This is a genomic window from Streptomyces sp. NPDC102278 (assembly GCF_044766345.1).
In the GTDB taxonomy this organism is placed as follows: Bacteria; Actinomycetota; Actinomycetes; order Streptomycetales; family Streptomycetaceae; genus Streptomyces.
Window position 1 is genome coordinate 140,699 of sequence record NZ_JBIWLV010000010.1, and the last position, 56,557, is coordinate 197,255.

Annotated in this window: 50 protein-coding genes and 1 pseudogene (1 of these 51 only partly in view); 22 read left to right on the forward strand and 29 right to left on the reverse strand. The window is 72.1% G+C overall.

Features of this window, described 5'->3' with window-relative positions:
• Positions 1-412: the 3' portion of a VOC family protein gene (locus ACIRO3_RS23900; RefSeq protein ID WP_404139958.1), read on the forward strand. It extends 23 nt beyond the left edge of the window; 412 of the gene's 435 nt are visible here — the last part of the coding sequence; its start codon lies off the left edge, out of view; the stop codon is at positions 410-412.
• A gap of 10 nt (positions 413-422) precedes the next feature.
• Here ACIRO3_RS23900 and ACIRO3_RS23905 read toward each other — a convergent pair whose 3' ends face one another.
• Positions 423-1,430: a terpene cyclase gene (locus ACIRO3_RS23905; RefSeq protein WP_404139961.1), complete on the reverse strand. Its 1,008-nt coding sequence runs from the start codon at positions 1,428-1,430 to the stop codon at positions 423-425.
• 459 nt (positions 1,431-1,889) lie between these two features.
• Between ACIRO3_RS23905 and ACIRO3_RS23910 the strand changes: the two genes are divergently transcribed.
• Positions 1,890-2,585, forward strand: a complete 696-nt coding sequence (locus ACIRO3_RS23910; protein WP_404139963.1) for a DUF4328 domain-containing protein — start codon at positions 1,890-1,892, stop codon at positions 2,583-2,585.
• 204 nt (positions 2,586-2,789) lie between these two features.
• Here the strand turns inward: ACIRO3_RS23910 and ACIRO3_RS23915 are convergent, their stop codons facing one another.
• Positions 2,790-3,440 (reverse strand): TetR/AcrR family transcriptional regulator, encoded by a 651-nt coding sequence (locus tag ACIRO3_RS23915; RefSeq protein WP_404139966.1) that lies wholly within the window; start codon positions 3,438-3,440, stop codon positions 2,790-2,792.
• A 120-nt stretch (positions 3,441-3,560) separates the two neighbouring features.
• On the opposite strand from ACIRO3_RS23915, the gene ACIRO3_RS23920 reads away from it, so the two are divergent.
• Both ACIRO3_RS23920 and ACIRO3_RS23925 read left to right on the forward strand, forming a co-directional pair.
• On the forward strand, positions 3,561-4,259 hold the full coding sequence (locus ACIRO3_RS23920) for a hypothetical protein (protein ID WP_404139969.1): 699 nt from the start codon (positions 3,561-3,563) through the stop codon (positions 4,257-4,259).
• Positions 4,260-4,338: 79 nt separating this feature from the next.
• Complete coding sequence (locus ACIRO3_RS23925) at positions 4,339-6,015, forward strand: oleate hydratase (protein ID WP_404139972.1); 1,677 nt, start codon at positions 4,339-4,341, stop codon at positions 6,013-6,015.
• Between the two features lie 34 nt (positions 6,016-6,049).
• Here the strand turns inward: ACIRO3_RS23925 and ACIRO3_RS23930 are convergent, their stop codons facing one another.
• From ACIRO3_RS23930 to ACIRO3_RS23965, 8 genes are all read right to left on the reverse strand, one after another.
• Entirely contained in the window at positions 6,050-7,513 is a 1,464-nt protein-coding gene (locus ACIRO3_RS23930) for an SGNH/GDSL hydrolase family protein (RefSeq protein WP_404139975.1), read from the reverse strand.
• A gap of 103 nt (positions 7,514-7,616) precedes the next feature.
• Positions 7,617-10,739 carry a condensation domain-containing protein gene (locus ACIRO3_RS23935; RefSeq protein ID WP_404139977.1) on the reverse strand — a complete coding sequence of 1,041 codons (3,123 nt, stop codon included), beginning with the start codon at positions 10,737-10,739 and terminating at the stop codon, positions 7,617-7,619.
• Positions 10,729-12,708, reverse strand: a complete 1,980-nt coding sequence (locus tag ACIRO3_RS23940) for a non-ribosomal peptide synthetase (RefSeq protein WP_404139980.1) — start codon at positions 12,706-12,708, stop codon at positions 10,729-10,731. The genes ACIRO3_RS23935 and ACIRO3_RS23940 overlap by 11 nt, the downstream gene beginning before the upstream one ends.
• A gap of 1 nt (position 12,709) precedes the next feature.
• Positions 12,710-14,668, reverse strand: a complete 1,959-nt coding sequence (locus ACIRO3_RS23945; protein WP_404139983.1) for a non-ribosomal peptide synthetase — start codon at positions 14,666-14,668, stop codon at positions 12,710-12,712.
• Entirely contained in the window at positions 14,668-17,931 is a 3,264-nt protein-coding gene (locus tag ACIRO3_RS23950; RefSeq protein ID WP_404139986.1) for an amino acid adenylation domain-containing protein, read from the reverse strand. The genes ACIRO3_RS23945 and ACIRO3_RS23950 overlap by 1 nt, the downstream gene beginning before the upstream one ends.
• A 249-nt stretch (positions 17,932-18,180) precedes the next feature.
• On the reverse strand, positions 18,181-19,488 hold the full coding sequence (locus ACIRO3_RS23955) for a condensation domain-containing protein (protein WP_404139989.1): 1,308 nt from the start codon (positions 19,486-19,488) through the stop codon (positions 18,181-18,183).
• Positions 19,489-19,589: 101 nt separating this feature from the next.
• Entirely contained in the window at positions 19,590-20,993 is a 1,404-nt protein-coding gene (locus tag ACIRO3_RS23960; RefSeq protein ID WP_404139992.1) for an MFS transporter, read from the reverse strand.
• Positions 20,994-21,401: 408 nt separating this feature from the next.
• Positions 21,402-22,889: an esterase/lipase family protein gene (locus ACIRO3_RS23965; protein WP_404139995.1), complete on the reverse strand. Its 1,488-nt coding sequence runs from the start codon at positions 22,887-22,889 to the stop codon at positions 21,402-21,404.
• A gap of 20 nt (positions 22,890-22,909) precedes the next feature.
• Here ACIRO3_RS23965 and ACIRO3_RS23970 point away from each other — a divergent pair, with 20 nt between their 5' ends.
• The 4 genes from ACIRO3_RS23970 (at position 22,910) to ACIRO3_RS23985 (ending at position 31,771) form a co-directional block, all read left to right on the forward strand.
• A complete protein-coding gene (locus ACIRO3_RS23970) occupies positions 22,910-27,484 on the forward strand; it encodes a hypothetical protein (protein ID WP_404139998.1) in 4,575 nt (1,524 codons plus the stop codon).
• A 268-nt stretch (positions 27,485-27,752) separates the two neighbouring features.
• Positions 27,753-28,448: an RES domain-containing protein gene (locus ACIRO3_RS23975; protein ID WP_361772349.1), complete on the forward strand. Its 696-nt coding sequence runs from the start codon at positions 27,753-27,755 to the stop codon at positions 28,446-28,448.
• A 773-nt stretch (positions 28,449-29,221) separates the two neighbouring features.
• Positions 29,222-29,620 (forward strand): XRE family transcriptional regulator, encoded by a 399-nt coding sequence (locus ACIRO3_RS23980; protein ID WP_361772351.1) that lies wholly within the window; start codon positions 29,222-29,224, stop codon positions 29,618-29,620.
• Positions 29,621-30,130: 510 nt separating this feature from the next.
• A complete protein-coding gene (locus tag ACIRO3_RS23985) occupies positions 30,131-31,771 on the forward strand; it encodes a sigma-70 family RNA polymerase sigma factor (protein WP_404140002.1) in 1,641 nt (546 codons plus the stop codon).
• Here ACIRO3_RS23985 and ACIRO3_RS23990 read toward each other — a convergent pair.
• On the reverse strand, positions 31,758-32,729 hold the full coding sequence (locus ACIRO3_RS23990) for a LysR family transcriptional regulator (RefSeq protein WP_404140005.1): 972 nt from the start codon (positions 32,727-32,729) through the stop codon (positions 31,758-31,760). The two genes, ACIRO3_RS23985 and ACIRO3_RS23990, sit on opposite strands and share 14 nt — an antisense overlap.
• 114 nt (positions 32,730-32,843) lie before the next feature.
• On the opposite strand from ACIRO3_RS23990, the gene ACIRO3_RS23995 reads away from it, so the two are divergent.
• Both ACIRO3_RS23995 and ACIRO3_RS24000 read left to right on the forward strand, forming a co-directional pair.
• Positions 32,844-33,689 (forward strand): inositol monophosphatase family protein, encoded by an 846-nt coding sequence (locus ACIRO3_RS23995; RefSeq protein ID WP_404140008.1) that lies wholly within the window; start codon positions 32,844-32,846, stop codon positions 33,687-33,689.
• A gap of 72 nt (positions 33,690-33,761) precedes the next feature.
• Positions 33,762-34,385, forward strand: coding sequence for an NAD(P)-dependent oxidoreductase (locus ACIRO3_RS24000; protein ID WP_404140011.1), 624 nt, complete (start codon positions 33,762-33,764; stop codon positions 34,383-34,385).
• A gap of 80 nt (positions 34,386-34,465) precedes the next feature.
• Here the strand turns inward: ACIRO3_RS24000 and ACIRO3_RS24005 are convergent, their stop codons facing one another.
• Positions 34,466-35,026: a TetR/AcrR family transcriptional regulator gene (locus ACIRO3_RS24005; RefSeq protein ID WP_404140014.1), complete on the reverse strand. Its 561-nt coding sequence runs from the start codon at positions 35,024-35,026 to the stop codon at positions 34,466-34,468.
• A 94-nt stretch (positions 35,027-35,120) separates the two neighbouring features.
• On the opposite strand from ACIRO3_RS24005, the gene ACIRO3_RS24010 reads away from it, so the two are divergent.
• The 3 genes from ACIRO3_RS24010 (at position 35,121) to ACIRO3_RS24020 (ending at position 36,580) form a co-directional block, all read left to right on the forward strand.
• A complete protein-coding gene (locus tag ACIRO3_RS24010) occupies positions 35,121-35,726 on the forward strand; it encodes a DUF2867 domain-containing protein (RefSeq protein ID WP_404140017.1) in 606 nt (201 codons plus the stop codon).
• 187 nt (positions 35,727-35,913) lie between these two features.
• Positions 35,914-36,195, forward strand: coding sequence for a hypothetical protein (locus ACIRO3_RS24015; RefSeq protein ID WP_404140020.1), 282 nt, complete (start codon positions 35,914-35,916; stop codon positions 36,193-36,195).
• Between the two features lie 106 nt (positions 36,196-36,301).
• Positions 36,302-36,580, forward strand: coding sequence for a hypothetical protein (locus tag ACIRO3_RS24020; protein WP_361772369.1), 279 nt, complete (start codon positions 36,302-36,304; stop codon positions 36,578-36,580).
• A gap of 98 nt (positions 36,581-36,678) precedes the next feature.
• Here the strand turns inward: ACIRO3_RS24020 and ACIRO3_RS24025 are convergent, their stop codons facing one another.
• Together ACIRO3_RS24025 and ACIRO3_RS24030 are read right to left on the reverse strand one after the other, a co-directional pair.
• Positions 36,679-37,611: a phytoene/squalene synthase family protein gene (locus tag ACIRO3_RS24025; RefSeq protein ID WP_404140023.1), complete on the reverse strand. Its 933-nt coding sequence runs from the start codon at positions 37,609-37,611 to the stop codon at positions 36,679-36,681.
• A 215-nt stretch (positions 37,612-37,826) separates the two neighbouring features.
• Complete coding sequence (locus tag ACIRO3_RS24030; RefSeq protein ID WP_361772373.1) at positions 37,827-38,777, reverse strand: alpha/beta hydrolase; 951 nt, start codon at positions 38,775-38,777, stop codon at positions 37,827-37,829.
• 221 nt (positions 38,778-38,998) lie between these two features.
• On the opposite strand from ACIRO3_RS24030, the pseudogene ACIRO3_RS24035 reads away from it, so the two are divergent.
• Positions 38,999-39,142, forward strand: a pseudogene (locus ACIRO3_RS24035) (TetR/AcrR family transcriptional regulator); the annotation flags it as partial.
• A gap of 77 nt (positions 39,143-39,219) precedes the next feature.
• Here ACIRO3_RS24035 and ACIRO3_RS24040 read toward each other — a convergent pair.
• From ACIRO3_RS24040 to ACIRO3_RS24055, 4 genes are all read right to left on the reverse strand, one after another.
• Positions 39,220-39,612: a hypothetical protein gene (locus ACIRO3_RS24040; RefSeq protein WP_404140318.1), complete on the reverse strand. Its 393-nt coding sequence runs from the start codon at positions 39,610-39,612 to the stop codon at positions 39,220-39,222.
• Positions 39,613-40,156: 544 nt separating this feature from the next.
• Positions 40,157-40,381, reverse strand: a complete 225-nt coding sequence (locus ACIRO3_RS24045) for a hypothetical protein (protein WP_404140026.1) — start codon at positions 40,379-40,381, stop codon at positions 40,157-40,159.
• Between the two features lie 130 nt (positions 40,382-40,511).
• A complete protein-coding gene (locus ACIRO3_RS24050) occupies positions 40,512-41,129 on the reverse strand; it encodes a hypothetical protein (RefSeq protein ID WP_404140029.1) in 618 nt (205 codons plus the stop codon).
• Positions 41,130-41,319: 190 nt separating this feature from the next.
• Positions 41,320-41,922 (reverse strand): TetR/AcrR family transcriptional regulator, encoded by a 603-nt coding sequence (locus ACIRO3_RS24055; protein ID WP_404140032.1) that lies wholly within the window; start codon positions 41,920-41,922, stop codon positions 41,320-41,322.
• Positions 41,923-42,012: 90 nt separating this feature from the next.
• Here ACIRO3_RS24055 and ACIRO3_RS24060 point away from each other — a divergent pair, with 90 nt between their 5' ends.
• Positions 42,013-42,945 (forward strand): zinc-binding dehydrogenase, encoded by a 933-nt coding sequence (locus tag ACIRO3_RS24060; RefSeq protein WP_404140035.1) that lies wholly within the window; start codon positions 42,013-42,015, stop codon positions 42,943-42,945.
• A 70-nt stretch (positions 42,946-43,015) separates the two neighbouring features.
• On the opposite strand, the gene ACIRO3_RS24065 is transcribed toward ACIRO3_RS24060, so the two are convergent.
• On the reverse strand, positions 43,016-44,590 hold the full coding sequence (locus tag ACIRO3_RS24065) for a glycosyltransferase family 2 protein (RefSeq protein ID WP_404140038.1): 1,575 nt from the start codon (positions 44,588-44,590) through the stop codon (positions 43,016-43,018).
• A 100-nt stretch (positions 44,591-44,690) separates the two neighbouring features.
• Here ACIRO3_RS24065 and ACIRO3_RS24070 point away from each other — a divergent pair, with 100 nt between their 5' ends.
• The gene (locus tag ACIRO3_RS24070; RefSeq protein ID WP_404140041.1) at positions 44,691-45,137 is read left to right on the forward strand and encodes an FG-GAP repeat domain-containing protein; all 447 of its coding nucleotides are present in this window, start codon (positions 44,691-44,693) and stop codon (positions 45,135-45,137) included.
• 75 nt (positions 45,138-45,212) lie between these two features.
• On the opposite strand, the gene ACIRO3_RS24075 is transcribed toward ACIRO3_RS24070, so the two are convergent.
• On the reverse strand, positions 45,213-45,662 hold the full coding sequence (locus ACIRO3_RS24075; RefSeq protein ID WP_404140044.1) for a hypothetical protein: 450 nt from the start codon (positions 45,660-45,662) through the stop codon (positions 45,213-45,215).
• A gap of 77 nt (positions 45,663-45,739) precedes the next feature.
• Entirely contained in the window at positions 45,740-46,384 is a 645-nt protein-coding gene (locus ACIRO3_RS24080; protein ID WP_361772397.1) for a dihydrofolate reductase family protein, read from the reverse strand.
• 289 nt (positions 46,385-46,673) lie between these two features.
• On the opposite strand from ACIRO3_RS24080, the gene ACIRO3_RS24085 reads away from it, so the two are divergent.
• Entirely contained in the window at positions 46,674-47,399 is a 726-nt protein-coding gene (locus tag ACIRO3_RS24085; protein WP_404140047.1) for a DUF4232 domain-containing protein, read from the forward strand.
• A 172-nt stretch (positions 47,400-47,571) separates the two neighbouring features.
• On the opposite strand, the gene ACIRO3_RS24090 is transcribed toward ACIRO3_RS24085, so the two are convergent.
• The 5 genes from ACIRO3_RS24090 to ACIRO3_RS24110 form a co-directional block, all read right to left on the reverse strand.
• Positions 47,572-49,857, reverse strand: coding sequence for a DPP IV N-terminal domain-containing protein (locus ACIRO3_RS24090; RefSeq protein WP_404140050.1), 2,286 nt, complete (start codon positions 49,855-49,857; stop codon positions 47,572-47,574).
• 159 nt (positions 49,858-50,016) lie between these two features.
• Complete coding sequence (locus tag ACIRO3_RS24095; protein WP_404140053.1) at positions 50,017-50,688, reverse strand: DUF4097 family beta strand repeat-containing protein; 672 nt, start codon at positions 50,686-50,688, stop codon at positions 50,017-50,019.
• A 255-nt stretch (positions 50,689-50,943) separates the two neighbouring features.
• Entirely contained in the window at positions 50,944-51,090 is a 147-nt protein-coding gene (locus ACIRO3_RS24100) for a hypothetical protein (RefSeq protein ID WP_404140055.1), read from the reverse strand.
• The gene (locus tag ACIRO3_RS24105) at positions 51,087-51,362 is read right to left on the reverse strand and encodes an alkyl sulfatase C-terminal domain-containing protein (protein ID WP_404140058.1); all 276 of its coding nucleotides are present in this window, start codon (positions 51,360-51,362) and stop codon (positions 51,087-51,089) included. The genes ACIRO3_RS24100 and ACIRO3_RS24105 overlap by 4 nt, the downstream gene beginning before the upstream one ends.
• Before the next feature lie 182 nt (positions 51,363-51,544).
• A complete protein-coding gene (locus ACIRO3_RS24110) occupies positions 51,545-52,072 on the reverse strand; it encodes an SMI1/KNR4 family protein (RefSeq protein WP_404140061.1) in 528 nt (175 codons plus the stop codon).
• 190 nt (positions 52,073-52,262) lie between these two features.
• Here ACIRO3_RS24110 and ACIRO3_RS24115 point away from each other — a divergent pair, with 190 nt between their 5' ends.
• Positions 52,263-52,817 carry a hypothetical protein gene (locus tag ACIRO3_RS24115; protein ID WP_404140064.1) on the forward strand — a complete coding sequence of 185 codons (555 nt, stop codon included), beginning with the start codon at positions 52,263-52,265 and terminating at the stop codon, positions 52,815-52,817.
• 32 nt (positions 52,818-52,849) lie between these two features.
• Here ACIRO3_RS24115 and ACIRO3_RS24120 read toward each other — a convergent pair whose 3' ends face one another.
• Both ACIRO3_RS24120 and ACIRO3_RS24125 read right to left on the reverse strand, forming a co-directional pair.
• Positions 52,850-53,266 (reverse strand): hypothetical protein, encoded by a 417-nt coding sequence (locus ACIRO3_RS24120; protein ID WP_404140297.1) that lies wholly within the window; start codon positions 53,264-53,266, stop codon positions 52,850-52,852.
• 82 nt (positions 53,267-53,348) lie between these two features.
• Entirely contained in the window at positions 53,349-53,957 is a 609-nt protein-coding gene (locus ACIRO3_RS24125; RefSeq protein WP_361772411.1) for a DUF2231 domain-containing protein, read from the reverse strand.
• A 283-nt stretch (positions 53,958-54,240) separates the two neighbouring features.
• On the opposite strand from ACIRO3_RS24125, the gene ACIRO3_RS24130 reads away from it, so the two are divergent.
• The 3 genes from ACIRO3_RS24130 (at position 54,241) to ACIRO3_RS24140 (ending at position 55,491) form a co-directional block, all read left to right on the forward strand.
• Complete coding sequence (locus ACIRO3_RS24130) at positions 54,241-54,429, forward strand: hypothetical protein (RefSeq protein ID WP_267804217.1); 189 nt, start codon at positions 54,241-54,243, stop codon at positions 54,427-54,429.
• Between the two features lie 126 nt (positions 54,430-54,555).
• Positions 54,556-54,903 (forward strand): STAS domain-containing protein, encoded by a 348-nt coding sequence (locus ACIRO3_RS24135; RefSeq protein WP_365999019.1) that lies wholly within the window; start codon positions 54,556-54,558, stop codon positions 54,901-54,903.
• Between the two features lie 177 nt (positions 54,904-55,080).
• Positions 55,081-55,491 (forward strand): ATP-binding protein, encoded by a 411-nt coding sequence (locus ACIRO3_RS24140; protein WP_404140068.1) that lies wholly within the window; start codon positions 55,081-55,083, stop codon positions 55,489-55,491.
• A gap of 165 nt (positions 55,492-55,656) precedes the next feature.
• Here ACIRO3_RS24140 and ACIRO3_RS24145 read toward each other — a convergent pair whose 3' ends face one another.
• Positions 55,657-55,818: a hypothetical protein gene (locus ACIRO3_RS24145; RefSeq protein WP_037792689.1), complete on the reverse strand. Its 162-nt coding sequence runs from the start codon at positions 55,816-55,818 to the stop codon at positions 55,657-55,659.
• 208 nt (positions 55,819-56,026) lie between these two features.
• Here ACIRO3_RS24145 and ACIRO3_RS24150 point away from each other — a divergent pair, with 208 nt between their 5' ends.
• Positions 56,027-56,200 (forward strand): CsbD family protein, encoded by a 174-nt coding sequence (locus ACIRO3_RS24150; protein ID WP_361772482.1) that lies wholly within the window; start codon positions 56,027-56,029, stop codon positions 56,198-56,200.
• Positions 56,201-56,557: the final 357 nt, after the last annotated feature.

Here is a 56,557-nt window from a genome sequence, read left to right on the forward strand (position 1 = left end):
AATCACCTTCGACTGCGCGGAACCCGAGCGCGTCGCTCGTTTCTGGTGTGAGGTGTTGGGGTACGTCGTACCGCCGCCCCCGGAGGGATGTGCCACGTGGGACGATTACAATGCCGCACTGCCCCCGGAGCAGCGGGGTTCGGCGTTCGCCGTCGTCGACCCCTCCGGTGTGGGACCGCGCATGTACTTCCAGCGCGTGCCCGAGGGCAAGGTCGTCAAGAATCGGCTGCACCTGTGCGTGCGGGTCGGCACCGGGCTCGTGGGTGAGGAGCGCCTGGCCGCCCTTGAGGCCGAGTGCGCGCGACTGATCCCGCTCGGCGCGACTCGCTTTCGACTGCTGCTCGCCGATGAGGACAACGAGTCGTGCCTCGTGATGCAGGACGTGGAGGGCAACGAGTTCTGTCTCGACTGATCGGCGCCCGTCAGGCGCCCAGGACCTTGTCGAAGTAGCCGGGACCGGTGTGCGGCCGGACGTGGGATGCGCCCGTGTAGCGGTGGGTCCGGGTCTGCCAGGCGTGGTATCCGCTGATCCATCCGGCCATGAGGTCGACGTACGTGTTCACGGCGGCCGTCTCCGGGCCGGTCAGACCCAGCTGCGCGCACAAGGCCGGTACCTGGCAGGCGAGTTCGCGGAACCGCTGCACGCGCCGGTGGACTTCCGTGCGGGCTTCGGTGAGGGCTTCCTGGCGGGAGCAGCGACGGCTGTGCTCGATCACCAGGATGAGGTTGTCCATGTCGCCGCGCGCTTCCTCCTTCTCCAGGGAGTAGACGTCGTTGCACATGAACGTGATGTCGGTGGCGGCCTGGCGCATGATCCGCAGTTGCGGAGCGTGGAAAGCGGCCGGCGGGACGTGGATCCCGGCGGCCCGCTCGCCGAGGGACAGTGGCAGGTCGGTGCCGGCGATGCCGCGCCGCACCTGGAGGTAGGTCTCCATGTCGCTCGGGGTTTCGCGGAGCCGGCCGATCGCCTCGTGGGCCTGGGCGGCGAAGTAGTACTCCCACTCGTGCGCGGACCGCGCGATCCATCCGGGGTGGGCGCCGTCGATGCCGCGCGCCCAGATGTCGGCGAACGCCGTCGAGCACGCGTCCCCACCGGCGGGCGGGGTGGCGCCGTGAACGATGTCGATCAGCCGCCGGCACACCCGGGCCGTCCCGGCGGGGTCCCGACCCAGCGAGCCGTCGAACTGGTCGTCGAACACGAAGAAGAACCCCATCGCGTCCGCGCACAGATCCAGCGCGGCGCCCCGGGCGTGGGGGAACCCCCAGGCTGCCAAGCGCGGCATGTCCCACGACGCGTACCACTCCAGTGACCTCCCCTCCCCCACCAGGCCCATGCGCCGCACCCACTGAAGGTTGTGCGCCCGCGTCCCTTCGAGGTCCGGGCTGAGAGCACGGGGGAAGGGGAGGTCGAACTCAACGTCCTGCGGCACCGGTTCCTCCAGGGGCGCACCACCGACGGTCCGTGCCGGGTGCGGGTCGGCTTCCACGATCTCGCGGCCACCGGACGTGTTCCGAGACGCCTACCGGCCGACCGGCGGCCGGAAGTGGCCGGAATCGGCCGCAAGGCGGCGGTCGGGCTCGTCGTCAGTCGTCCACCGCTTGGTGGAGCGTGGTCCAGAAGTCGTGGGCGACGACGTAGCAACGGCGTGGCACCGGCGCGGCAACGACGCGGCCATCGTGGACGGTGCGCGCCGGAAGCGACGGCCGGGACGGACGAGACGGACAGGACTGACGAGCCGGACAGGACGGATGGGACCGGGGTCGGGGCCGGGCCTCCGGTTACCCGGACCAGGGGATTCCCCATGGACGGACGGCCCTGCTCTGGCGTACTTTCCCCCTGCACGCTCATCCGCGGGCAATTTCCGTTTCCTTGCCCGTGGGGGTCCCTCATGTCCACTTCCGGCGTTCTCCGACCGCGCCCGCCGATAGCCGTACGGGCACCCGGTACTTCGCGGGGTCTGCTCGTGGGGGTGTGCGTCCTGCTGGCCGTCGTCGCGGTCACGGACCTCTTCTCCCTCTCCATCGACGCCCGACTGCGCTCCGACGTGCAGGGGGACGGGGGCTTCGCCTACGTCTCCCAGGACCGGCTGGACGAGGCCCACCACATGTTCCTGGTCCACGACCAGATCCACGTGGCCGCTCTCGTGGCCTGTGCGGCCGCCTTCATCACCTGGTTCCACCGGATGCGCCGCAACGCCGGCGCACTGGCCCCGGACCAGTTCGGGAAGGGGCCGGGCTGGGCGATCGGCGCCTGGTTCGTGCCCGTGGCCTGCCTCTGGATGCCGTACCGCATCGCCGTCGACGTGTGGAGCGCCGGCGCCCGGGTGAAGCCGTCCACAGCTGCCGACCGCGCCTCCTTCTGGCCGGTGAACCTCTGGTGGGGCTCCTTCATCGGCTCGGTGCTGCTCGCCCGGTACGCGAACCTGCGCTACCAGCGGGCCGAGGAGCTCGACCAACTCCTCGACGCGGTGAACCTCGCGACGGCGGCAGCGGCTTTGAACATCGCCGCGGCGGCCGCGGCGGCGTACTTCGCCGTCCGGCTGACGCGCATGCTCAACGAGGCCGCGGGCGCCGGCAGCCGCTGACCACTCAGGCCGAACGTGCCCGCCCGTGACGGCAACCGGTCACCCGTCGCCACCCGTCGCCACCCGTCGCCGAGCCCTGAGGACGACGTACCACCACTGCGGACGCCGGGTCGGCCTTCGGGCTCCGACGCCAACAGCCGTGCGTCGGAGAACCCTTGAAGCTACCCCGCCCGGGGGGAGGTGGCGTCGGGCGGGGTGTTTCGCTCAGGTGCCCGCGGTGCGGGGGCGGTCTGGGGTGAGGAGGTAAGCGGTGGCCATGTCGCCGAGTTCGTCCGCGTACCGGCGTCTGGCCGCTTCGCCGGTGACGGGGTCGGGGCGTACGGAATTGTGGAAGCAGGCGCCGAGGACGGCGCGGGCCGCGGTGTCCAGTGCCGCCTGCGGGTCGGCGCGCCGGATCTGGTCGACGTAGGGCGCCGCCGCTTCGAGCAGGAGGCGGTGGATCTCGGTGATGGTGCGGGCCCCGCGGTCCAGCGACCTGGTTCCCCGCACGCGCAGCAGTTCGGGGAAGAGGTTGCTGCTGTCCGCGAAGGACTGCAGCAGGGCGTGCGCGTAGGCGTCCATGACGCCCGGAAGTGACGGCTCGGCGGCGCCGAGTTTCCGGGCGACGTACTCCTCGCGCCGTTCCAGCATCCGCTCGGTCAGGGCGGTGATCAGCTGTTCTTTGTCCTCGAAGCGGCGGTAGATCGTGCCGACCGCGACGCCGGCGCGTTCCGCGACGCCGGTCATCGTCATCTCGTCCAGGCCGGCCGAAGAGGCGATCTCCTCGGCCGCCTGGAGCACGCGGGCCAGGGTCGCGGCGCTGCGCGCCTGGCGGGGAGCCCGGTAGGGCGCTGGACGGTCGGGCTCCTCGATCATGTCCCGCATCGTAACGGCGGCGGTCCCGGCAGGTCCCTTTGACAAGTGGTGCACCCCTCCGGGTAACCTCATAACGTGAATGTGAATTCGGATTCACATCCTACCGGAGGTGGTTCCACCATGACCGATCAGCAGACTCCCCCGCCCGTCACCGTGACGCTCGCCTCGGGGCCCACCGGCGTCGGGAGCATCGACGACTTCGAGCTGTTCTACGCCCGCCGGGCCCTGGACCGCTTCCGGACGCGACTGGGACGCCAGGGACTGCTCGACCTCCTGGCCGCGGACATCGAGGAGGGCAACGCCTTCCTGCGGCAGAGCGCGCTCGCCTCCGACGGCGGCTTCACGGCCGGCACGACGGTGCTCGCCACGCGGGGCCTCACCTCGGGCGCGTTCCTGGCCTGGATGGAGAGGGCCTTCGCGGGCGACGAGGCCGCACTCCTCGCGGCGCACCCCGAGCACTACGTGATGGCGCCCGGCGCCGACGGATCCTTCAACGTGGTGGAGAACATCGGCCCCCACGTCTGCTCCTTCTTCATGGGCGGCTGGGGGACGGACGCGATGGCCTGGGCCGCGGACGCGGCCGAGCTCCTCCCGGAGTCGGAGTTTCCGCACAAGATGTCCTCGAACCTCTTCCTGGCCGACGGCACGGTCGTCGGGCGCGCGCTGACCCAGTTCGGTGACACCGCCGACGGGTTCACCGCGAGCCTGACGGTCTACGTGCCCACCTCGTGCCCGCAGGACGTCCTGGAGCACCACTTGCGGCACTACGCCGTCGAGTTCAGGAACTGGATCATCGCCGCCGCCGCGGCCGGCGTCTGACGTCTGCGGCCTGACGTCGGGCGGCTTCCCCGGACGAACGCCGGCCCGGCCTCCCTCGAACGAAGGGGGTCGGTCGGCGATGAACGAAGGGGGTCGGTCGGCGATCCGGGCATGCAATTCCCCCACTTTCCGGCGCATATGCGATAAAAAGTTCAGGTTTCCTCGCACCCGCCGAAAGGACTTGGACATGGCGAAGGCGTATCTGGTGGGCAGCGGGGTGGCATCGCTGTCGGCGGCGGCGTTCCTGATCCGTGAGGGCGAGTTCGCGGGGGCCGACATCGTGATCCTGGAGGAGCAGGACCGCAACGGCGGCAGTCTGGACGCGGCGGGCTCCCCGGAGACCGGGTACACGATGCGCGGCGGGCGCATGTTCGAGATCCACTTCGAGTGCACCTACGACCTGCTCGGCTCGATCCCCTCGCTGGACGACCCGTCGAAGTCGGTCACCGAGGACACGTTCGCCTTCCACGAGGACTTCGCCTGGGACGACCGCGCGCGCCTCGTCGACTCCTCCGGCAGGGTCCTCCCCTCCCACGACATGGGGTTCTCCGAGCGGGACCGGCTGGAGCTGATCACGTGCTCGGCCACGCCGGAGAAGGAGCTGGACGGGAAGCGGATCACCGACTGCTTCAGCCCCGGCTTCTTCGAGACGAACTTCTGGTGGATGTGGTGCACCACGTTCGCTTTCGAGCCGTGGCACAGTGCGATCGAGTTCCGCCGCTATCTGAACCGGTTCATCCATCTGTTCAAGACGTTCGACTCCATGTCGGGCATCTACCGGACGCGCTTCAACCAGTACGACTCGATCGTGCGCCCGATGGTGAAGTGGCTCACCGATCAGGGCGTCACCATCCTGCAGGAGACCACGGTCACGGACCTGGGGCTGGTCGACGGCGAGGCGCTGACCGTGGAGTCGATCACGTGGACCCGCAGCGGTCGGGAGGAGACCGTTCCCGTCGCTCCCGAGGACCTGGTGATGGTCACCAACGGTTCCATGACCGCGAGTTCCACCACCGGCACCACCGACACGGCCCCCGTCCTGGACACCTCCGACGCCGGCGGCGCCTGGCGCCTGTGGGAGAAGCTCGCGGCCAAGCGGCAGGGGCTCGGCAACCCGAAGGTGTTCGACTCCTCCATCGCCGACTCCACCTGGGAATCCTTCACGGTCACCACCAAGGACCCCACCTTCTTCAAGCTGATGGAGGAGTTCTCCGGCAGTGAAGCCGGCAAGGGCGGCCTGATCACCTTCAAGGACTCCAACTGGCTGCTGACCATCGTCCTCAACCACCAACCGCACTTCCGCGAGCAGCCCGAGGACACCTTCGTGTGGTGGGGCTACGCCCTCTTCCCCGACAAGGAGGGCGAGCACGTGGGGAAACCGATGCGCGAGTGCAGCGGTCGGGAGATCCTTCGCGAAGTGATCGGGCACCTGCCGTTCGGCGGGGCCGGGGAGCGGATCGTGGAGAACTCGATCGTGATCCCGGCCCTGATGCCGTACATCACCAGCCAGTTCCTGGTCCGCAGCCTCGGTGACCGGCCCCGGGTCGTCCCTCCGGGTTCCACCAACCTCGCCTTCATCGGCCAGTACGCGGAAGTCCCCGACGACGTGGTCTTCACCGTCGAGTACTCCGTGCGGACCGCCTGGACCGCCGTGGCCACCCTCCTCGATCTCGACAAGCGGCCCCCGCCCGTCTACAAGGGCCGCCATGACCCGAGGGTCCTGGTCGAAGCCCTGCGGACCATGCACCGCCACTGACGGGCACGGCACGTGCGGGACTCGGTGGGACGGCCTACAGGGAGTCCAGGTCCACCGCGTCCGCCATCGCCCGGTACCCGGCGTCGTTCGGGTGGAGTCCGTCCCCACTGTCGTACGCGGGAAGCAGCCGCCCGGGGTTCAGCGGGTCCGCGAGAACGCGGTCGAAGTCCACGACGGCGTCGTACCGGCCACTGGTGCGGATCCACTGGTTGAGCGCGGTGCGGGTCTCGGCGGGAGTCCCGCTCTCCATGCCCTTGCCGGGCGGAAGTGTCGCGCCCACGACGGTGATCCCCCGGGCGCGGGCCGCACGGATCAGCGCGCTGTGGCCCTCGATCAACTCGGCCGCGGTCACCCGCCGGTTCGTGGTGGTGCAGGCGTTCGCCGGGGTCTCGCCCATGAGGATGTCGTTGGTGCCCTCCAGCACGATCACGGTGCCCACGCGGATCTGGTCGAGCACATCGTGCCGGAACCTGGTCGTGGCCTTCTCTCCGAAACACGCGGAGTCGCTCAGCACCCGGTTGCCGCCGATGCCCGCGTTGAGGACCGGACGGGGTCGGCCCTCGGCCGCCAACCGCCGGGAGAGCTGGTCGGGGTAACGGTTGTCGGCTCCGGGGGTCGACGCGGCCCCGTCGGTGAGGGAGTCGCCGAGGGCGACGACCGTGTCCCTCCGCGCTCCCGCGGGTTTCCCGGCCACGTCCACGCCTTCGAGGAAGTACCAGGACGCGCTCTTCTGCGCGAACGCGTCCGCGCTCACGTCCGCGCGGTGGTCGCCGTCGGCCCGGTACGTGGTCTCCATGGCCACGTTGTGGAAGGTGGCCGGGCCCGAGGGACCGACGAAGAACAAGGTGACGGCGAGCCGGTCACCCGCCTTCACCGGCAGCTGGACCGGGTCGCTGGTCGGCCGGTCCCCGGGCCGGATCGAGGGGGAGGCGGACCCGCCGAAGGTCAGCGCGCGGACGGTACCGGGCCGGACGGCGGCGCCCCCGGCCGACACGCCGACGGTGGCGCCGGTCAGCCGGAGCGGCGTCGTGCCGAAGGCGTGCGACAGGCGGACGCGCAGCTCGGTGCCGTCCGCGCCGACGCGCACGGTCTGCCGTACGGTCTGGTGGTCGAAGCCGGCCTCCGCCCAGGTCGGGTACCAGCTCTGGGAAGGACTCTGTACGGCCGTTGCCCAGCCGGGGGTCCAGCGGTGCGCCCCCGCGGAGGCCGAAGCCGGGTACGCGGGGGCCGGGTGCGCGGAGGCCGGCGCGGGGGCCGCGGCGGCGATCAGGAGAGCCGCCGAGGCGGCGGCGATCAGGGGCGCGCGGTACGCCCTGCCCGCCTTGCCGGGAATCCACCCGGGGGGCGTGAGCCGGCTCTTGCCCGTGTCCGCGGGCAGGTGCGGGTGAGGCCGGCCCGGCCTCGGCACGACGTGCCTCCCGAGCAGTCCGGTGCCTCGGCTGCCTTCGGTGCCTTCGGTGCCTTCGGTGCCTTCGGTGACGCGTATCGACTCGGTCATGGCTTCTCCCTCGTACGGGCGGGTCAGTGCGGCTTTCACTGCTCTGACCCGCCACGACGAAGGAATGTGACAGCCGGGCGGCGCTCCGGGCGCGGCGGGTGGGTCAGTCGGTGCCGGCTGTCATGCCGGCGATCATCTCCGCCAGCACGGTTCGCCGGTCCTCCCCCGGCCGTGGCCGGAGCGGGCGGGCCAGGCGTGCGCTGTCGTAGTGCCAGCGGTGATCGAGGTCCCGGGGCACCGCGCCGGTTTCGCGGAAGTCCGCGCGGGTGCCGAGCAGTTCCGTGAGGTCCTGTGCCAGGTCGCGCCAGGACACGTGGCCGCCGGCGGCGTTGGCGACTCCGTGCACGGGACGGTCCAGGCACTCGACCACCGCACGGGCCAGGGCTGCCGCGTGCACCCAGGCGGCTCCGTACCAGGCGTGGCCGCCGGTTCCGGGTCGAGGGAGTTCGATCGGTCGGCCTTGGCTGGCGCACTGGTAGAGCGTGCCGAGGGCGCCCCAGCGCAGCTGTTCGCGCAGCCGGTCGTGCGCGCCCCACACGATCGGTGAGCGCACGGCGCTCGCTCCGCCGCGTCCCTCGGTCCCGGCGGCGCGCAGCAGCAGGGCCTCGCAGTCGAGCTTGGCCCTTCCGTACGGGCCGACGGGCTCGTGGGGCGGCGATTCCTCGGCGACGCGGTCCGTCCCGGGGTGGCCGTAGGCGTCGACGCTGCTGACGAAGACGAACGGTCCGCGCCGCCAGGCGTCGACCATCGTCTCCATCGCCGCCAGGTCCACGTCGTGCCGGGTGAAGGTGCAGGCGGCGTGGACGACCGCGTCCGCGTGCGCGACGGCGTCCCGCAGCCCGGCCAGGTCGGTGAGGTCGCCCTCGATGACGTCGACGCCCTCGGCGGTGATCAGGTGCGCGGACTCGGGTCGGGCCAGCGCCAGTACGGGGCGTCCCCGACCGGCCAGTTCACGCACGATGAACGCGCCCACGCCGCCCGTCGCGCCGGTGACCAGTACCGTGCCCGGGCGGATGTCTCGGGAGCGGCGGGCCGGCCTGCTCGCGGCCTTCGCGGCGCTCTGCCGTGCCGCCCGTTCGTCGAGGAGCGCGGTCAGCGCGCGCGGCGTGCGGGCCTGGAGCACGTCGAGGCCCGTGAGTGGCAGTCCGAGATCCGTACGCAGCCGTTCGGCGAGCTGCACGGCTTTCAGGGAGTGGCCGCCGAGGGCGAAGAAGTCGTCGTCGGGCGACGGGAGGAGACCGAGCACGGTGTGGAAGGCCGCCGTGACCGCTTCGGCCCGGGGGCCGGCCGGGGCGCCCGGCCCGGACTGCCCGGGCAGCCGGGCGTGGTCGGGCGGCCCTGCGGCCGTACGCGGCAGCGCGTCGAGCAGGGTGACCGTGGCGGGTACGGTCTCGGGTGCGAGCGAACGGCGCAGCAGGCCCAGGAGTTCGTGACCGGACGGGCCGACGCTGTCGCGCAGGACGGCGTAGGCCACGGGCGGGCCCTGGTCGGGCTGGACCACCGTGGCGTCGGCGACCTGCGGGTGGGCGCGCAAGGCCTGCGCGGCCGGGTGACGATCGCCGGTCGGGCCGGAGCCGGTGCCGGTCGGGGGGCGGTCGCCGGTCGGGCCGGAGCCGGTGCCGGTCGGGGGGCGGTCGCCGGTCGGGCCGGAGCCGGTGCCGGTCGGGGCGACGGACCTGGGGTTCGGGTCGGGCAGGGGCAGGGCGCCCAGGGCCAGTTCCGGGTCGGCCGCCACCGCGTGGAGCAGGGCCGCGTAGTCCCGTACGGCCGCCTCCGCCACGGTGTCGTCCAGGGTGTTCCCGTCGTACTGGACGAGCGCCACGGGCTGTGCGGCGTCGCCCAGCCCCAAGCCGTAGGACAGGGTGAACTTCGCGCCGCCGGTGGGGACGTCCACGTACTCGGCCGACGTACCCGGCAGGCGAAGCACCGTCGGCTCGCCGAGGACGTCGGAGGTGACGCGGACCAGCGCGGTTCCGTCGGCGCCGCGCGCCCCGGCGCCGAGGCGTTCGAGGACCAGGTCGAAGGGGATGTGCCGGTGGCGCTGGGCTTCGAGGAGGGCGTCGCGTACCCGCCGCAGCAGTCGGGCGAAGGACGGGGCGCCGGAGACGTCGACCCGTACGGGCAGGGTGTTGACGCACAGGCCGACGAGGCCGCGCATGGCGGTTCCGCTGCGGTGGGTGCCCGCGACGCCGATGACGAGGTCGTCGTCACCGGTGAGGCGGTGCAGTGCGGCGAAGGCCGCGGTGAGTGACACCGCGAAGAGGGTGGCCTGCCGCTCCGCGCCCAGCGCCCGCAGGGCGTCGGGCACGGCGGGCGCGAGGGGCACGGTGCGCACGGTCGCGGGACGGTCGGCGGTGTGGGGTGCGGCCGCCGCCGGTCGGGGCAGGCGCGGCGGGGCGGCGTCGCCCAGCAGGTCGCTCCAGCGGTCCAGTTCCGCCTCGAAGCCGGGGAGGGCGTCGTGCTCGCGGCGTGCGTGGTCGGCGTACTGGGGCGCCGCGGCGAGCGGGTGCCGGCTGGTTCCGTCGGTGGCCGTCGTGTAGAGGACGGCGAGTTCCCGGGCCACGGTCTCCAGTGAACCGCCGTCCACGGCGATGTGGTGGAACGTCAGCAGGAGGGTGTGGTCCTGCGGGCCGTGGCGCAGGACGAGTGCCCGTACGGAGTCGCCGGCCGCGAGGTCGAACGGCCGGGCCGACTCGCGCCGCAGCAGCCCGGGAGCCTGCGTCACGTCGGCGTCGACGACGGGTACGGGGACCGTCCGCGGCGCGGGAAGCACCTCCTGGCGGGGCTCGCCGTCGCGCTCCGTGTAGCGGGTACGGAGAATGCCGTGCCGGGTCACCAGGGCGGTGAGGGCGTCGGCGAACGCGGTCACGTCGAACGGGCCGCGCAGCCGGGTGGCGAACGGTACGTGGTAGGAGTCGCCCGCGCCGCCGAGCCGCTCCATCAGCCACATGCGGCGCTGGGCGCGGGAGAGGGGGCCGCTCGCGGACTTTGCGGCGGTGGGGGCGGTGGGGGCGGTGGGGACGGTACCGCCGCGGTGGGTGGTGTCGTGCGGTGCGTGGCCGCCCTCGTCGGCGGGCACGGGGGCGGGCCCGGGGGCGGGCGCAACGGCGCCGGCGGCGGGCTCGGCCGTCGTGCGCCGGGCGGTTCCGGCGCGGGCCCGGCGCAGCAGTTCCCGCTGCGTTCGCTGTTGGCGCTCGCGCGCCGCCGAGTCGGCGTCAGTGGACATCGCTGTGCTCCGGGGTCTCGGGGTGGAGGTCTGCGTGGGAGGCCAGGAGGGCGCGTTCGACCAGGGCGGCCTGCGCGGCGACGGTCGGGGCGGCGAAGAAGTCGGCGAGGGAGAGTTCCACGCCGAGTTCCTCGCGCAGGTCGTCGGTGACGGCGAGGGCGAGCAGGGAATGACCGCCGAGGGCGAGGAACTCGGCGTCGGCGCGGGTGACTTCTGTGCCCAGTTCCCGGCTCCACACCTCGGCCACGGCCTGTTCCAGCGGTGTCATCTCCGCCGCCGGCGCGTCGGCCGGCCGGCTCTCGGCCGTGTGCGCGCGTCCGGCGAGGGCGCGCCGGTCGACCTTGCCGGCCGGGGTGAGGGGGAGCCGGTCCAGCACGGTGACCGTGTCGGGCACCAGGTGGGCGGGCAGGACGGCGGCGAGCCGCTCGCGCAGCGCCGCGGCGGGGGGCACCGGACCGGGCGCGGCGACGACGTACGCGGTCAGGCAGGCCTCGGGGGTGCCGGCGGCGTCGACGGTGACGGCCGCGTCGTCCACGTCGGGCTGCTCGCGGAGGGCGTGTTCGACCTCGGCGGGTTCGATGCGGAAGCCACGCACCTTGACCTGGTCGTCGTTGCGGCCGTGGAACTGGAGGATGCCGTCGGGCCGCAGGGAGACGATGTCACCCGTGCGGTAGACCCGGCCGGCGGCGGGGTGCTCGACGAACCGTTCGGCGGTGAGTTCGGGCCGGCCCGTGTACCCGTGGGCGAGCCTGCTTCCGCCGACCCACAGTTCGCCCCGGTCGCCCTCGGCCACCGGGTGGCCGTCGGCGTCCAGGACGTGCGCCGTGGCTCCGGCGACGGGCCTGCCGATCGGTATCGGCGCCTCGCAGTCCCGCTCGGTGACCCGGTGGGCGGTGGCGAACGTGGTCGTCTCGGTCGGCCCGTAGCCGTTGACGAGCTCCAGCCAGGGGAAGGCGGTGAGCACCTCGCGGGCCTGTGCGGCGGCCATCGCCTCGCCGCCCACGACGACCGAGCGGAGCTGGGCGAAGACCCGGGAGCGGCGCGCGGCGAGCTGGTGGAAGAGGGCCGTGGTGAAGAACGCCACGGTCACTCCGTACCGCTCGACGTGCCGGGCCAGGTCCTCCAGGGAGGGCCGCGGCTCGGTGCAGACGACGACCGCGGCGCCGTTGGCGAGCGCGACCCAGACCTCGAACGTCGAGGCGTCGAAGGTCATGGGCGAGTGGAACAGGACGCGGTCGCGGCCGGTGAGGGTGACGTAGTCGGGTGCGGTGACCAGCTCGGCGATGGCACCGTGCGGTACGGCGACGCCCTTGGGGCGGCCGGTGGAGCCGGAGGTGAACATGATGAACGCCGGGCCGTGCGGGTCGGACTCGTCTACCGGCGGGCCGCTCGTGAGCGGCTCCTCGGGCAGGGCGAGGGCGGGGGCGGGGAGCGTGGCCGCCTCCAGCAGCTTGGCGTCGCCGACGATGAGCGTCACCTCGGCGTCGGTGATCATCGCCTCGGTACGCGGCCCGGGTTGGGCGGGATCGAGCGGCACGCACACGGCTCCGGCCAGCCACAGCCCGAGCTGCGCCACGATCGTGCGGGACGATCGCGTCGTCAGCAGCGCCACCCGGTCGCCGCGCGCCACCTCGTGGTCGCGCAGGCGCGCCGCGAGGGCGCGGCCGGCGTGGAGGAGGCGGCCGTAGGTGAGGGTGGTGTCGCCGTCCACGACGGCGAGGGCGTTCGGGGTGAGCTCGGCGTGCCGCGCGAGGAGCGCCGGCAGGGTGGCCTGCCGCGCCGGCGACGGTACGGGTCCGGTGGGGCGCTCGCCGGGCGGCGGTGCGGGGGTGCCGTTCGTCGGGGCGACGGGCGGCTGGGTGGTGGGGCCGTTCGTCGTGCCGTTCGTCGGGGCGACGGGCCGCTGGGTGGTGGGGCCGTTCGTCGTGCCGTTCGTCGGGGCGACGGGCGGCTGGGTGGTGGTCGTCATGTCAGGCTCCTTCCGGGCGCGGGGTCCGGCGCTGGTCGAGGAGGGCGGCGAAGGCGCGGAGGTCGGTGCTGCGCAGCAGTTCGTGGGCGCGCGGGCGTATTCCGGTCTCGCGTTCCACGGCCGCCAACAGGCGTGCGGCGACGACGGAGGTGCCGCCGGCGTCGGTGAAGTTGTCGCCGAGGCCGGTGCCGGGCCGGCCGAGGAGTTCGCGCACGGTCGTCAGCACGAGCCGCTCGGTGGCGGTGGCGGTGGCGTCGGCGAGGTCGTCCGCGGTGGCGGTCCGGGGCGTCGCGGGGACCGGGGCCTGGGCCTGGGCTGCCAGGGCGGCCCGGTCCACCTTGCCGTTGGCGTCGAGCGGGTAGCCGTCGACGATCCGTACGGTGGCGGGGACGGCCTGCTCGGGGAGCCAGGCGCGGACCGCGGTGAGGAGGTCCCCGGCCGCGGGTTCGGCGCCGTCGGCGGGCCGTACGTGCGCGACGAGGCGGCCGTGGCCGGCGCTGTCGCGCAGCACGGTGACGACGGCGCTGCGTACCCGGGGGTCCTGCTCGAAGGCGGCTTCGACCTCGGCCGGTTCGATGCGCACCCCGCTGATCTTCACCTGGTCGTCGAGGCGGCCGAGGAAGTCCAGGCTGCCGTCGGCGTTCATCCGTACCCGGTCGCCGGTGCGGTAGAGGCGGTCGATCGCGGGCGGCAGGAGATCGCGCGCAGGGGCGGTGAACCGGCGCGCGGTGAGTTCGGGGTCGAGGTAGCCGAGCGCCAGGCAGTGGCCGCCGACGCGCAGTTCACCGTCCTGCCCGCGCGCGACGGGCCGTCCCTCGTCGTCCGTGACGACGAGGGTGACGCCGGGCAGCGCGGTGCCGATGGGGGGCGGGGTCGGGTCGCCGGCTTCCGGGTCGGTGGGGCGCATGGCGTGCGTGGTGGTGATGACGGTGGCTTCGGCCGGGCCGTAGGCGTTGTGGACGGTGGCGGTGACGTCGGCGGCGGGGCGGCGGCGCATGCGGTCGCCGCCCACGACGAGGTGACGCAGCTTCAGGTCCTGCGGCCACGGCCGGTCCAGGAGCGGTTCGACGGTGGGAGTGGCCGCCACGACGTGGGTGAGGGCGGTGTCACGCCACCAGTCGGTGAGCACGTGCGCGTCCCACCGGGTGTCGTCCGGGGCCGGGACGAGGGCGGCGCCGGAGGTCAGGGCGGCCCACAGCTCCAGCAGGTGCGGGTCGAACGCGACGCCGATGAGCAGGGACTGGCGGTCGCCCGGTGCCAGGCCGGTCTCGGCCCGGTACCAGTCGAGGGCGACGGAGAGCGAGGTCTCGGCCACGGCGACGGCCTTTGGGCGGCCGGTGGAGCCGGAGGTGAGAACGGCGTACAGGGCGCCTTCGGGCGCGCGCCGGGTACCACGGACGGACCCGGTGAACGCCGCCACCGCGGCGGCGGGGGCGTTGACACCGTCGGTGGGCAGCGGCAGCGGGACGTGCTCCCCGGTGCGGTGTTCCTCGGGCAGGACGCCGGGGTCGCCGATGAGGCAGGCGACGTCGAGGTCCTCGGTGACGGCCCGGGTGCGGCGTTCGCCGGGGCGGGGGCCGAGCGGCAGGTAGACGGCGCCGATCCGGGCGAGCGCGACGGCGGTCACCACCAGGGCGGCGGAGCGGTCGAGGCAGACGCCGACCAGGTCACCGGGTCGTACGCGGTCGCCCAGGGCTGCGGCGATCCGCGCGGCCGCCGCGTCGAGGTCCCGGTACGTCCAGGTCCGGGCGCCGTCGATCACGGCCGGGGCCTGCGGGTCACGCCGGGCCCGGTCCTCGAAGCGGGCGAGCACACTGCTCGGTTCGGCGGCGGGGCCATGGGCGACGCTCGGCACGGTGCCGGCCGCGATGGCGGTGCCGGTGCCGTGCGGGGCGCCGGTGGCGGTGCCGGTGGCGGCGGGCGTGGCGGGGAGGGCGGGCATGGTCGGGGACTGGGTCATCACGACTCCGTGGAAAGGGCGGTGGTGGCGAGCGCCTCGGCCTGGTCGGCGAGCACGGGGTTGCGGAAGAGCACCTTCAGCTGCGGGCGCGTGCCCAGCCGGGGCTCCAGCCAGGCGGCCAGTTCGGCGGCCAGCAGGGAATGGCCCCCGCTGTGGAAGAAGTGGGAGCGGGCGTCGAACCGGCTGTGGCCGAGGACCTCGCGCCAGCCTTCGGTGAGCAGCGCCGTCATCGGATCGTCGGACCCGGAGGACACGGAGGACCCGGAGGACCCGGAGGACCCGGAGGACCCGGCGGACCCGGCGGACGCGGCGGACCCGGCGGTGGCCTCGGGCTCGGCCGCGCGGTCGCCTCCGTACTGCTCGTGCGTCACCGTGACCTCGGGGTCGAGTTCCGCCGCTCGGCGGGCCAGGGCCGCACGGTCGGGCTTGCCTCCGGCGAGGGTCGGCATGGTGTCCAGCCGCGCCCAGCGGGCGGGCACGAGGGGGCCGGGCAGGCGGTGACTCAACTCGGCGTGCAGCGTCTTCTCGTCGAAGTCCGCACCGTCCTCACCGTCCGCACCGTCGGTGCCGTCCGCGCCGTCGGTACCGCTTTCGAGGAAGCCGACGAGCCGGGGCCCGCCGGAACTCTCCCGGTCCAGTACGACGGCGCAGGACCGGCCGCCGAGCACCGCGGACGCCGCCGCCTCGATCTCCTCCAGTTCGATGCGGTGACCGCGCAGCTTGATCTGGTTGTCGCGTCGGCCGAGGAAGTACAGCAGGCCGTCCAGGCCGCGGTAGCCGAGGTCGCCGGTGAGGTAGACGCGCTGTCCGTCGAGTGCGTCGAGGTGGACGAACCGGGCGGCCGTCGCCTGCGCGTTGCCCGCGTAGCCTTCGGCGAGACCCGGCCCGGCGACGGCGAGTTCACCGACGGCGCCGGCCGGCAGCGGGCGGTGGTGGGCGTCCAGGACGTGGACCCGCTCGCCCGGGAACTCGGTGCCCAGGGGGATCTCGGCGTTCTCGGCGAGGGCGTCGCGGGAGATCTCGTGGGCGGTCGAGCTGATGGCCGCCTCCGTGACGCCGTACACGTTGAGCACGGTGGCGTCGGTGTCGGCGAGGACTGCGCGCAGTGCCTGCGCGGGGAGGCGCTCGCCGCCGAGGACCAGGAGCCTCGGTGTCCAGCTCTCGTCACGCAGCGCGGGACGCAGGTCCTCGCGGGTGGCGAGGAAGTAGCTGGTGGGCAGGTTGGCGACGGTGACCCGGGCGGACACCAGCAGTTCGGTGAGCTCCGCGCCGGTGGGCACCTCGTACTCGGGCAGGACCAGGCACGCACCGGCGTGCAGGGTCGGCAGCACTTCTTCGAGCGCCACGTCGAAGGACGGCTGGGCGAACATCAGGACCCGGTCGGAGGTGGTGAGGCCGAACCGGTCGGCGGCCGACGTCAGGTGGTGCACCAGCGCCGCGTGTCCGACGGCGACCGGCTTCGGCGTCCCGGTGGAGCCGGAGGTGTGGATGACGTAGGCGGCGGCGGGGAGTACGGCGCCCTCGCGCGCGGGCGGCAGTACGGGGGCGTCGATCCGGGCGGTCGGCAGTGTTTCCGGCAGGGCCGGGGCGCCCTCACCGGTGAGGACCAGCGCCGGGGCGAGCCGCTCCAGCAGCAGTGCGAGCCGGGCCGGCGGATCGGACGGGGAAAGCGGGCAGTAGACGGCGCCGGTCCGCAGGCACGCGAGCAGGGCGACGACCGAGTCGGTCCCTCGGGGCAGGACCACGGCCACCGGCCGGCCGGGCGTCACACCGGCGTCGCGCAGTCGCTCGGCGAGCGAGCGGACGCGGTCGTCGAGTTCGCCGTAGGTGAGGCGGCGCGCGCCGCACAGCAGGGCCGGCAGCGACGGGTGGTGCGCGGCCACGGGATCCAGCGGATCGCGGTCGGCCGGGACGGGCACGGGTTCGGCGGCCGGCTCCACGACGGTCGGTGCCAGGTCGGCCAGCGGGGTCGCGGGGCTGTCGAGGTAGGCGCGCAGCAGGTCCAGGAAGCGGCCGGAGAGCAACCGGGCGACGTCCTCGCCGAAGAGGTCCGCGTCGTAGTCCCAGACCAGGGTCATGCCGGGTGAGCCATGGCGCGGGGTGACGCCGCGCCGGTCGTCGGGGAGCAGCACCACGTCGAGGTCGAAGCGGGTGGTGCCGGTGTTGAACCCCTCGAAGAGGGTGATGTCGAGACCGGGTACGTCGATCTCGGGCAGCGGTGCGTCGTGGGCGCTGAACATGACGGAGAAGAGCGGGTTGTCGGCGCCGGAGGTGTGCATGCCGAGCGCCCGGGTCAGCTCCTGCACCGGCACGTCCTGGTGCGGCAGGGCCCGCAGGAGGGTGTCGGTGACCTCGTCCATGGTGTCCTGCGCGGGGGCGGCGCCGTCCAGGGCGAGCGGCAGCGGGATGGTGTTGACGAACATGCCCACGGCGTCCTCGTAGCCGAGGGGGCGGTTGCCGACGGCGGTGCCGATGACCATCCGGGAGCGGCCGCTGTGCCGGCGCAGGAGTTCGGCGAACAGCCCGAGGAGCGTGGCGAACGGGGTGAGTCCGCGTGAACGGGTGTGTCCGCGCAGGCGTTCGGCGAGGTCGGCGCCGATCGTCTGGCGCAGTTGTCCGCCGTTGTGCCTGCGGCGGGCGCCGGGGCGGGTGAGGCCGGGCAGTGGCAGGTCGTGGTGCTGGTCGCGCAGTTCGGCCCGCCAGAAGTCGAGCGATTCGGGGGCGTACGCGGCGCCGGCCCGGACGTGGTCGGCGTACGAGGAGGCGGCCGGGAGTTCCGGGTTCTCGCCGAGGACGTGGGCGCGGTAGACGCGGAAGACGTCGTCGAGCAGGATCGCGAAGGAGTGCCCGTCGTGGATGAGGTGGTGCTCGACGTGGACCAGCCGGTGATGGCGCTCGGCCAGCCGCACGAGCGTCCAGCGGATCAGCGGTGCCTCGAAGGTGTCGAGCGGTGTCTCGGCCTCGGTGCGCAGGAGCCGGGCGAAGGCGGCCTCGGGTTCCTCCTCCGTGCCGAGGTCGACCGTGCGCAGCCTCGGCGAGCACTGCGGCGCGACCCGCTGGCCCGGTACGGACCCGGTGGAGGCGACGAGTTCGAGCCGCAGCCCGGGGTGGCGGGCCAGGGTGGCGGTGAGCCCCCGGCGCAGTGCCTCGGTGTCGAGCGGGCCCCACAGGTCCAGTGCGGCGGTGAAGTTGTAGGCGCGACTGCCGGGCTGCATCTGCTCGTGCAGCCAGACGATCTCCTGCGAGGAGGAGAGGGGAAGCATGGGCGATCCCTGGGGTTGTCGGGTCGGTTTCCGATGCCGGTCACGGTCGTGTCCGGTGGTCGTGCGGGCGGCTTCGCGGGTCGCGCGGTGCCGCTGCGGGCGTGCGGGGATGCCGTGGGGGGCCGTGTGCAGCCGTGGGGGCTCGGGGGTGCGCGGCGGCGTGGGGGCGCGCCGGGGGCGCGGGACCGGTGCGCGTGAGCGCCGGTGCGTCGCGCGGGGGCCGGGGGCACCCGGGGCGCCGCGGCCGGGTCAGAGTGCGGAGTGCCCACAGGGGCGCAGTGCGTGGGTGAGCGCGTCGAACGCCCGGTGCGCGGTGTCGTCGTCGAGTACCGCGCGGTCCCACACCATCCGCAGGTCGATCTCCGCTCCCTGGGTGACGGAGACGGCGAAGGGACCGCGGACGGGTCTGCCGTCGACGTGGACCTCCCGTCCCTCGACACCGGCCAGGGTCAGGGGCGGGCGTCGGCTGTCGTCGTCCACGGTCAGCAGTCCGTCGAGGCCGCCGGTCCACGGCGAGCCGGCGGCGCGCACGGCGGTCACGACCGCGTCGAACGGGACGTCGGCCCGGTCGAGGTCGTCCCACCACGCGTCGGCCGTCGCCTCCGGATCGGATCCGTGGCCGGTGTCGGCCGGGAAGACGAGGGTGTTGAGGAAGCAGCCGACGACGGCCTCCGCTCCCGCGGGGCGGCCGCCCCACGGGTAGCCGAGCGGGACCACGTGGTCCGGGCCGTACAACGCGCGGGCCGCGGAGCGGCAGGCGTCGAGCAGTGCGGGGAAGGGGACGCCGGCGTCGCGGGCGGGCAGCCGGGCCTGTGCGGCGCCGCTGGTGATGGCGGCGTCGGGGAGGGCGCCTTCGGGTGCGCGTGCCGGACGGGGCGGCGGGGCGTGGGTGTGCACCGCGCGCAGCCGGTCCGCCCAGTACGCGGCGGCCTCGGGGGTCTGCGCCCGTTCCTCGGCGGCGAGTTGGCGCAGGACCGCGGCGCGGTAGGCGGCGAGTTCGGCTTCCGTCTCCTCGGGGCCGGGACGGGGTGCGGTGGGCTCCCCGGTGTACGCGGCGCCGAGTTCGTCGACGATCAGTGCCAGCGAGCGGCCGTCGCAGACGGCGTGGTCCAAGGCGACGGCGAGGACGTCCTCCGCGCGTTCCTCGTCGCGTACGAGGAAGAGCCGCAGGGCGGGGCCCCGCGCGTCCCAGGAGGCCAGCGCGCGACGGAGCGTGTCGGCCGGCCGCTCCCCCGGTACGACGGGCGGCCGGGTCACGTCGACGTCCGGATCGGCGACGCGCAGGACGGGAGTGCCGCGGACGACGGCGGGGCGCGAGCGCAGCGCGGTGTGCCGTGCGGCGAGCCCGCGGGCCGCTGCCCGCAGGCGTTCGGGGTCGATGGTCCCGGCCGGGAAGGCGAAGAACATCGGTACCACGTCGGGGCGTCCCGACGGGTCCAGCGAACGCACCAGGAGGAAGCGGCGCTGTGCTCCGGTGACCGGCAACAGGACGTCGGGCCGGTCGCCGGCGGTGAGACGCCGGTAGCGGGCCAGGTACTGACTCGTGATGCTGAGCACGTGGTTCTCTCTGTGGTGGCCGCGGTCGCGCGGAACGGTGTGGCGGCGGGCGGGACGGGGCGGTGCCCGTGCGAGGTCGTACCGGCGCGCCGTACGGGTGGTCAGCGGGTGGGTGCGGGGGCCGGGCGTTCGTCGCCCTCGGCGGGGGCGTTCTCCCGCGGTGCTTGGTGGGCGGCGGCGAGGACGTCGTCCTGCGGGCCGGGATCCTGCGCGGCGTCGTCCCGCGCGGCGTCGTCCTGCCCGGCGTCGTCCTGCGGGCCGGGCAGGTCCCGCATCCGGCGCAGCGGGGAGAGCAGCAGCGGCAGCGGTACGGCGAGGATGCCGACGGCGCACCAGGCGAGTGCCGTACGCGATCCGTAGGACTGGGCGAGGGCGCCACCGAGGAGCGCGCCGAGCGGCAGGGTGCCCCACATCAGGAAGCGCAGGGTGGCGTTCATCCGGCCGAGCAGCCGCGGTGGGCACAGCCCTTGGCGGAAGCTGACCTGGGCGACGTTGTAGACGACGGCGCCGAAGGAGACGACCGCCGATCCGGCGGCGAAGAGGGCCGCCCCGGACGCACCGTGCCCGGACAGGGGCCAGAGCAGCGCGAACGGGCCTGTGACCAGGACGGACAGGAGGATGACCCGGGCCTGCCCCAGCCGGGCGGCGAGGCGCCCGGCGCACAGGGCGCCCAGGAGCCCTCCCACGGCCGACGCGGACAGCACCATGCCGAGCCCGCCGGGCCTCAGGCCGACGACGCGGACGAGGTGCACGGTCTGCGTGGCCATGAGCACGGCGGTACAGAGGTTGGCGAGGCCGGTGGTCAGGGCGATGACGCGGAGCAGCGGATGGCCGAAGACGAAGCGGACGCCCTCGCCGATCTCCTTGCGCAGGGAACGCCCGGCGGCGGCGGGCTCGGGTGCTTCCTCGGGCTGTTTGACGCGGGAGAGGAACAGGGCGGAGAGCACGTAGCCGACGGCGTCGACGATGACCGCGAAGTGCGCTCCGACGAGCTGGACCAGTCCGCCGCCGACACCGGGTCCGGTCACCTGGGCGGTGGAACGCACCGTCTCCAGTGCGCCGTTGCCGGCCACGAGTTGGTCCCGGGGCAGGATCTGCGGCAGGTAGCTCTGATGGGCGACGTCGAAGAACACGGTCGCCACGCCGGTCACGAGCGCGACGACGTAGAGCTGGGCCATGGTCAGGGCGTCGGCGAGCGCGACGGCGGGGATGCTCGCCATGGCCACCGCGCGCACCAGGTCCGCGCGGATCATCAGGGGCCGCTTGCGCATGCGGTCGGTGAGTGCCCCGGCGGGCAGTCCGACGAGCAGGAAGGCGGCGGTCTCCGCGGCGGTCAGCAGGCCCACCTGGAAGGCGGGGGCGTCGAGCGCGAGGACGGCCACGAGGGGCAGCGCCACCAGCGTCACCTGGGCACCGAGCTGTCCGGTGGCGGCTCCCGCGAGCAAGAGGCGGAAGTCGCGCGAACGCATGGGGCCATCGGCGACGGCCGGGGATGTTTCGGACATGTGAACGACAGTCACCGACCCCCTGTCGGGAGTCAAAGCAACCCCGTCAGTTTCGGACTTCTTTTGCGTCACCGGGGGGCGAGGTCGGGAAATCTTTCGCCCTACCCGGGGTACGGCCGCGTGAATTCCTGCCTGTCGCGCATGTGGCGCGAGGCAGGCGGGGCAAGGGAGGGCAGGGGCGCGAAGGGGAGCCGGCCGATTCCCCTTACGCTGAGTGATCGGTTCAATCCTGACCGAAAAAGCTCATTCGTGATCAAGCGTCTCCGGAATCACCCATTCCGTCCGCTATGAACGCCACGCGCCGCCGCACCGCGCCGTACGACCGGGGCACGTCGGGCTACGCCGGAGACGTCGGGTTCGCCCGGACGCGTCAGGCTCGACCGGACACGTGGGGCTCGACCGGACGCGTCAGGCTTCCTCCAGGCGCCCGCCGGCGTCGCCGGCCAGGACGAGCTGCGTGACCTCGGCCCCGTCGAGCGTGCGCACCGAGATCCGGTACAGGCCGGGGGCCTTCGCCACGGCGACGGCGACCGCGTTGCCGTCCTCCCAGGCCAGAGGCGGCTCCTGGACGTCGCGCGGGTCGTCCAGGCCGGTGATCCGGCAGGTCACGCCGGCGAGGGAGTCGGCGTCGGTGAGGGTCACCTTCCAGGCTTGGCCGGCCTCGACGAAGTCGGGGGCGCTGAGCCCGCATCCGGCTTCGCCTTGCGGCGGGCCGAGGTGCACGTCCTCCCTGAGGATCTCGATGACCGCTTCGAGGGCGGGGTCGGCTTTGGCGACGTCTCCGTGTTGGAGGGGGAGGGTGGTGATCGCGGGGCTGATGGAGGCGGACTCCTTGTACACGGTGCCGTCGCCGTGGACCTTGAAGTACTTGACCTGGTCGCGGCCGTCCCTGATGAGGCTGCCGTCGGAGTGGGCTCGGGCACCGTCGTGGTACGCGTGGACCTGACCGTCGCGGATGCTCAGGTTCTGCAGGGTGGGCTGGTTGATGCCCACGACCGAGCGGTGTCCGGGCAGTTCGATGCCGCCGTGGTCGCGGTGCAGCCGGGCGGCGTCGCGGGCCAGTTCGGCGTTTCCACCGAGGGAGACGACGTCGCCGGGCGTCAGGTGCCGGATGTTGCCGTCCTCGCGCACGCTCTTGTACTGGGGCAGCAGGTCGTGCAGTCCGGGCATGTTCGCGCAGATGGCCCGGAGTTTGCGGTGCGGAAGGGGCACCGGGGTGCCCCGGCCGGTGTTCAGGATGACGGTGGCCTTGACGGCGCCGTGGAAGGGAGTGCCCAGGGTGAGGACGCTGCGGGTGTCCCCTTGGAGGTCGCTGTCGAGGCGGGGGTCCAGGGCCGCGCGGGTGACCAGGCCGCCCATGGAGTGCGCGACGAAGACGAGCCGGGCTTCGCGTTCGTCGACGCGGTGGCGGCGGGCGAGGTCGTGGGCGGGGTGCGCGCGCCAGGCGGACAGGTGCGCGCGTGCGGCTTCGGCGAGGATCCGGCCGTTGGTCGCGACGGGCAGACGCCAGTCGTAGGCGAACTCCAGGATGGCGGCGGGGTGCGCGACGCACCGGCCGACGGCGGCCACGAGGTCGGTGTAGGGCTCGATGCCGGCCAGGTAGGGCGTCCAGGCGGAGTGCTTGAGGAGTCCGGTCGCCGTGATCCGGCCGGTCTTGCCCTCCAGCTCCTCGTCACTCATGGCGAGGGAGGTCAGCCCGCCCGGGAGGGTCCAGGCGCGGACCAGCCACGAGATCCCGTCGAGCCCCCAGACGTACCGGCCCCGTTCGTTGTCGTACAGGGCGCTGCCCATGATGCCGGGCACGACGACCACGGCGTCCTGGGTGACGTGGGCGGGTAACTCGGCGTCCGCGGCGGCGTCCTGGGCGGCGGATCGGTGGTGCGCGTGCTGGTCCATGCCTGTGAACAATAGGGAACATGGACGGTGGGCGGGGCGGGATCGGGTGGGGCGGGACCGAGCCTAGCGGGATCGAGTCGGGTGGGACGGAGCCGCGTGGGGTCGAGTCGGGCGGGGTCGAGTCGGGTGGGGTCGGCCTGATCGGGGGCACGCGCGGGGCGGGCACGACCGCGGTGGCCGAGGGGACCTCGGCGGGTGCCTTGTTCGTGCTGGTGCTGGAGGACGGTACGGAGGCGTTCGCCGGCGCGGTGGCCGAGCAGTTGGACGCGGTGGCGCTGTGGTGGCGGCGATCCGAGGCCGGACGTCCGGGCTTCGTGACGACCACTCACCGTGACCCGGTCGTCAACCGCCACGACGTGGAGCGCTTCCTGGAGGCCTCGCGGATCCGCGAGGCGGGACCGGACGTCCCGGTGGTGCTGTTCGTGACGGGCCACGGCCTCACGTCGGCGGCGACGAAGCACTACACGGTGCTCCGCGACACCGATCGTGCCCGACTGCTCGCGACCGGGTTGCGAACCACCGAGATCGTGATCGCAGCGCTCGACTCCTCGGCCCGTGACGTGCTGGTGATCGTGAACATGTGCGAGTCCGCCGACATCGGCGGAGAGCTGCTGGACCTCCGACGGGATCTGGCCGCCGACCGTACGGCGTCCGCCACGTTGAACGTGCTGGCGACCGCCGCCCCGAAGGAGACCGTCCTCGGCGGCGCGTTCGCACTGATCCTCCGGCGCGCCCACGAGGATCTGCGATCGAGTGAGACCGTGGTCCGCCGGTACCTGACCATGGCCGAGTTCCACCGGGCACTCGAAACCGCCGCCGCGGGCATCAACGCCGAGCAGGGCCGCTCCCTGTACGTGCCCGCCCCGGTCCTGAGCAACAAGTTGTACGAACCGACCCCGGCGCTTCCCAACCCCGGCTACCGGCCGAACCCCTCGGCCGCGCAGGAAGCACGCCGGGAGGTCGCCATCACCCTCGACGACATGGACTACTGGCTGGAGAAGGCCAGCGGGCGCACCAACAGCGTCGACCCGGGCTGGTACTTCTCCGGGCGGCAGCACCTGAACGCGGCAGTGGTGGCCTTCCTGTCGGGGCCGGCCGGTGTCCTGATCGTCAGCGGGACAACCGCCAGCGGGAAGTCCGCCGTCCTCGGGCGTGCGGTGACCCTCAGCGACGCGTCCTTCCGGCAGGATCCCCGGTTCGCCCGGGCCGCGAGCCACTGTCCCCCGGACACCGTTCCCGGCGAGGGGGCGGTGACGGTGGCCGTCACCGCGCGCAACAGGGAGCCGCTGAGCCTGCTGCGCACCATCGGCGAGAAGCTCGGCGCATCGCCGGATCCCGCGGGCCGGGACCGGTTGCGCCGCTGGCAGGGCGGGCTGCGGTCCTTCCTCGGCCGGCCGGGTCCGATGGTGACCGTCGTGGTGGACTCCCTCGACGAGGCGGTGGACCCGGCCTCCTGCATCGACCAGGTGCTGGCACCGCTCGCCGGACACCTCGAGGAGAGTCCCGCCGTCCCGGCCCAACTCCAGCCGTCCTCCACCGTGATGCGGCGCGTACGCCTGGTGGTGGCGGTCCGCAGCCACGGCGAGCACGCCCTCGGGGCGGAGCCGGAGACCGGCGGAGACCTGTTGTCGGAGCTCCGCGAGGCCTTCCCCGGGTCGTCGGTGGTGCGCACCGACGACTCCGGCATGCGCGAGGACATCGAGGCGTACGTACGGGCCCTGTTGCACGGCGCGACCGCGTGGAAGGGCGTCGACCTGGCGGTCGCCGCGCGGACCATCGCCGCGGCCTCGCCGCGGTCCTTCCTCGACGCCCGCGTCGCCGCCGAACAGCTTCGCGGCGGTGGCCCCGTCCTGCTGGCCGACCCCGATTGGCTGGCCGGTCTGCACCGGGGCACGGCGGGGCTGCTCGCCGAGGATCTCGAACGCGCCGCCGAGGACGGTCTGCCGGTGCCGGAATCGCTGGCCCTCCTGCGGGCCTGCGCGTTCTCGCCGGGTCGCGGCATCCCGCGCGGCCCGGTGTGGTCGGCGGTTGCCTCGGCGCTGCTGCGGCGGCCCCTGGAGGATGCCGAAGAAAAGGTCCGCCTGCTGCTGGGAGGCCGCCTGGCGGGGTATCTCACCCGTGACACCGAGGACGACTACCGCGTGTACCGCCCGGCACACGACCGGCTGTCCGCGGTACTGAGGCGCCGCTCCGAGACGGCGGCCGGGCAGGGTGGGGGGACGGTTGTGACATCCGAGGGGGAGGGCACGTCCGAGGACGGGCCGGACGAGTACGAGGCGCACGCGCGGATCGCGGAGGCGCTGGCCCGACTGGTCGGCCCCTTCGCGCACGTCCCGCCGGAGCCCTACGTGCGGCGCTATCTGGCGCGGCACGCCCGGTTGGGTCGGGTACTGGACGACGAGCACGTCCCGGCCGAGCTGCTGCCCTGGGTGACGGGCAGCCCCATCCGGGGTCTGTTGCCCTCGGCCGGCGGCAACGGGCCGCGGCATTGGCTACAGGCCTGGGCGAGCGTCGAACCGTACCTGCACCAGGCGGACTTCGCTTCGAGGCTGGCCAGCCTGTACCTGGCCTACGCGGGCCTGGCCGACCAGCGGGTGAGCCGCCCCCGCAGGCCTCCCCGGGCGGGGCTCCCCGGTGCCTCGCCCATGGCGGTGCTGTGGTCGCGGTGGCGCCCGCCTTCCAATGTCCTGGCCTCATTGGACAGCGCGGCACGCTCGCTGGCGGTCCTGACCCTGCCGGACAACCGGACCGTCCTCGCCGCGGGCGACGACGACGGCCACATCGAGCTGATCGACGCCGTGGCGGGTACGGCGATCGGTGAACGGATCGCCGCCCACGAGGGATCCGTCCGCTGCCTGACGGTCGCGGCGCGTCCCGGGCAGAGCGATCTGCTGGTGTCGGGCAGCACCGACGGCACGGTCCGCTTCTGGGACCCGACCAGAGGTACGGCCGTCGACCGGCTCAACCGGCCCGGTGACATCTGGATCGACGACGTCGACGCCTACGTCGACGCCGACCGGGAGGCCGTTGCCGTCTGCGCCGACGGCAACGGCAACCTGGTGTCCTGGATGGAGCGCTTCGGCCGCGAGGAGCGGCTCTCGCTGCCCGGGGAAACTCCCCGCACGGCCAAACTGGCCCTCGCCGCCTGGGAGGACGAGAGCGGCCGCAGCCTCGTCGCCGTCGCGGACGGCGCGCGGTTGAGCTTCCAGGAGACGACGTCCTACCGCACCGTGCGCAGCTTCGACCTCTCCAGCGCCGTCCGGGTGCTCACCCGTGCCGGCGTCCGCGGGCGGATCGCCGCCGGCCACGTCGACGGCACCGTCACCGTATGGGGCACGGCCGGCTGCCTCACCACGCTCACGGGCGCCACCGGTCCGGTCGGCAGCCTGGCCTGTGTCCCCGTCGGCGACCGGCACCTGCTCGCCGCCGGTTCCGGCAAGGACATCGCCCTGTGGGACACGCAGACCGATGACCCGGCGACGTTCCTGACCGGACACACCGCCGCGATCACCGCGCTGGAGCCGCTGCTCCTCGACGACACGCCGACCCTCGCCTCCGCCGCCGCGGACGGCACCCTGCGGCTGTGGAACGCGGGCGACCTCACCCGGGCCCTGGCCGGGGCGCTCACGACCCCCGGTTCCCGCGGCGGCGTCCTCGCCCACGGCGCGGCCGCCCGGTCCGCCGGCCTCGCCCTGGGCGGCGACGGCCCGGGCATCGACATCGTGGAGGTCACGACCGGCACGACGACCGTGAGGATCGACACCGGCGCACCGACACCGGCACTCGCCTGGGCACCCGAGGGCTTCGGCAGGACGACCCTCCTGTGGGCCGATTCCGATCACAGCGTCCGTTTCTGGGACGCCGCCGACGGGCGAACACTCCCCCACCGGCTCGCCGGCCACATCGACCAGATCCGCTCGCTGGCCCCCCTCACCACCCGCTCCGGGCGCCATCTCCTGCTGACCGGCAGCGACGACTACACGGTCAACTTGTGGGACCTCGACGGGCGTCGCCTCCTGCACACCGGTCGCGGACACGGCCTGCGGGTGCGCTGCGTCGCGGCCGCGTCGGACGGCGACCGGGACTGGTACGCGTCCGCGAGCTCCGACGGCACCGTCCGGTTGTGGGACACCGAGGCGGGCGGCATGGTCGGCGCGCCCCTCAAGTGCGATCAGGGCCGTGTGCACGCCGTGGCCGTCAACGTCCGGCCCACCGGCGGTCTCGGCCCCCACCTGGCGAGCGCCGGCGACGACGGCACCGTCCGGCTCTGGGACCTGGCCACCCGCAGCCCCCTGGGCGAGGCCCTGACCGGCCACACCGCGGTGGTCCACGCTCTGGCCCTGTGGAGCGTCGAGGGTCAGGGAAACTTCGTCGCCAGTGCGTCCGGTGACGGCACGATCCGCGTCTGGAACGCGATCTCCGGCGCGTGCGTGCTCCAGTTGGCCACGGGAAGCCCCGTGCGATCCCTCTCCGCGCGCGTCACGGCGGCCCCCTCGGCGAGCGTGGTGCTCTCCTTCGCGGGAGACGCCGGCGCCGCAGCCGTGGAACTCGACCTCGCCATGGCCCGACACGACACGACACAAGGTGCGAAGTGAACGGTGCGCCCCCCTGAAACCCTCGTGCGCCCCCTCGTGATCACCCCCAGCCGCTCGCTTTGGTCCGACGACCGCATGAAAATGATCGTTCGGCATGCGCCCCCGTTCACCGCGCACGGCCACCCACGACCACCGTGCTCGGCGCACGGTACGGATCCAAGACCGAACCGGCCCGGTCGGCGGAGCAGCCGGCCTGCACCGACGGCCGCGCCACGAGCATCACCGGCCGACCGCGGCAGAGCGGGCGGCCGGAGCAAGGAGCGGCCGCATGGACAGGGCGACACCACATCGGGACATCAGCCTGGTTCCGGCCCCCGAACGCGGCATCTGGCGCCTGGGCAAAGCGAAGAACCCGATCAAGTACGAGTTCATCAGCGAGGACGACGCCCACACCGCCGGGGGCAACCGCTGGAGCCTGGCCACGCACGGAACCCTCTACTGCGCCTCCGAGCACGAGGGGTGTTTCGCGGAGACCCTCGCAGCCTTCCGTGTCGACCCCGCCATGCGCGACCTCATCGCGGAGGACTGGAAGGAGCCGTACTACCTGACCCCCGGCAAGATCCCCCGGGACTGGACCACGGCCCACACCCTGATCCGCTTACAGCCCGTCAAGGAGGCCCGCTTCCTTGACGTCGACGACGAGGCGACGCTCGAAACCCTGACCCGGGAACTCCGCCGGGAACTCGCGGCCCACGGGGTGGTGCGGCTCACGACGGAGCACATCCAGGGTTTCAACCACCGCATCACTCGCGAGATCGCCGCATGGGCGACGGCCCAGCAGACCGGCCTCACGCACCGCGGCGGCCTCATCCAGGGCATCGCCTACCGCTCCCGGTTCGGGCGCCGCCGCTGCTGGGCCCTCTTCTCGGGGGTCGATTTCAAGCAGGAGGAATCCAGCCTCGTCTTTCCCGAGGCCGAGGCATTGCGCACCGTCGCCGAGGAGTACGGCCTCACGATGCTCTGATTCCGCCTGCCGGCCGCGGCTGCCGGCTGTCGCCGACGGCTCGACGGCTCGACGGCTCGACGGCTCGACGGCTCGACGGCCGGCCCCTTCCCGAGCCACCGTGAACACCACCCGTAACCCCACCGGCAAGACCACCTTCGACACCGCCTGAATCCACCCGGTTGCCCTCCCCCGAACGTAGGAAAAATCCCCTGCGCGAGGGCCTCTCGCGCCGCCGCTCCACACCGGGAGCGGCGGCATTTCTCCTGCTCACAGCCCTGTCAGATCCCAAACGGCGGAAAGGTCGACGGCGTCGGCCGACGCCAAGTTTCGCCCTAACAGGTGGAGTTGACTGGTGATATTGGGTAGCCTATGGCGGACGGGACGCTACTGAGCACATGGGGGACACCGTGAAGAACGCCTTCCGACGCTTATCGAAGACCGACGACGCCACCAGCCCCGAGCCATGCCGCTCTCAGGGCGCACACGGCCGAGCCGCGGTCCTCGCCACGCGCCTGAACGACAGCTTTCACTCGTGCTCCGGAATCCACCATGCAGGCCGACGCCGATGGTGAACGCCGACCTCGAGTCGGCCACACCACCCGCGCAGGTAACGCTTCCCGGCGGGTCGGCAGCACGGCAACGAAGCGACAGACCCGCGCAGACCAGGTCCGTACCGGCTCCCCCTCCCGGCAGCACGCGGTCCCAGGTCACGCACCCACCCGAAATGCGTCGTCCGACACGCGACCCGCTACCCGCGGACACACGGTCACGACAGCAAGGGAGACCGCACCATGACTCCGCAGCGCCAGTCCACCGTCGCCAAGAGCGTCATCAGCGCCGAACGGGCCCACGCCATCACCGTGCGCATGCACATCGATGAGATCGCCCGGTTCCTCCAGGACAACCTCGGCCAGCGCCTGACCGCCCGCCTGGCCGGCATCAGCGACCCCAAGCAGGTCGGCCGGTGGGCGTCCGGGGACAGCGCGCCTCGACACGACGCCGAGGAACGATTGCGTGCGGCGCTCCAGGTGTTCCAGCTCATCCAGGACGCCGAGAGCCTCTACACCGCCCGCGCTTGGATGATCGGCATGAACCCGCAGCTCGAAGACCAGGCACCGGCGCAGTGCATCGCCGACGGACGACTTCGGGACGTCATGGTGGCCGCCCGGGCCTACGTGGACGGCGGCTGAAACACCGGGCGGAGGCCCCCGTCCCCTCCGCGGACGCGGGTCTCGCACGGCCGTGTGACGAGGACGCCGGCGTGACCGTCCGGGCATTCCGGTTCGCGTGATCCTCCTGATCGACTCGGAGACCGGAAACGGAGCAATCTCCAGAAGAAGGACCCGCCCCGGGGGCGTTCCCGCCGCGCCCGTGCAGGACGGCCGTGATGATCGACCTCGCTCTCATCGCGCTTGCGGAAGTGACGAACGGGCCTCAACGCCCCTGCTCAACAGGCTGGTTGCCCCGATGACGGCGGACCGCCTCGCACGTGAGACCGGTCCCGGTGTCCGGTTCCTTCCGACGGACCGCCTGGCCCACCGGTGCCCTCGGCCCGTCGCGCGTTGCGCGCTCGTTTGCTTGTGGCCCGGCAAGGGTGCACACTTGCGCGAATTCCGGTTGGGCGCAGCGCCGCACCCTCATGACGGGACGCACCCGGAGGCCGACCTACTGGTCGTCAACAAGCCAGACGGGAGCACGCGTTGAGCACATCGGGTTCTGCCCGTCCGCAGCATCTGCGAAGCCTCAGTGACGGGGAGCTGTGCGCCCTGCTGCGTGGCCACGCCTCGGGGTCCGACGCCGGAGTCGACGACGTGATGGCCGAGGTGTTCGCCCGTCACCATTCCGCGGTGCTCGCCTACGCCCGTACGTGCTGTCGGGACCTGCCCACCGCCCAGGACCTCGCCGCCGAGGCCTTCGCCCGTACCTACCGGGCCGTCGCCTGGGGTACCGGGCCCGAATACGCCTGGCGGCCGTACCTGTTGACCTGCGTGCGCCGCCTGGCGGCCGCATGGGCGCGGGAGGGCGCCCGTACCCGGCTGTCCGAGGACTTCGAGGAGTGGGCCGCGCAGCTCTCGGACGGGCAGGATCCCGACGAGGCCGTCTTCTCGGCGGAAGAGGGATCGCTGGTCCTGCGTGCCTACCGGTCGCTGCCGGAGCGCTGGCAGACCGTGCTGTGGCACTCCGTCGTCGAGCACGAGCCGGCGGCCGAGACCGCCGGCCGCCTCGGGATATCGGCGGGAGGCGTCGGCTCGCTGGTCGCGCGTGCGCGGGAAGGCCTGCGGGAGGCGTACTTGCGCGCCCACCTGGACCAGAGCGCGAGCGACGAGTGCCGGCACTACGGGGCGCAGATCGCCGCCATGCTCCGTCGGCCGGGCAAGCGCCGCACCCGGGACCTGGGCCGCCACCTCCAGGGGTGCGCGGACTGCGCACGGGCCGAGCGCGACCTGCGCGACGTCAACGGCCGTCTGGGCGTGCTGTTGTTGGGCGGAATCCTGCTGTGGAACCCCGCCTCCTTCCTGTCGACCCTGGGCGGGAACGGCGCCCCTCTCGCCGCGGGAAGCCTGTACGGGACCCAGCTCGCCGGCGCCAAGGCCGGCGCCGTCAAATGGGCCACCGCCGTGGCCGTGGCGGGAACCGCGGCCACCGTGGTCGCCCTGGTACCGGCCGAGGCCGAGAACAACCCGTCCGAGCGGTCCGCCGCACCCGCCGCGACGACCGCGGCCCCGGGGGACCCTATTCCGGTTGCGACACCGATCGTGGCCATCGGCACGCCCGCGTCCGCCACCGCATCGGCCACCACCACGCCCCTTCCCTCCGCCTCGGTCTCCGCCTCCGTGTCCGCCTCGGCCACCTCCGGGCCGACCTCGGCGTCGCCCTCGACGGCTCCCGCCGGCAGCGCCCTGGTCAATGTCGGTTCGGGACTGTGCGTCGGCCTCGGCGGCGGCCGTTCCGGCGGCCCGTTGCGGCTGGAGAAGTGCACCGGGAAGGCCTCCCAGGCATGGCAGCGGCTGCCTGCCCGTCAGAACGCCTACCAGCTCCGGAACGCGGACACCGGCACCTGCCTCGACGGAACCACCGGCGGCGGGAACCTCACCGAGGTCACCCTTCGCACCTGCCGGACCGGCTGGGACGGCGCGACGCAGCTCTGGCGGTTCGTCCCGGACGCGCGACCCGGCACGTACCGGGTCTGGTTCGTACCGAGGGTTGCGCACAGCGACTACTCCGAGCATCTGCTGGGCCCGCGGAACTGGCCGAAGGCCGACCCGCCGCGTCCGGGATCGGAGCTGGTGCACCTGCCCAACTACTACAACTCGGTCAATCTGCTCTTCACCCTGAGATGAGCCCCCCGGCGGACTCGCCGGTGCCCGCGTCGGCGGGGTCGCGGGCGGGGTCGCCGGTGGGCTCGCAGGCATGGCTCAGGGCGGTGCGGGCCAGCCCGCGCAGCCAGGCGTGGGCGGGATCGTTGTCGTAGCGCTGGTGCCATGCGAGGTGGATGGGGATGGCCGGCATGGTCAGCGGCAGCGGCCGGACACACAGCCCGAGGTCGTCCAGGAGTGGACGGCTGACGAGTTGGGGGACGGCCACGACGAGGTCTTGCCGGCGGACGAATTGCAAGGCCGTGGCAATGGTCGGGGCGGCGGCCACCACCCGGCGGCTCAAGCCCCGGGCCTCCAGCGCGTCGTCGACAGGGTCGCGCAGCCGTCCCCGGCGGGAGACGGTGATGTGGTCGGCGGCCGCGTAGTCCTCGACGGCGAGGGGGCCGTGGCACAGGGGATGGGCGGGGCGCAGCGCGAGGACGAGCCGGTCGTGGCCCGCGATCTCGTGGCGGATCTCGGGCGAGGAGGGTTGGCCGGACCCGGCTTCGAGGTCGGTGTCTCCTCGTCGCGGGTCATGGGTGTCCGTACTGGCTTCGGCCAGGAACCGCACGCGCACCCCGGGTGCCTCGGCGCGCAAGGAGTGGAGCAGGGCGGGACCGACCGCCGCTGCCAGGGCGTCGTGCCACTTCAGGATGAAGGTCCGTTCCAGGGCCGCCGGTTCGATCTGCGTGTGGGGGGAGAGGACCGCCTGGGCCTGCTGCACCAGCTCGTGCACGGTCGCGCGCAGGGCGAGGGCGTGGGGGGTGGGAGTCATGGTCCGTCCGGTGCGCACCAGAATCTGGTCGCCGGTGGCCCGGCGGATACGCCCCAGGGTGCGGCTCATCGCGGGGGCCGAGACGTGGAGTCGGGCGGCGGCGTCCGTGACGCTGCCTTCTTCCAGCAGGGCATCGAGCGCGGTGAGCAGATTCAAATCGAGTTGCATGAGGGTAAATCCAGTCGTAACTAGATTGCATTTGAAGTTAATGATGCCTGCTCTTAACGTCGATGGCGAGCGGCCGAGGGGCCGCACCCCTCCCTTCCTGCGTCAGGAGCGATCGTGAACGCCTTCTCCACCCCGCGTACCGTCCCGCGTACCGTCTCCGCCAAGACCGTTGCGCTCGAAGCGGTCTTGGAGCGCACCGTGGCCGCCGTGAGGACGGCCGGTGAGCTCCTGCGGGAGCGCCACGGCGTGGCCGCGCGCCCTGGTGACCTCGATGAGGTCGTCCGCGCCATCGACGCCAACGACGCCGCGGTGCCGGCGCTCATCCAGCAGCCGCTGCTCGACGCGCGCCCCGGATCCCGCTGGGTGGAGGACGAGTTGGGCGGCGGCTTGCTGTCGGACGGCGAATGGTGGGTCGTGGACACGGCCGAGGGCAACATCAACCACATCCACGGCATGGGCGAGTGGGGGGTGACCGCCACGCTGGTGCGCGACAACGCGCCGGTACTGACCGTGGTCCACCTGCCGCTGACGGGCGACACCTACACCGCCGTTCAGGGCGCGGGGGCCCACCTCAACGGTGAGCGGTTGCGCTCCTCCGCCAAGACCGACCTGCGGGCGGCGCTGGTGGGCACCGGTCAGGCCAAGCCCGGGGAGGACGAGCAGGCCCTTCGCCGCATGGGCGCCTCGGTGACGGCCATGCTGCTCAACGCATTGGTCGTACGGGTATCGGTGCCGGCCACGATGCAGCTCATCCATGTCGCGTCCGGCCGGATGGACGCCTTCTGGCAGTTCTCCGACGTGCGTTCGGGCCTCCTGCCCGGCGCGCTGCTGGTCTCCGAGGCCGGCGGTTCGGTCACGGACACCCGGGGAGAGCCGTGGAGCCTGGCCGCCCGCGACTTCCTGGCCTCCGCTCCCGGGCTGCGCACCCACGTCGTGGACATCCTGTCCGACCTGGCCTGACCTGCACCGCCACCCTCCGCTCGCCCTTCCCCTCCCCCTCGCCCTTCCCCGCTCTTTCTACTGGAGATCCTCGTGAAGATCGCCGTACTCGGTTCCACCGGACAGACGGGCCGCCTGGTGATCGCGCGCGCCTTGGAGCGCGGGCATGACGTCACGGCCCTCGCCCGCCGGCCCGAACAGGTCGAGGTACCCACCACCGGCAATCTGCGGGTGGTTCGGGCGGATGTGACCGTCCCCGGCAGTGTTGCCGCCGCCGTCGAGGGCGCCGACGTCGTCGTGAGCGCCCTGGGCATCACCAAGAAGCAGGACCCGGCGATCCTCGTCGAAGGTGCCCGCCAGATCGCCTCGGCCGCGCCTCACGTCATCTGGCTCACCTCCCTGGGCATGGGCGCCACCGAAGGAGCACTCGGCTCCTTGGGCGGCGCTCTCCTCAAGCGGGTACTGCGCCACGAGTGGGAGGCGAAGGACGTCTCGGGCCGCTTGGTCCGCGACGCGGGCGGGACCACCGTTCACGCCGGGCCGCTGACCGACAAACCCCACCAGGACAACGGTCGCCTCATCCGGATCGAGGACTTCAAGCCGCGAATGATCCCGCCCACGGCGCCGCGCGCGGGCATCGCCGCCCTCATGGTCGCGGAAGCGGAAACCCCGCACTTCGCCGACTCGGACACCATCGCCCTGTTCGGGAGCCGTTGAGACCTGGCGGCCGACCAACGGGCCGTCGGATCCGACCGCGTGCGACGCCTCTCCCGGCCTCCGCCCCCCGAGCCCGGCGGCTACGCCAGCAGTCGTCGACCGATCAGCTCCATCACTTCCGCCCGGCTGCGCCGGCCGTTGTCGGCGGCGTTGAAGTGGTTGCCGATGCGCACCGAGACGGCGAGCAGGCAGCGGACCTCCACCTCGTCCTCGTCGGGACAGAAGGAGGAGAACAGGGAACGCAGGTAGTCCATGCGGCGGTTGTCGACCCGGCGCAGGCGCTCGGCGACGGCCGCGTCGCGGCGGGCCCAGTCGCGGACCGCGATGTCGGCGGTGGTGCCCCGCACCGGCCCGTCGGTGCTTTCGGCGACGATGGCGAACAGCCGCCTCAGTCTGGCCCTGGCCTCTCCCCCACCGCTCTCCACCTGTTCGATGACGCCTTCGGCGACCTCGTACTCCCAGGTGTCGAGCATCTCGGTGAGCAGTGCGTCCCGGTTGCGGAAGTAGCCGTAGAAGCCGCCCTTGCTGACGCCGAGCGCCTGGGCCAGCGCCTCGATCCGTACGGCTTCGGGGCCGCCGGCGACGAGGGCCCGCAGGCCTTCCTCGATCCACTTTCCGCGGGGTGTGCGCGTCGCGCCCATCGTGTGTGCCTCCTCACGGCCCGCCGAGTATACGGGGGCGTACAGATCCGCCTACACTCGATCTATACGCCACCGTATAGACAGGGGTCCGGCCATGCGACTTCCCCGAACCGACCACACCGAACGCCCGTGGCGGATCCACGAGATCGCCGACGACTTCAACGTCGAGGACGTGTGGGCGCTGCCCACCCCCGGTGGGCCCGACGACCTCGCGCTGTTGGTGCGGCAGTTCGCCGAGGGCGTCAAGAGCGGGGTGAACGGAGACGGTTTCGTCTCCCGAGTGCTCTTCGCCGTCCGCTGGAAGCTCGGAGCACTGCTCGGCTGGGACGAGCCGGATGCCGACACCGAGGTACGGCGGGCCTGCCTGCGTGACCGGTTGCCGGCGGACCTTCGCGACGGTCCCCGGGGTCCCGACCTCGGCTCGTCCCCCTTCACCTCGCTCTACCAGCGGGACGACGAATGGGCCGCCGAGATGGCCAACAAGACCGTGCAGGGGGTGGTGCACATCGGCTGGGTACCGGACGGATCCGGCGGCTACCACGGCCAGATGGCCGTCCTGGTGAAGCCGAACGGGCCGCTCGGCGCCCTCTACATGGCCGCCATCAAGCCCTTCCGGTACCTCGGCGTGTACCCGGCGCTGATCCGCTCCATCGGCCGCGAGTGGGAGGCGCGCGCCGCCACCAGGGGGAACGCGGACTGACCCCCGCCGATCACCCGTCACAGGTCGCCCGTCGTCCGTCACCTCTCGCCGGTCGCCGGTCGCCGGTCACCCGTCGTCCGTCACTGTTCACCACCTTCGCCGATCACGAGGATCAGGGCGACGAGCACGAGCAGAGTGCGTCCGGGCCCTGCGCACCGGCCAGGCGGACGCGGTCGTCGGCAACCAGGTGGCCCTGTACGGCTACACGCAGAAGTACGACGACGTCGAGGTGCCGCCGGCCGCGACCGATGGACAGCCGGCCGGCAACTACGGCATCGCACTGCCGAAGGAGACTTCCGCCGACGTGTGCAAGAAGGTGTTCAAGGCCCTTCAGGACTACGTCCGCAACCAGTGGGAGGAGGATTTCCGAACCCACTTGGGGAGCGTGGTCCAGGCCTTCCCCACGACGTGGAACGCCTTCACCCCGTCCGAGGGCGACATGGATCGACACTCCTCCTGTACCGCCTGAGCGCCGCCTGAGAGCCGCCTCAGCGCCTCGAAACCTCGTGGCTCCTGTCAGTGCCGGGTGAAAGGATCGACGCGGTCGGCACACCGACCGCAACGGGGGGATGAGCATGGACAGCGAGAGCACGTACCTGTGGCCGCGGCGGGCGACACCGTCGGACACCGAGCGGCTGGAGAGATGGCTGGCCGAACGCGGCTGGGAGGTCGACCCGACGGTCTACATGGCCGGCGCGGGAGGCGCCGCCGTGCAGGTACGACGGGCGGGCGTGGTCTGGGCCGACTGCGAGCCGGGGTTGTTGATCCTGCCCGCCGAGACCGTGGTCTGGGACGGAGGACGGATACGGATCGCACGCCCGGCCGCCGTACCCGCCCGGTGCCCGGCCTCGTAGACCGCGCGGGCGAAGGAACCGCGCCCCGCGGGCCGTCGCTCGGTCGGTACGGGGCCGTCGCTCGGTCGGTAGCGGGCTAGGCCTCGGCATCGCCCCCGTCAGACGGCGGTGCGGGTGGTGCGGGCAGTGGGGCGGCCGAGGGTGCGGGCGCGCAACAGGGTACGCACGGGGGCCGCGAGTCCGTAGCCGACGTCCTTGCGCAGGGCGCCGGCTCCGGCCCGTTCCACCGCGCCGAGTTGGTGGGCCATCAGCTCCGTCATGGCCGTGACCACGGGTCGCAGTCCCGGCTCCGCCAGGTCGGCCAAGCCGTCGGTGGCCGCAAGTGCGGTGCGGGCGCGCTGACACTCGGTGGCGAGGAGATCCCGTACCGCAGGGGTGTCGCGGGCCTGTTCGAGGTCGGTCCGGGTGACCCCGTGTTCGGCGAGACGGGCGCGGGGCAGGCAGAGCCGGCCGTCCGCGAGGTCTCCGGCGAGGTCGGCGAGGAAGTCGACGCGCTGCGCCGCGTCCACGAATCGGCGCCAGCCGGCGGCCTGTTGCTCGTCGGGACCGTCCTGGTACTGGAGGCCGATGAAGACGAGGACGCCGGGCCAGGCGTAGGCGTCGAGGTAGGCCTGGAATGCCGCTTCGTCGGCGAACCCGTCGAAGGTCGCCTCGGCGGTGGCGGCGCCGTCGAGGAAACGGGTAATCCAGTGGACGGGCAGGTTCCGGGTGCGCACGGCGTCGGCGTACACGCGCAGCAGCGGATCCGTACCCTCCTCACCGGCCAAGGCCGCCCCGACGCGTCCGGTCAGTTCGGCGAGGCCGGCGGCCCGCTGCTCGGGGGTGCCGGTCTCGGCCGTGTCGTCGACCAGGTTCATGAAGGCGAGGCCGGCGACGAGTGGGGGCACCAGGGACGGGGCGGCCAGCAGGCGCAGGGTGGCGTACGGGGCCGGTTCGCGGCGCAGCACCCGGCGGGCGGTGCGGGTGTAGTCCTCCCGGAGCCGGGGGTCTGAAATCCCGGCCCTGGTCAGGGTGGTGCGCCAACTGGGCATGTCGCCTTGCTCCTCGCATTGCGTCGGGCCGTGCGCGAGCCCGCGCGTACGGGCTCACCTTGCCACGGGTACACGATGTCAGGAGCGGGCCGGAGCGGACGAACGAGGTGGGCCGGGGGTGGGCGCCGGAGGCAGCGCCTCGCGGCCGCGTCGACCGGGCTCGGGCTCGGGCTCGACCAGCGACCGGCTCCCGAACCGCCCGGCGGTACTCGCCCCTACGCGTTCGTGGCGCCCCGGGGGCCCACCGGGTCGAGGGAGTCGATGTCCTCCATGAAGCTCAGCATCCGGGCGTTGACCAGGTCCGGATGGTCGATCTGCGGTCCGTGTCCGGTCGCGGCGACGATCTCGGCGCGGGCTCCGGGGATCAGGCGCGGTACCCGCTCCAGCTGGCGCTTGGGGTGCACGAGCAGGCTGCGCTTGCCCATGATCAGGTAGAACGGCGTGCGGATGGAGCCCAGTTCCGCGTCCGACAGCGGCAGCGGCGCCGGGCGACGGATCCTGAAGGCCTTCACGCCGGCCTGGATCATGGCACGCAGTTCGGGAACGATGATCACCGGCTGCTCCAGCCAGGCGGCGAGACGGGGGCGCCACGCCTCGGGAGCGTAGGTGGCGAAGAGGCTGGCGAAGATCCAGACGAAGAAGCGCAGGCCCACCTTCTCCAGGCCGCCCGGGTCCAGGGCGGTGACGGAGGCGAACCGTTCGGGCCTGAGGTGTACCTGGTTGATGACCAGCCAGCCGCCGTACGAGGAGCCGACCAGGTGGACCTCTTCGAGTCCCAGCGCGTCGAGGGCCTCGTCCATCCACTGCGCCGCGCGCTCGGGCTGCCACATGGTCTCGCGCTGGACGCTGCGACCGGGGTCGCCGGGAGTGTCGAGGGCGTAGACGGGCCGGTCGGCGCTGAGCGCGACGGTGTTGGGGTACCACTGGGCGGAGCAGCCGCCCGAACCGTGGATCAGGACGATGGGCGTGCGGGATTCCGCCGCCGGGTCCGTGGGCCCGTACCGGTAGACGTGCGTGGTGCCGAAGCTGGTCTCGACGTCCGTCTCGGAGCGGATGGGCGCGCCCTTCGCGTAGAGCACGTCGCAGGCGGCGAAGTAGCGGTCACGCAGCTCGTCGTTGACGTAGTGGCCTATGTCGCGTCGCACGCGGGTCGTGTTCTCGGGCACGGGGCACCTCCGGGGGGATCCGTTCTTCGTGATACGACAGTACCATGATGTTGATACGCCGGTACCATGAAAGCGCCCCGGGGCCGCGAGGTCGCGGGGCGCTCCGCCGGGTGAACCGCCGGGTGAGCCTGGGCCGGCCGGCCGACGGGTCCACGGCCCCGCGGCCCGCCTGCGACCTGCGACCCCAACCACTCGACCACCACGGCCGGGAGACCCCACGGATGCCAACACGCGTGGACCACGCGGAACGCCGTACCCAGATCGCCGAAGCACCCATCCGGGTCGCCGGACGGCGCGGACTGCACGCCGTCGGCCTGCGCGACGTGGCAGCAGACGCCGAAGTCTCCCTACGCCTGGCGCAGTACGGCACCCGACCCCCCGCCACCGGCCCGACCCCGGGCCCTTCGGGCCTCCGGGCCCCGTCGCGTGGACCGGTGTCCGATCACACCGGAGGCCTCACCCAAGGGGCCAGGCGTTCCCCCGTCTCCAGATGCTCGCGCCAATACCGGAAGACGGGACCCTGGACGATGTCGAGCTGCCCGGCCGCGACCAGACCGGAGGCGAGGCTCGGACCGCCCGCATCGGCCTCGAAGGCGACCAGCACGGCCGGCGTGTCACCCACCTGTCGGGCAACGAGCCGGACCTCGTCGACCGTGGGCTCGCGAAACACCGGATCGTGAAAGGCAGCCGGGCACGCGACGAAGACGGGGTCACAGAACACCAGTTCCAGGCCGTGGGCGTACGAGAGGTCGTGCCCGGCACCGAAGCACAGCCGACCGGCGTCCCAGGCGACAACGTCCCAATCCCACCAGGACCCTTCGGGAAGCTCGATCACAGCCCGTTCCTCCGTAGGCACCACGCCGCCATTCGGGGATCACCGGGCCGAACTCGCGTAGTCACGGGAAAAATTCCTCCTCACTCCGCAGATGCGGGCCGCGGCCAAGGGCTTCCTGCCGGGTGTCCTCGAACCGCTGTCCCGCCACCGGTGGGAGGAACAGTCGTGCGATCCGCCGCGGTCCGGGACGAGGCGGGTACGCGAAGGCCCCGGCCTCCCTGCGGGGAGACCGGGGCCTTGATCGAGCGCTGGGCAGGCCTTGCACCTGCATCCCCCCACGGGAAGTGGGGTGCCTTTCCTTGGACCACCAACGCGCGCCCACCACCGGAATCCCGGCCGTGAGTACAAGATCAACGATACCTCATCCGTCCCCGCCCACAGCCCCGTGACGAAAGCGTGTCGCGTGTCGGGTGTCGCGTGTCGGGTGTCGCCCTGGGCCTGTCCGTCGTTCCGGCCGCCCGGCCCGCCGCTGTGGCCTCGCGCCACCCGACGGGGAACCCCATGCGCCGGCGTGCCGGCTTCCCGGATCGGCCCGACGGTCACTTCATCCGGTCCGGTCGGGTCTGGGGCGGGATCTCCACTCACGGCGCAGCATGAAGGACCGCAGGATCGCGATTCCGAGGAAGACGATGCCGATGGCGGCTCTTTGCCACTCACCGACCATGACGAACCAGTAGAGGCCGAGGCCGGCGAAGAAGAGGCTGACGGCGATGAGCAGGGGTTCGCGGATCCAGAAAGGCAGGACACGGAGTACCACGTTGATCAACATCCGGACAGTCGAGCAGGCGCGCACATTTCAAGCAGTGGTGGAAGCCACACTTCCGCAGGTGAAGAGTCGGGAAGCAGTGAGCTGGTGGCGGTGGCGGCCTCGACCAGCCGCATTCCAACCACACTCACGGTCAGTCGACCAACGTGCCTATCGCGTCGTCCCAGGCGTGGGGACTGCGGTAGTGGTTCTCGTGCCCGGCCGCGAGCACGGATCGGAGTGCCGCCAGGTGCGGGGTGGTCGCCGGAAGTCGCAGTCGGGCGAGGAGCGCCTGCGCCGCCTTCGGCTCCAGGTCGCCGTAGACGTCGTGGTAGCCACCGAGCAGGCCTTTGAACAACGACCCGTGCAAGGCGGGCTCCTGCACGACCTTCTCGTACACCGTCGCCTTCACGGACCAGGGCACGGGACCCGACCCGGCGAGAACCCGCCCGGCGCGACGGAGCAGGCCCGCCGAACCCTCCGCCACGACCCGGTCGACGTCATTGCCCAGTACCTCGGCGAAAGCCGTCGCGACGGTGGTGCGGTCCTCGAACCAGTCGACCCACAGCGAGTACGTGACGGCTTCGGCGTCCCGATCCGCCTCCAGTCGTCGGCGATAGCCGTCCCACAGCTCGTTCGCGGGCAGCGGCCCCTCCGCACCACGGTCCGCCATCCTGATCTCGCACGTCACCCAATAGTCGTCCAGGAGATCCAACAACCCGAAAGCCAGGCGCACTTGCCCGGCGGCGTCCAGGCTTTCCTCGGTGAACACCTCACCGACCCACGCATGCGCGACCTCATTGCCAGTGAGCGGCCGACCCGACCCATCCGGCCGACCCGGCCCATCCGGCCGCTCGACCTCGACCTCGACTTCGACTTCGACCCATCCATCATCCGCCTCGACAACACCCCGCTGGGCGAGCCAACGCCGGGCTTCCCGCACCGCTTCCGTCTCCACGCGTTCACGCCTCCAGGGCGAGCGCGGAGTTCATGGATGAGCAGGACCGGCGCAGGAGTGCGGGCAGTTCGCCCCGTGCGCAGGCCGGCAGCCATTCGTCCAGAGCGCAGCGCCAGGCGGCCACGAAGAACTCGATGAGGAGCCGCAGCTCGAAACGGTTCTGTCCGTCGAGTCGGCGCGCGATCTCGGCCTGGACTTCGGCGCAGTGCCGCAGCGTGTACCCGTCGAGTGCGGGCGAGTCCGCGATCAGTCGGAGCGTGAGGGGGAAGCGCCTGTACCAGTCCTCGTCCATGCGCTCCAGCGTGGTCAGCATGGCGGCGAGGAAGACGTCGATCAGCGGCCCGGACTTCTCTACGCCGTCCAGGACGTCCAGGTAGACGTCCCAGAGGTGCTTGACGGCGGTGAGTGCCACGTCCTCCTTGGAGCGGAAGTTGCGGAAGAAGGTCCGGCGGGAAACCTCCACCTCCTCCAACAGCGCATCCAGCGGGGTGGTCTCGAATCCACGTTCACCGAAGAGCGTGACGGCGGTGTCGGCCAATGCCTGGCGCGTGCGGAGCTTCTTGCGTTCGCGCAGGTTTGCGGGCCCGGGCTGTTCGGAGCTGGTCATCACGGGCACCTTACCAAGGACGCCGAGGCCGCGCATATGCTCTACTGGAGCAAACGCCACACTGTGGCACTTCATGGAAGGGGCATTCCTGTGCGCGCACTCGTCGTCGACCACACCTCACCCGGCCACCTGTCATTGACGGACGTCCCCGCACCGCGGCCCGCCGCCCACGAGGCGCTCGTGCGGGTCGAGGCGGTATCGCTGAACTTCGGTGAGGTTCATGGGGCAACACATCCGGAGACGCCGAACGGCACCGTCCTCGGCTGGGACGCGGCCGGCGTGGTCGTCCAGGCGGCAGCCGACGGTTCGGGCCCGGCCGAGGGGGAGAGGGTCGTCACCCTCGGCGAGACAGGCTGGGCCGAACTGCGAGCCGTACCCGCCGCCCGGCTCGGCACCGCCCCGAAGGACGCCGACCCCGGCGCGCTGAGCACCGTCCCCGTGGCCGGGCTGAGCGCCCTGCACGTGCTGCGCCGGATGGGACCGCTGCTGGGTCGTCGGGTGATGATCACCGGTGCTTCCGGCGGCGTCGGCCGCTACGCCGTCCAACTGGCCGCCCGTGCGGGTGCGCACGTCGTCGCCATCAGCCGCAACCCCGCCCAGGCGGACGGGCTTCGGGCCCTGGGCGCCCACGAGGTCCACCCCGAACCGGCCGCCGTGCGGGAGACCGTGTCGGCCGTTCTCGACAACGTCGGTGGACAGTACCTCGTCGACGCCTTCGCCACCGTGTCGGCCGGTGGCGTCCTCTTCAGCGTGGGCCGCTCCTCCGAGGCCGACGTGGTGCTGTCACCGGACGCCCTGACCGGCACCGAAGGACGGCACGACCGGTCGATCCGTACGTTCTTCCTTTTCGGCGACCCCGCCGCCGACTTCTCCGCGGATCTGAGCTGGCTGGCCGCGGAGATCGCCGCGAGCCGCCTCGATCCGGGCATCAGCTGGCGCGGCCCGTGGACCCGTCACGACGAGGCCGTAGAAGCTCTGCTCGACCGCCGGCTCCACGGCAAAGCCGTCCTCGACCTCGCCTAGTGCTGTGACCTGAAAGGTTCACAGCACTGGCGGGAGCGGGCGGTGTCGCTCGGCCGGCGGGCGGTACCGCTCAGCCCGCCGTCAGGGAGAAGCGGCGGACCACCTCGATGCTGAGGTTGTCGTGAATGGTGAAGAACGGGCAGGCGGCCAGCTCCGTGCCGCTCGCCGCGTCGCGGGCCACGACGCGGGGGCGGCGCGCGGTGCGGTCCAGTTCCGGCGCGTGCTTGCGGCCCAGCCGTACCCGGCGGGTCACGCCGTCGGCCCGTACGTCCAGGAAGGCGTCCCACACGCCCGGCCCGATGGGGGCGCCGCCGTCCACCACGGCGAGGTTCGCCTCCACCCGGAAGCCGGCCGTGTCCAGGCCCTCCCCCAGGTCCGGTGAGGGGACCGCGACGACTTCGGCGGTGTGCTCTCGACCGCTGTCGCGTTCGCGCAGGACCAGTTCGCCCCCCAGCCGGGCGGTGCCGAGCGACTCCACGTACGCGTGACCGGTCAGGCTGACCTTGCCGCCCTTCCAGGCCATCGACGCGAGGTAGTGCTGGGCGCGCAGCTTGCCCGTGACGTCGAACAGGACGTCCGGGAGGCCGGCGGTCGGATCGCGGAACAGCGGGTAGCGCCGGTACACCCGGCCGTTCTCAGCGAGGTCTTCGGGCGGCTCCGCGACGGGGTCGTACTCCATGAGCCGTTCGAAGGCGCCCGGGGCGCAACTGACGAAGGCGTACAGGCGGATCCAGTCGATGCGGGACAGCTCGTCGCCCATGTCCGGGGTCCAGTACGCCTGGACGAGCGCCCGCCCCCGGGCGTACACCTCGGCGGTGAACCCCGGGTTGCGGTGTCGGGCGTTCACGGCCGGGAGGAGCGCCGTACGGATCAGGCTGCGGAAGTGGCGGCCCAGCATGCGTCGGCGTCCCACGGGGTCCTGTACCCGCTCGGCCACCAGGGCCATGACGCGCTCGATGTGGCGCACCGTCTCGTCGGCCGTGCGGCTGCGCGAGGTGATGTTCTGCCCGTCTTCGCGCAGGCGCAGGTAGTAGCAGTCGTAGTCGCCGACCACGGAGATCGTGCCGGCGGCCAGATAGGCGGCGGTGACGAAGACCTGGTCCTCGCCGTACCAGAGGTCGACCGGGAAGCGGATGCGGTCGGCCTCGATGGTCTGGCGCCGGATGAGCTTGGCGACGTGCAGCGACCGGTAGACCTCCGAGGTGTACAGGTCCGCGACCTCGGCGTGCCGGTACGCCTTCTCGGAGACGGTGCGGCCGAGGCCCACGTGGCGGCCGAGCACGATGTCGCTGCCCTGCGCTTCGGCCATCGTCAGGAGCCGTTCCAACGCCTCCGGGCCGAGGTAGTCGTCGGCGTCCAGGGGGAACACGAACCGGCCCCGGGCCAGGTCGAGGGCCCTGTTGCGCGGGCCGCCCGGGCCTCCGGAGTTCGCCTGGTGCACCACCCGTACCTGGGGGTGGAGGGCGGCGAAGCGGTCGAGCTCCGCGCCGGTGCCGTCCGTGGACCCGTCGTCGACCGCGATGATCTCCAGCCGGGCCATGCCCAGGGTCTGGCCCGCGACCGAGTCCAGGCACTCGGTCAGGTAGGGCATCGCGTTGTAGGCAGCGATGATCACCGATATGTCGGGGAGACGTTCGTGGGGCATGCAGAGATTATGAACGCCGCCGGATTCCGGCCGGCCGGCCGGGGGGCGGTGGCGGGCTCGGGCGGGGCGTCGGGGCGACTCTTGGACGGCGCCGTCTGGGGTGGGGCGTGACACCACCTGGAGGATCGCCGACAACGGCGCCGTCAACGTCCACCTCAACCGCGGGGGCGACACCCCGGGAGCGGCCGGCTGGGTCGACCTGGGTCAGATCGCCACCGGCACCACCACCGACCGCACGCGCGTACGGCCGGCCGACCTCGACGGCGACGGACGGGCCGACTACTGGACCGTCAACCCGAACGGCAGCCTGACGACCTACCTCAACCGAGGGGGCGACCGCCATGGTGGCCGGCAAGGGGGCGGGCAGACCGCTTCCGGCGTGACCACCGCCCACGAGCGCGTCCAACTGGCAGATCTCACCGCCGACACCCACGCCGACTACCTCGTCCAGGAGCCCGCCGGCCCGACCAGCGTCTACGCCTTCAACGGCGGCGACCCCTCCCCTACCGGCTGGACCCTTCTGGGCAGGATCCCCGACGGTTCGTGATCACGCCGTCCGGTGCCGCGTACGCTGCCGCGTACGGTGCCTGACCGGCGCCAGGTCTGTCGGTTCCCCATCGGGTCACTTGGACTCCAGCTCGCCCCGGATCAGGGAGACGGCGGATGCCAGGCGGCCGACGCCCTTCTGTACCTCGCGGATGCCGGCTGAAGCCCTGGGCCGGTCCTTCTCGCCGGCCCCGGCGACGCACTCGTTGCCTCCGTGTTCGAAGAGGGTCAGGGATTCCGTCCAGAACCCGCGGGCGTTCTCGCTCGGGATGGTGTCGAGCTTCTTGGCCTTCGCCACCTGGGACAGCAGCTCCTGGCAGGCGGGGGTCCAGTCGTCCATCGGGCGCATGCTCACCTCGTTGACCCGGCCCGAGGTGTCGGAGAGCGCCTTGACACTGCTGTCGCCCCCGGAGGACCACCAGTCCTCCAGTTCCTCGGCGGGGGTGGAGCTGCACCCGGTGAGCAGCAGCGCGGTGACAACGGCGGTGGCGGTGGCGCCGGTGAGTAAGCGGACGCGGATGCGCATGGGCCCCCCTTGTTCGGTCCTGTGATGCTGCCAGGAACCATCAGACCGGGGTAGGGCCCCTGCCGGACCGGGATCGGTCACTTCCGCCAGAACAGGTGGTGCGTCACCCCGCTCGGGCTGGGAACGACGTCCAGGTGGAACCGGTCGAGCAGTTCGTCGGGAGACTCCCACAGTCGTACCCCGGACCCGAGCTTCACCGGTGAGACCGCCACGTGCAGGGTGTCGACGAGGTCGGCGTCGAGGAACTGCCGGATGGTGGTCGCGCCGCCGCCCAGCCGGACGTCCTTGCCCTGCGCCGCTTCCCGTGCCCGTTGGAGGACCGTGGCCGGGTCGCCGCCGACGAAGTGGAAGGTGGTGTCGGAGAGTGTGAACGAGGGACGCTCGTGGTGGGTCATGACGAACACCGGGGTACGGAAGGGGGGCTCGTCGCCCCACCAGCCCTGCCAGTCGTGGTCCTGCCAGGGCCCCCGCTGGGGCCCGAACTTGTTGCGGCCCATGATCTCGGCGCCGATGTTTCGGGCGTAGTCCCGGGTGAGGTAGTCGTCCAGGCCCCGGCTCCCGCCGGGGTCGGTGCGCATGGGCCAGCTCGCCGTGGCGCCGGCCCAGGCGAACAGCTTCTCGGGCTGGACGTGGCCGAAGGGCCTTTCAAGGGTCTGGTCCTCGCCGGCACCGATCCCGTCGATCGAGACGTTGAAGTTCTGGACTCTCAGCAGCTGAGGCACGCGTTCCTCCTGTGATCGCGACAGCGGTGGTCGATTCAGAGGGTGGCGCGGGCGCCGCGCCTCTCTCGGGCCATCATCGAACGAACACCGTGAACCGTTCCATCCGCCATTCCGCGGGGCGGGAGCCGAGCCTCCAACGGCGATCGCCCGCTCGCTCGCTCGCTCACAACGGAACCATCACCGCCAGATGCGCGAGCTGTAACGGTCGGTGCGGGGGCGTGAATCCGGGCCCGGGGAGGGCATCCTCTCCGCACCAATCCCGGTACGCCATCAGCCACGGGGGCTCGTGATGCGCACTCTCCGCAAGACCGCCCATGCCCGGACGCTCGGGGCTCTCGGCCTAGCCGCCGCCTCGCTCCTGGCCGCCACGGCCTGCGGACCGGACGACGACAAGGCCGGCGCCACCCCGCCGCCGAAGTCGCCCACCTCCTCTTCCTCCCTCGCGCAGCCTTCCGGCTCTGCCTCCGCGCCGTCCTCGGCGAAGCCCGCCGTACCGTCCTCCGCGAAGCCCGCCGCGTCCTCTCCCGCGCCGGGCCGTCCGGGCGAGGCCGAGGGCGACCCCACGAGCATCGACGGAAACTGCCCGGACGCGTACACGGACGTCACGGTGGAGTGGGCCGTGCCGCCCGCGAAGGACGACTCGAAGTTGCTGCTGACCGTCACCAACACCGGCACCAGGCCGTGCAAGCTGCGCAGCCATCCGGTGCTGCGGCTGGAGGACGGCCACGGCAGGCTCGTGGGGGTCTTCGCGAACTCCGAGCCGCAGACGGAGGTGACCCTCGCTCCCTGCAAGGCGGCGTACGCGGGGCTGCTCCTGCGCACGGGCAACAAGGAGGTCAGCACCCTCGTGAAGGACATGGCGCTCGCACCGCACGGTCAGCGTCCCGACGACAACACGGGCGAGGGTGTACTCCTGGAGATGCCGAAGGGCGGCGTGTACGTGGATGACAAGGTCCGCGTGACGTACTGGAACGGCAGCTCGGAGGCTGCCGTGACCCCGCTGTTCCCCCACTGACAGGGCCGTGCCGTGTGACCGCATGGCATGAACCGCGCTCGCCTGTTCGGCCGCTCGCACCCTTGCCCGCTTGCCCACTGCCCGCTTGGCCGCTGGCCCCCTTGACCGCTTGACCGCTTGCCCACTGCCCGCTTGGCCGCTTGGCCGCTTGGCCTCTTGACCGCCTGCCCGCTCAGGCGAAGAGTTCGCCGAGTAGTTCGGGGCCGAGGGCGATGGGGGCCGGGCGGTAGGCGGGGGGCTGTGTGCCCATCAGTTCACGGACGAGGAAGTCCCAGGAGCGCTTGCGGACGTAGGTCAGGCAGTCGATGAAGGTGTGCTCGGCCCCCGGCACGATGAGCAGTTCGAAGTCCTTGTCGGCGGCGATGAGGCGGTCGGCCAGGCGCAGGGTGTGGGTGGGGTGGACCTGGTCGTCCAGTTCGCCGTGGATGAGAAGGAGTTTGCCGGTGAGTCGGTCGGCGATGTGCAGGTTGGAGGTGCGGGTCCAGGCTTCGGGGTTGTCCGGGCCGTCGTAGGTTTCCACGAAGCCGGGGTTGAAGTGGGGGGCGTCGTGGGATCCGGAGAGGGCGACCGCGGCCTTGAACATGTCGGGGAAGTCCAGCATGGCTCGTGCCGCGGCGTATCCGCCTCCGGAGTGGCCCATCACGCCCACCCGGTCGAGGTCCATCCACGGTCGGGTCAGGGCCAGTTGACGCAACGCGGTGACGTGGTCGGTCAGGGCTCCCGCGTCGGCGAGGTGGCCGTGGGAGGCGTCGTGGAAGGACTTGCTCCGGCCGGGAGTGCCTCGTCCGTCCAGTGCCACCACCACGAAGCCCAGCGCCGCCAGCGGTTCGGCGTCGAGGCCCGTCCCGCCGGGGTCGAAGCTGGGGGCGACCCGGGTGACCTGCGGGCCGGGGTAGAGGTTGTCCACCACCGGATAGCGGCGAGCCGGGTCGAAGCCGCGGGGCCGGTACAGCACGCCGTAGACGTCCGTCACCCCGTCGGCCGCCTTGACACGGAACCGTTCCGGAGGCGTCCAGCCGGTGGCGGTGAGCTTGCCGATGTCGGCGCGTTCCAGTTCGACCAGTACCTGCCCGCTCCAGTCACGGACCCGGGTCACGGGCGGGGTGTCGACGCTGGACGCGGAGTCGATGAAGTACCTCTGGTGGTCGGGCATGGTGACGACGTGGTCCAGCCCGTCGTCGGTGATCGGGGTGAAGCCGGAGCCGTCCAGGGCGACCCGGCACACCGTGCGCCGGTAGGGATCCCCCTCGACCAGCCCGGAGGCGGTGAAGTACACCACCCCCTCGGTCTCGTCGACGCGCAGGATCTGCCGCACCGCCCACCGCCCGCTGGTGACCTGTCCGAGCAGGGCGCCGGTGCGCAGGTCGTACCGGTACAGGTGTCCCCAGCCGTCCCGCTGCGAGTACCACAGCACCTCCTCGGCCAACACCTGGACGATCGGCGGTTCGTACATCCACTGGTTGGGTTCCACCCGGGTGGGGGCGGTCTCGCCGAGTACCGTGGTGACCTCGCCGGTGGTCGGGTCCATCCGGTACAGGGTGAGCGTGCGCGGGTCGCGGGGGCGGTCGAGGTAGTACACCGCCGAGCCGTCCGGGGCCCACCACGCCCACTTCGCCGTGATCGGCGACATCACCGGCATGAGCAGCGGCTCGGCCTGTGCGCGGACCACCGTGCCCGCGGCCACGTCCAGGACCACCAACTCCGCCCGCGGCAGGTGCACGTCACCCGCGTAGGCGTAACGCTGGGAGTGCAAAGCGGGGGCGCCGCCGTCGGCGGGCCTCGCCTCCACGAGGTGGGTCAGCCGCACTTCCCGCTCATCGGTCCGGTGCGCCAACACCTTCGTGGAGTCGGGGGACCATGCCACCGCCGGCGGCAGGTACGGCAGGCCTATCTTGCGCAGAAGCGTGGCATTGGCCGTCGACTGCGGACCGGGACCGTACTGATGGTCGGGGGCGCCATCAGTGGTCAACGCCCACTCACGACCGTCGGCGAGCGAACGCGCCCACAGGTCATGCCCCCGCCGCGACACCGCGACCTTACCGTCCGGCGACAGCACCTCCAACGGGCCACTGCCCGGCGGAGTGAACTCGGCGCGCTCGCAGACGTGGTCGTCACCGTCCGAGCCACAGCGCCAGTACTCACCGAAGGCGGCGAACTCCACTGCCCCATCGGCCAGTTCGATCCCCATGAACGGCAGGGCCTCGGGGTCGACCTGCTGCCCGGAGGCCGCGGCCAGTGCGTCGGCGAGCCGCTCGTGGTCGAACGCCGGCTCCCGGATGCCGGCCACCGGGTCGACCAGCACGAACCTACGGCCGGCGCCCGTACTCACCGCGTACCAGAAACGTGCGCCGCCGTCGATCCACTGCGGTCTGACCTTGTCGCCGACGACGAGTTCGCCAGGACGAGCAGGGCGGCGGAAGAGCTGCTCTGCGGCCTCATAGTCCTGAGTGGTGCTCATTCTCAATGTCCCCTATCGGTTCCGGTCTCGGTCGTGAGTGGTGTGGTGTGTGTGGTGTGTCGTGTGTGTGGTGTGGTTTGTGTCGTGGGTGTGGTGTGCTGTGGTGTGTGGTGCTCGATCAACGGCTGCGGACCAGAGGTTGCGGTGAGAGGCTGCCGGTCAGAGGCTGCGGGCGGTGATGTCGCCGTAGGTCGTGGTCGCGTGGATGGTCAGGCCGGCGGTGGCGCCTTCGGCGTTCTGGAGGGTGTTGTGGATGCGGCCGTGGCCGGTGCCGGCGTCCAGGGAGGCGGAGACGCCGTGGGCGGCGCCGACCGAGATGTCGCCGGCCTCGGTGCGCAGCGCGACGGTGCCGCGTGTGGCCTCGGTGATGTGAAGGTCACCCTTCTGCGTGCTGAGGTGGCCCGCACCGGTCAGGCGGCCGACGGAGATGTCACCGGCCTGGAGGGTGAGGCGGGCGCTCGCGGCCTCGTCAAGCTTGATGGGGCCCTGCGCACCCTCGAAGGTGACGTCGCCGAGGCGTCCGACGCCCCGGAACTCGACGGCGGCCGTCTTCGCCTCGACGTGGGACCCGGCGGGGAGTTGGACGGTCACCTCGACGGATCCGGGGTTGCCGAGGATCCGGTTCTTCGCCGGTGCGGCCGCGATGCGCAGAACGCCGTCGCGGTATTCGACCGTGATCTGTTCGGCCGCCTTCACGTCGCGGCCCTTCGAGGCATCCTCGGGCAGGATCTCGACGGCGGTGTCGGCGCGATCGGCGGCGATGAACCGGATGCGGCCGGCGGGGATGTCGAGGACGGTGGAGACCGGGGCGGCGGTGTTGAACTTCAGCATGGTGTGCTCCTTCGGGTTTCTTGTTTCTGACAAGGGAAACGCTACGTTGCGTTCGATGAATGGGCAACGTCCTTTTGCGCGAATCAGGTATATAGGCTGGTCAGATGGCACGGATCGTTGCAACGCGATGAGGTCAAACGCAACAGCCCCCCTACGCACGTTGCAACGACCTGAAGGTGAACGCTATGGCCGGGGCCCGCCTCGGCGAGACGGGGAACCCGGTGCCCCGTTCCGGCGCCTGGATGCCGTACGACCTCAAGTGCCGTGCCCAGCCGCCGGACGGGACACGTTCGGTTCGTACACGGCAGGCTGATCACGGATCTGCCGGTCGCCTTGGACGTGCACGCCGTCCAGGTCCTTGCCGTCCAGGACTGCGAGCAGTTGCGGCTTGGTCAGGGTCAAGGTGAGGTCGGCGGCCGGGGTCTGTTCGTCGTCTCCGAGGCGGCGTCGGTGCTGCGGGTACGGTAGGTGAGGGCTCCGTTGGACAGCAACAGCAACAGGTGCCGGGTGCGGCCCTCGTCGGTGACGGTCCAGTCCATCGTGAGCTTCTCGTCCCATGCGCGCGGGCCGTCGACGCGGATGGCGAGCGAGTCGACGAGCGTGTCGACGGTGAGTGCCATCGACATCTCGGGGTTGGTCGTCTCCAGCGCGGTGTGCGCGACGGGGCCGCGCACTGTGGGCGCCGTACATGTACACCGCGCGGCGCATCATCGCACCGCCCGTGTACACGTCCCCTCGGTCACCTCGAACAGGCCCTGTTTGGCACACAGTCGGCTCCGCCGCCACAGGCTGGGGTGCCCGCTGTCGTCGCGTCGGGCGGTCGAGTGGCTTTCCCGGGGACCGGGGGCGAAGGGGTTCAGCGGCAGAGCTCCATGATGGAGTCCTCGAAGCCGGGAAACTCTTGTGTGGCCTGTTCGATCACGGCAGTTGCCGGCGCTCGATGGTCCGGCGCGCATCGCTCCGCGAGCGCGGTGAGCTCGCGATCGGGGTGCGGAACCCGGTCGGGCTCGTACGAGGTGGCCGCCTCGAAGGGGCCGAAGCCGTCAGCCAACAGCCACAGGAAGGCCGCCAGATCGCGAGCGACGACGCCCGTCTCCCCTTCGGAGCCGAGGAAGACGACCGGCTGCTCGGCCAGTGGACGACCGGCGCGGACCAGCCAGAACGCGGCGTATCCGCCGGTGCCGTCCTGGCCGAACACGCGGAAGTCGTCGCCGTCCAGTTCACTGTTGCCCGTCCACGCACGGAACCAGTCGGTGGTCTCATCGGCAGACAGGAAGGCCGCGAAGGGTTCGAAGTCGACACCGTCCTCACCGATGCGATCGAGTCGGATCGCCAGGGCAGCGGCGAGTGCGGTGGGGAACAAGCGGTCTTCGTTCGGCGTCACGCGAGCAGGCCAGCCGCTGTTCGGCCGACGTTGCCGTGGGCGAGGGCTCGCGCGACGTCATCGGCCCGGGCGCGGAGCCGGTGGTCCGTCAAGATCAGCGGGATGGGAGACTGACCGGCCGTGCAGATGTCGCTGGACATCGGCGAACAGCGAGCGGCGAACACAGCACAGCGGACGGAGAGCAGACAGCGTGGAGATCATCGTGCGACAACGACAGAGACGCACCACCGTGGCGTCCCTGGTCATGGCGGCACTGATGACGGCGACAGCGACGGCCTGCGCCTATCCGCTGCGGGACCTTGGCCCGCTGCCCCCGCGCTTTTCGGGCCCGCCGCTGCCTGCGGACACGGCCGTCTCGGAGATGACCTCGGCACTGGCGGCGGAGGGCATCAAGACGGAGAGGCAACCCACGAACGTTCTGGGTGAATGCCACGAACGGCTCTCGGGACGCCACGCGCCGGAAACGGTGGACACCGCCCTCAAGGCGGCCTTCGCGCGGGCCCGTTCCGAGTACGGCTGGCAACCCGGACCGGACATGGGCAGCCGGACGCTCACGCTGACGAAGAACAACTGGACGGTCATGGCAAGCCTCCCAGGAGGGCAGGCGGTCCAAGGCATCGAGACGATGATCGTCATGTCAATGACGTGCGTGGACGGCGACGACACCCCGTCAGCCGTCCCCTCACCTCCCGTGACGACGCTGACGCCCGCGCCCGCGTCGATGTCGTCGTCGACGTCGCCCTGACGGCCTGACGGTCGGGGCCGGCCGTACGACTGCTAGGCCGTGCCGTCCTTCTCGTCCTCGTCCTTCTCGTCCTCGTCCTTCTCGTCCTTCTCGTCCTTGCCGCCCTTGTCGTCCAGCGCGGCCAGGCCGTCCTGCCAGCGCGTGCGCCGCTCCTCGGGGCTCTGCTCCCACCACGGGGTACCACGCTCCCCCAGGGCCACCTTCGCCCGTTGCACCCTGTTCCGGGCGGCGCGCTCGGCCCGGGTGTCGTCGGCGCGGAGCGCGACGCCGACGGCACGCCGGGCAGCCATCAGATGGACGCGCAGGCGGGCGCTGACGTCATCCGGGATGGCCGGGTCGGTGGCGCGCCAGCGGCGTCCTCCGATGACGACATGATGACCGTCCGGGGTGGTGTCAGGCGGAGGTTTCCGAGTCACTGGAACCGATTGCCCGCGCCGGGCGGACGGCAACCAGCCGTCCTCTTCTCGGGTACCGGATTGGTCCAGGTGAGCGGCCCCGTCCACTTCCTGTCCGGTCCGTGATCGAGACCGTCTATCCGGCCGGGTACGCCCCGACGGCTTGCCGGTACGCCACGTGGCCGCCGAGCGCCCCGGTGACGGCGACAGCCGTCAGCCCTGCCGCCGACCACAGTCGGCCCTTCGTCCGCCGGCCGCTCAGCCGGTTCGTGAGGGCGATGGCGTAGCAGGTGACCGTCACTGCGTTGGCGGCGGCGTGGACGAGTCCCACCCGGGCCTGCTCGGGTGGCAGGTCGGCCCAGTCGACCCAGCCGGCCACGGCTGCCGGGGCGACACCGGCCAAGCCCACGGCCGTGAGGACGGTTCCCCCGCACTGAGCTCCCGGTACGAAGTCCAGGACGGCGGCCGACAGCCAACAGCCGATGGGCACCTGCACCAGGACGGGATGGATGGGATGGCCCAGAGCCCGGCCGCGCAGCAGATCACGCGCCCCGCCCAGGGGGAGCGAGCGGATCGCCTTCTGCAGTGCTCGCACGGCCGGGTCCGCCTGCGTCGAGTGCTCGATGCGGTCCAAGGCCGTCAGCCACCATGTCGACGCGGTTCCCAGGGCGGATCGGGCGGGGGCGCCGGTGAGGTCGGAGCTGTCTGTGTCCATGCCGTGTGTGTCCATGCGGTCTGTGTCCATGCGCAGCACCTACCCACCGGCGCCCGGCGCTCCCGGCGGTGGGCGGGCGGGTGCGCCCACAAGGCCCTGCGACGTCAGTCTCCCGGGTGGCTCGCCCAGCGTCGCTGCCGCGATCGGGATCGCGATCGGGATCGCGGGAACCGTGCGCGGTTCGGGGGAGGACGGTCGGCATGGCGGGCACGCCGGGAGGGAAGACGCAGCCGTGGGGAACCCGTACCCGCCGCTCGCACCGCCAGAGCGTTCGCAGAGCGTTCGCGTGGGGCGGTCGCTCCAGGAGGAAACCATGGCGCTCGAGAAGAACGACCGGGTGGGATACCGCGACGGCCGTGAGGGCCGGCACCACGGCCGGGTCGAAGAGGTTCGCGACCCTGGACCGCACGCGGTGTATCGGATCCGCAATGAGCTCACCAACGAGATCCAGGTCATCACGCAGGAGCAGATCGTGCAGGGAGCGGGCGAGACGGACGTGTGACGGGCCGGTCCGAAACCGGGGCGCGGGCTTGGGCCAGGACCCGGGCGAGGACCGGGCGAGGACCGGGCGAGGACCGCGCGAGGACCCGGGCCGTATCGCCCGTTCGCCATGTAGGAGTATGTCGTGGTGAACGGAGACGATGCGATGGTCACCACGACCACTTACGAAGGCACGACCGTCGTCCGCCTGCGCGGCGATCTCGACGCGGAGAGCGCGCCGGGCCTGGCTCAGGCCCTCGTCGAGGCGGCGGAGCGGGGAGCTTCCCGAACGGTGGTCGACCTGTCTCAGGCGGAGTTCGCGGATTCCTCCGTCCTCCACGCACTGTTCGACGCACGGAAGGCTCACATGGCGGCGGGAGTGGTTCTCGTTCTCGCCGGACCTCTGCAGGTGGCGATACGCAGGCTGTTCGAGGTGACCGGGTCCGGACCCGCGTTCCGCATGACGGACTCCCTGGAGACCGCGATGACATGCTGAGCCCGCGTCGTGTACGTCGCCGACGTCCCGAACATCCCCGGCATCACCGACGTCCCCTGTCCGAACCGACGTGTTGCCACATGACACGCAGGACGTTGGGCAGGCGATGACGGTATGAACGCGTCCACAGAAGCCGATGACAGCCGCGGCTCCGGGTATCGAGAGGACTGCGGTCACATGACCGTCGTGACACCGGCCCCCGGCACGCCGGCGCCACCGACGGCCGACTCCCCCGACGTGCCGACCGGCGCGGCCGCCGCCCGCGCCAGGGTCTGCGATCTGCTGCGTCGTGCGGGGGTCAGCCTGGACAGCGTCATCGCCGCGGACACCCTCCTCGTCACCTCGGAACTCGTCACGAACGCGATCCGCCACGGCGGCGGCCTCACCGGGTTCCACACCGAGATCACGGACGACACCCTCCTCCTGTCCGTCGCCGACGCCAACCCCCGCTTTCCCTCGTCGCGCACGGGCAGCCCCGACAACCCGGGCGGCTACGGGTGGCCGCTCGTCCAACGTCTCACCGAACGGGTCGACGTCCGCAGCCACCTCGGCGGCAAGACGATCAGCGCCGAACTGCGGTTGTCCTGACGCCTGTTCCGGCCCCGTTGTACTGAAACCTGTTCCGGCCCGGTTGTCCTGAACCCTGTTTCCGGCCGGAGGGAAGGTGCCGTCCGGGCACGCCTACGGGGCCCACCCCCGGTGAAGGGGTGGGCCCCGTAGGCCTCGCGTCGGTCCGTCAGTACGGCGGAGCCGCTACCAGCGGTACCAGCGGCCGCTGCCCCCCTTGGGACGGGCAACGAACCCGATCAGCCACAGCACCAGAACGGCGATCGCGACCCACCAAAGGATCTTCACCGCGAAACCGGCACCGAAGAGAATCAGAGCGAGCAGAAGAACAAGAAGCAGGGGAACCATGATTATCAACCTCCGAAGCGTCTTCTGCCCCGCCGCTCCCCGCACATGCGCCCTTATTTAGGCGTTTCTTATGTCCGCAGACGGGCAGCCGCAGGGGTCGTTCCCATTCCTCCCGCTCCCCCGGTTCGAGCCGGTCGGCACGTTTATCCCAACGGGAGTGGGCAGACGTTTCCGCGTAAGCGTTCTCTACCACTTGGAAGTGATGACCGTGTCCGGTGAAGAGAAGAGCCAGGCCAAGACCGAGCAGGCAAAGGGCAAGGTCAAGGAAACCGCCGGCCGCCTCGTCGGCAATGAACGCCTGACCGCCGAAGGCCGTGCCGAGCAGGCCAAGGGCGACGCCCGCCAGGCCAAGGAAAAGATCAAGGACGTCCTGAAGGACTGACCTCAAGACCTCACGGCACACGTGTGGAGGGGGCACCCCCGGGCCCTGGGTGCCCCTCCACACGTGTGCCGTTGCATGTGTACGCACGCGCCGGGCCGGACCGCGCCGGGACGGCTACTGCTTCCCTGGAGGCGGGTTCCTTGCTGCATCGCGGCAACCGCCCCGGCAAGGGTTCTCATGCCCTCGATATCCGACTTCATCCGACATGAGGAAACCAATCTTCGAGGCGCTGGACAAACGACGAGACGGCGGTGGGCCCCCCCCCGGTGGGGGGGGGGCCCCCCCCCCCCCCCGGGGGGTAACGGGGCCCCACCCCCGGTTACCCCCGCCACAGCCCCCCCACGCGGGGGCCAACAA

Bases quoted from the DNA above. Each gene is read 5' to 3' on its own strand.
- ACIRO3_RS24025 (WP_404140023.1), bottom strand. From the start codon at position 37,611: ATGCCCAGTTGGCGCACCACCCTGACCAGGGCCGGGATTTCAGACCCC.
- ACIRO3_RS23980 (WP_361772351.1), top strand. From the start codon at position 29,222: ATGACTCCGCAGCGCCAGTCCACCGTCGCCAAGAGCGTCATCAGCGCC.
- ACIRO3_RS23910 (WP_404139963.1), top strand. From the start codon at position 1,890: ATGTCCACTTCCGGCGTTCTCCGACCGCGCCCGCCGATAGCCGTACGG.
- ACIRO3_RS24055 (WP_404140032.1), bottom strand. From the start codon at position 41,922: ATGACCAGCTCCGAACAGCCCGGGCCCGCAAACCTGCGCGAACGCAAG.
- ACIRO3_RS24075 (WP_404140044.1), bottom strand. From the start codon at position 45,662: ATGCGCATCCGCGTCCGCTTACTCACCGGCGCCACCGCCACCGCCGTT.
- ACIRO3_RS24090 (WP_404140050.1), bottom strand. From the start codon at position 49,857: ATGAGCACCACTCAGGACTATGAGGCCGCAGAGCAGCTCTTCCGCCGC.
- ACIRO3_RS23945 (WP_404139983.1), bottom strand. From the start codon at position 14,668: ATGACCCAGTCCCCGACCATGCCCGCCCTCCCCGCCACGCCCGCCGCC.
- ACIRO3_RS24125 (WP_361772411.1), bottom strand. From the start codon at position 53,957: ATGGACACAGACCGCATGGACACACACGGCATGGACACAGACAGCTCC.
- ACIRO3_RS23960 (WP_404139992.1), bottom strand. From the start codon at position 20,993: ATGTCCGAAACATCCCCGGCCGTCGCCGATGGCCCCATGCGTTCGCGC.
- ACIRO3_RS23915 (WP_404139966.1), bottom strand. From the start codon at position 3,440: ATGATCGAGGAGCCCGACCGTCCAGCGCCCTACCGGGCTCCCCGCCAG.
- ACIRO3_RS24010 (WP_404140017.1), top strand. From the start codon at position 35,121: ATGCGACTTCCCCGAACCGACCACACCGAACGCCCGTGGCGGATCCAC.
- ACIRO3_RS24145 (WP_037792689.1), bottom strand. From the start codon at position 55,818: ATGGTTCCCCTGCTTCTTGTTCTTCTGCTCGCTCTGATTCTCTTCGGT.
- ACIRO3_RS24020 (WP_361772369.1), top strand. From the start codon at position 36,302: ATGGACAGCGAGAGCACGTACCTGTGGCCGCGGCGGGCGACACCGTCG.
- ACIRO3_RS23950 (WP_404139986.1), bottom strand. From the start codon at position 17,931: ATGCTTCCCCTCTCCTCCTCGCAGGAGATCGTCTGGCTGCACGAGCAG.
- ACIRO3_RS23930 (WP_404139975.1), bottom strand. From the start codon at position 7,513: ATGACCGAGTCGATACGCGTCACCGAAGGCACCGAAGGCACCGAAGGC.
- ACIRO3_RS24140 (WP_404140068.1), top strand. From the start codon at position 55,081: ATGACCGTCGTGACACCGGCCCCCGGCACGCCGGCGCCACCGACGGCC.
- ACIRO3_RS24095 (WP_404140053.1), bottom strand. From the start codon at position 50,688: ATGCTGAAGTTCAACACCGCCGCCCCGGTCTCCACCGTCCTCGACATC.
- ACIRO3_RS23965 (WP_404139995.1), bottom strand. From the start codon at position 22,889: ATGGACCAGCACGCGCACCACCGATCCGCCGCCCAGGACGCCGCCGCG.
- ACIRO3_RS24130 (WP_267804217.1), top strand. From the start codon at position 54,241: ATGGCGCTCGAGAAGAACGACCGGGTGGGATACCGCGACGGCCGTGAG.
- ACIRO3_RS23970 (WP_404139998.1), top strand. From the start codon at position 22,910: ATGGACGGTGGGCGGGGCGGGATCGGGTGGGGCGGGACCGAGCCTAGC.
- ACIRO3_RS24005 (WP_404140014.1), bottom strand. From the start codon at position 35,026: ATGGGCGCGACGCGCACACCCCGCGGAAAGTGGATCGAGGAAGGCCTG.
- ACIRO3_RS23935 (WP_404139977.1), bottom strand. From the start codon at position 10,739: ATGTCCACTGACGCCGACTCGGCGGCGCGCGAGCGCCAACAGCGAACG.
- ACIRO3_RS24065 (WP_404140038.1), bottom strand. From the start codon at position 44,590: ATGCCCCACGAACGTCTCCCCGACATATCGGTGATCATCGCTGCCTAC.
- ACIRO3_RS24045 (WP_404140026.1), bottom strand. From the start codon at position 40,381: ATGTTGATCAACGTGGTACTCCGTGTCCTGCCTTTCTGGATCCGCGAA.
- ACIRO3_RS23925 (WP_404139972.1), top strand. From the start codon at position 4,339: ATGAACGAAGGGGGTCGGTCGGCGATCCGGGCATGCAATTCCCCCACT.
- ACIRO3_RS24085 (WP_404140047.1), top strand. From the start codon at position 46,674: ATGCGCACTCTCCGCAAGACCGCCCATGCCCGGACGCTCGGGGCTCTC.
- ACIRO3_RS23940 (WP_404139980.1), bottom strand. From the start codon at position 12,708: ATGACGACCACCACCCAGCCGCCCGTCGCCCCGACGAACGGCACGACG.
- ACIRO3_RS23990 (WP_404140005.1), bottom strand. From the start codon at position 32,729: ATGCAACTCGATTTGAATCTGCTCACCGCGCTCGATGCCCTGCTGGAA.
- ACIRO3_RS23975 (WP_361772349.1), top strand. From the start codon at position 27,753: ATGGACAGGGCGACACCACATCGGGACATCAGCCTGGTTCCGGCCCCC.
- ACIRO3_RS23920 (WP_404139969.1), top strand. From the start codon at position 3,561: ATGACCGATCAGCAGACTCCCCCGCCCGTCACCGTGACGCTCGCCTCG.